The organism is Gluconacetobacter entanii, from assembly GCF_003206495.1.
In the GTDB taxonomy this organism is placed as follows: Bacteria; Pseudomonadota; Alphaproteobacteria; order Acetobacterales; family Acetobacteraceae; genus Novacetimonas; species Novacetimonas entanii.
This window is the reverse complement of sequence record NZ_NKUF01000014.1, coordinates 1-57211: the sequence shown is the minus strand read 5'-3', so window position 1 is coordinate 57211 and position 57211 is coordinate 1. Positions and strand designations below refer to the sequence as shown.

Sequence of the window (57211 nt, the reverse complement as noted above, 5' to 3'; positions counted from 1 at the left end):
GCCCGCCGCGCGACAAGGCCAGAGCGGATGCGGCGCGACGACATTACCGATGTTACATGTGCAGTGATGGCCGTGACGTTAAGGGGAGGGGAAGCCCGCGCCCGTAATCGCACCCCTGACCCGGGCGTCCGGGGCATGGTTCCGCAGAGGCACGAGGTTGCCGAGCCTGGCCCTCGCCTCATTCCGACAGGCGTTTCCATTCCGAAATCGCGATCGTCGCGTCGCCCGTGGCGGATGCAGGCACCTGATAGCTGAGTTTGTTGCCGTCCAGGGTGTAATCGCGCACCTGCCGCCTGCCCTCCCAGTTCGGGAATACCGATCGTTCGACATCGAACACGATGTGATTGGACGCGGGATCCAGCGCGACCGTGCCGTAATGCACGCTATTGCGGAGCATCGCATCGCGGAATTCTGCTGGCGTGCCGGTTACCTTGGAGCCAGACGCAAATGGCGTTGCTGCTGGACGGTAGATCTCGATCATGTAATTTCCGCTGGCGTCGACCATCATCCGTCCCTGCGGATGATCACCAAAACCATGGACACGATGCCCATCCGGGTAAAGCGTATCCGCCGCTGTCAGGCTCCATGTTCCCGTCAGGGGGGAAGCAGCCAGGGTCACACCGCCGGATAACATGACCAGTGCGGCTGACAACATTACGCATTTCATCATGATCTGGAATTCCTTCACGAACTGTACTGCAGAATGGCCCCGGTTTTCCTGCCTTGACCGTAATGATTTTTACGGCTTACCGATGGTTTTGAATAACGACTTATTCTGAAGTGTCAGTTCAGAAAAATGGAAGTGTCCATGCCATCGCATTTCGACCTCGACTGCCTGCGCAGTTTTGTCGCTGCCCAGGATTTCGGCGGTTTTAACCGTGCGGCCGAAATCCTGAACCGCTCACAGTCCGCAGTCAGTCAGCAACTGCGTAAGCTTGAATCCCAGGCTGGGCAGCCACTGGTACGACGCAATGGCCGTCAACTCGTGCTGACGCCTGCCGGTGAGACGTTGCTTGCCCATGCCCGTCGCCTGCTGGCGCTGAATGACGAGGCCATGGCCGCATTGCGTGGACATGCGCTGGCGGGGCAGGTGCGACTGGGCGTAATCGGGGATTTGGCCGAGACGTGGCTCCCCGAGACCCTGGCGCTGTTCCGGCGCGCGTATCCGCAAGTGCTGCTGGAGGCAAGTGTCGATCGGGCCAGCGCGCTGCTTGATGCGCTGGATCGTGGTGTACTGGATCTTGTTCTGACATTCGGCGGGGATGGCCGGGCGGATGCCATGCCCTGGTGCACGATGCGGCAGCGTTGGATGGGGGCCAGCGGTGCATCTTTCAAGGATATGAAGATGGTTGACCTTGTGGTCCTGCCAGCACCATGTCGTTTCCGGCAGGGGGCAATTGACCAGCTTGAAGCGGTCGGCATCCCGTGGCGGATCGTATTTACCGGCCGTAGTGTTGCCGCCTTGTGGGCGGCCGTGCGTGCCGGACTGGGGGTGACCTTCCGCATGGTGGGGGAACTGCCCGCAGGCGTATCGGTCATGAATGATCCCCCCGGAGTACCGCGGGCGCCAGACATCAGGGTCAGCCTTCATGACGGCGGGCGTCCGGCATCTGACCCGCTGGAGCAGTTCAGGAGGATACTTGGAAAGCGCCCCACCACAATTCCCGTGACGGGTTAGGCGGGCGCGTCAGCACCCGCTCCCTTGCATCAGTCGCCCGTGTCATCCGGCCGGAAGCCGACGGTGGCCGGGATGCTCAGCGCCTCGCGATGGCGGCGGATGTGCAGCATGACGGTGGAGGCCGGGCGTTTCGCGGCGATGGAGCGGATCAGCATGCGGGAGCTGTCGATGGGTTCGCCGTTTACGGCGGTGATGTAGTCACCGATATGCAGCCCAGCCTTCATCGCAGGTCCCCCACGGTCGATGCCCACGATCTCCACCCCCGGCACATGGGTGTCGCCGCCATCCGTCAGGGTGACGCCCAGCCAGCCGCGGTCGATATGCCCGTTGCGGCGCAGTTCATCGACAATCGGGGCGACGATTTCCGACGGGATGCCGAAACCGATCCCCACCGATCCCCCGGTGGGCGAGACGATGGCCGTATTGAGGGCGACCACCTGCCCGCTGAGGTTGAAGGACGGCCCACCCGAATTGCCCGGATTGATCGGCGCGTCGAGTTGCAGGAAGTCATCGAACGGGCTTGTGCCGATATCGCGCCCCCGGGCGGAGACGATGCCCGCCGTCACCGATGACCCCAGCCCGAACGGGTTGCCCGCCGCCATGATCCAGTCGCCGATATTCACCAGCCTGCTGTCACCCCACCGCACGAAGGGCAGGGGGTGCGATGGCTGCACCTTGATGACGGCGATATCCGTCAGGTCGTCGCTGCCGATCAGGTGCGCGGGCAGTTCGGTCCCATCGACGAGGGAGACGGTAATATGGTCCGCATCCCCCACGACATGCGTGTTGGTGACGATGATCCCGTCCGGGTCGATCACGAATCCCGATCCCGCGCCCAGCATCTCCTCCCCATGTGAACGCATGCGTTCGCGGAATTTATGCTCGAACGGGGTGCCACGGACACTTGGCAGCACGCGCTGCCCGTTGCGTTGCCCATGCACGTCCTGGGTGACGGCGATGTTCACGACCGCCGCCACCACCATCCGCACCAGCGGGGCGAAGGTCAGGGGACCGGACGACACCACGGGCGGCGCGGGCGGCGCGAAAAGCGATGGGGGCGTGGCCGGGGCGGGGGACACCGTGGCCACGGGGGCTGCGTCCTGCGCCCATGCGCCACGACGCGACGGCAGTACACAGGCCAGCGCCAGCGGCGCGATGACAGACAGGCGGGAAAGACGGCGGGCCATGTGTATCCGTAACGGGTCGAAAGGAGCAGGATTGCTCATACGGCCGTGATGATAGGCGAAAAAAAAGGCAATGCCATGATGTGTCACGACGCGGTGGCAAATCATTGTCCACTGCGGCGTTCATGTCACGTTCCCTGTTACGTTTTCCGGCGGGCCGGCCGTTGCGAGGGCTGCGCGTGCGCCGGATCCTCCGGCCAGTCATGGCGGGGATAGCGCCCGCGCATGTCACGGCGCATGTCCGCCCATGACCCGGCCCAGAACCCGGCCAGGTCGGCGGTGATCGCCTGCGGGCGGCCGGCGGGCGACAGCAGGGCGATCCGCAGCCCGATGCGCCCGTCCGCCAGCTTCGGCGTCTCGCACTGCCCATAGAAGGTCTGCGCCCGCGCGGAGGCCAGCGGCACAGGCTGGAGGTAGTCGATGCCCACCCGTCCCCCCGGCAGGTCGAGCGCGGGGGGCAGCGTCCGGTCCAGCCAGCGAAGCGCGTCATGCGGGATCATCGCGCGCAGCACCGCCAGCAGGTCGAGGGCGCGGATCTCGCTCATGCGTGACATGCCGCCGACCCATGCGCCCAGCCACCCTTCGACATCGGCCGCCAGCGCCGCGTCCGACAGGTCCGGCAGGTCGGTGCGCCCCAGCACGTCGCGCGCCCACGCGACGCGGGCCTGCAACTGCCGGCATGCATCGGTCCATTCAAACGCGGCGGCCAGGTTCTGCCCCACCTGTTGCAGCAGCAGGCCCGCCACCTCCGTCGCATCCGCCGTCACCGTGCGGTCACGCAGCACCAGCGCGCCCAGCCGCAGCCTGCGCCGGGCCATGACCGCGCCGGTGGCCGGGTCGATGGTGGTCTCCACCTGTTCATGCGCGCGCGCCAGCACGCTGTCGGGCAGGTTGTCGGGGTCCAGCGGCGCGGCAAGGCGGATTTCGCAGGCCGTGCGCACATGCATCCCCGCCACCGCCAGCAGGGAGGCGGAGGCCAGTGTGTCGGTCTTGCCCATCCGTGCGCTGCCCCCGCCCGACAGGCGGAACGTGCCGACATCGCCGCGCCGTTGCGCGATGCGGTCGGGAAAGGCCGCCGCCAGCAATGCGGCGCAGTCGCCCCGTGCCACCACGTCACGCCCGATCCCCATGCGGCGGCGGTACTGCCGCGCGGCCTGGCGGATGCGCGACAGCGCGCCACGGTCGGCGGCGGGATGGTCGCCCCCCGCGATCAGGTCGAGGCGCAGGCGGATATCGGCGGGCGGGATGGCGTTGCCGCCCGGCCCCCGTCCCGACGGGCGCGGGCGCAGCGGGTCGCGTTCCTCCAGCAGGGCGGCAAGGTCGGCGGCCAGCGTGGCCTCCTCCGGGGCGCGGGCCGCCAGCATCATCGCCGCAAGGCGCGGGTGCGACCCCAGTTGCGCCATCTGCACGCCCGCCTGCGTGATCCGCCCGTCCTCCGACAGGGCGCCAAGGGCGATAAGCAGGCTGCGCGCGGCCTCGAACGCCCCATTGGGGGGCGTATCGGCAAACGGCAGGTCGGCGGGCACGGTGCCCATCGCCGCCTGCCACGCCGCCGTGTCCAGACGCAGGCCCGTCAGTTCGGCCTCCATGATCTCGGGCCGGTCGTGCGGCGGCATGGCGCGGGAGGTCGTCTCGCTCCACAGGCGGATCGCAATGCCCGGTGCCTCACGCCCCGCGCGGCCCGCGCGCTGGGTCGCGGCCGCGCGGGAGATGCGCGCGGTCTCCAGCTTCGTAAGCCCCGTCCCGGCATCAAGGCGCGGCGTGCGGCGGAACCCGCCATCAATGACGATGCGCACGCCCGGCACCGTCAGGGATGTCTCCGCGATGGAGGTGGACAGGATCACCCGTCGCCCGCCCTTCGTATCGGCGCGCAGGACGTAATCCTGCTCCGCCGGGGGCAGTTCGCCATAAAGCGGCAGGACCTCCGCCCCCACATCCGACAGTGCGGCCTGCGTGCGGCGGATTTCGCCCACACCGGGCAGGAAGGCGAGGATATCGCCCTCCTCCTCCGCCAGTGCGGTGCGGATGGCGCGCGCCATGGCGTCGGGCAGGTCGCGCTGGTGGGGGATGTCGCGCCGTGCGTGGCGGATATCGACCGGGAACATCCGCCCGGCACTTTCGATGATGGGGGCCTCCATGCGCTGCGACAGGGTGGCGGCGTCGGTCGTGGCCGACATCGCCACCAGCCGCAGGTCGGGACGCAGTTCGCGTTGCAGGTCGAGGCAGAAGGCCAGCGCCGCATCCGCATCGACGGAGCGTTCATGGATTTCGTCAAAGATGACGCACGCCACGCCCTCAAGCGTCGGGTCCGACAGCAGGCGGCGCACCAGCAGGCCCTCGGTCACGACCTCGATTCGCGTGGCGGGGGAGGACGCACCATCCAATCGCGTGCGATAGCCGATCAGCCCGCCGGGTTCCTCGCCGATCAGGTCGGCCATCCGCCGTGCGGCGGCGCGCGCGGCAAGGCGGCGCGGTTCCAGCATCACGATGCGCCCGTCGCCGCGCCACGGGGCGGCCAGCAGCGCCAGCGGCACCAGCGTCGTCTTGCCCGCGCCGGGCGGGGCGACCAGCACCGCGTTGGCTCCGTCATGGAGTGCGGCGCGCAGGCGGGGCAGGGCCTCGGCCACGGGCAGGCCCTCCTCGGGGGAGGAAAGGCCGGGCGCGAACAGGCCGGCGGGGAAAAGCGGGTGCTGGGGGGATGGATCGGACGCCATGGCATGCTTTATGGCGTGCGTGGCCCCCGCGCGGCAATGGCTGACCCGTCGCCGGCGGGACGTCGCGCCAAAAGCCCATGAAGACAGGATTGTCATCTTCATTATAATCCGCGCGTTCCATGATGGCCGGCCATGTTGCGTGGCGTGCCGTGTGACCCGGCCCCGATCCCTGCTGACGGAGTATCCCTGCTTGGCAATCCTGCGCTTACCGACCGTCGTGTTCCTGTCCGTCCTGTGCGCCCTGACCTGTCTTGGCCCCGCCCTGTCGCGCGCGGGACATGCGGCGCAGAGCACGCCGGTCACCACCGCGCACGGCACCGCGACGCTGCTGAGCGACAGTGACAGTTTCATGCCGGGGCAGGACATGCATTTCGGCCTGCGCCTGCAGCTTGCCCCGGGCTGGCACACCTACTGGCTCAATCCCGGTGACGCGGGGGAGGCGGTGACGCTGGCGCTGCATGCCTCCGGTGGCGCGGTGGGGGAGGGTGGTCCCATCGAATGGCCCGTCCCGCAACGGCTGCGGGACGGGCCGCTGATGTCATATGCCTATACCGATGATGTCGTGCTGCCGGTGCGCCTGCAGCCGCAGGAGGCGAAGGAGGGCGCGGACATGGTGGTGGAGGCCACGGCCGACTGGCTGGTCTGCGCCACGGTGTGCGTGCCCGAACATGCGCAGTTCAGCATGACCCTGCCGCGCGCGCCGCTTTATCCCTCCCCACAGGCGCCGCTGTTCGCGCGTGCTGCGGCACAGCGGCCCGTGGCCTCGCCCTTTGCGGCGGCGATCGCGCCGGATGGCACGCTTTCGCTGTCGGGGGAGGGGCTGTCCCCCGCGATGGTCCGCGATGCGTGGTTCATGCCCGAACAGCCGGGACAGATCGACCATGACGCCCCGCAGGTGCTGCATGTGCGCAACGGCCTGCTGCAGCTTGGCCTGAAGACGGCGGACGGGTTCCACAGGGACGCGCCCCTGTCGGGCATCGTGGTGATCCGTGACGTGTCGGGACGTGAACAGGCGCTGGCGGTGACGGCGCGCCCCGGTGGGCCGCCCGCGATCGCGGCGGCGCGGGGTGGCGGCATCGCGGTGCTGGCGCGCCTGCTGGCGCTGGCGTTTGCGGGGGGGATGATCCTGAACCTGATGCCCTGCGTCTTTCCGGTGCTGGCGATGAAGGTCCTGTCGCTTGAACGCATGGCGCGCGGCGAACGGCGCGCGGCCCTGCTGGGGGCCGGGCTGTATGCGGGGGGGATCGTCGTGGCCTTCGTCGTGCTGGGCGCGCTGATCGTGGGGCTGCGCATGGCGGGCGATACGGTGGGATGGGGGTTCCAGTTCCAGTCGGTCACGTTCGTCATGCTGATGTGCTGGCTGCTGTTCGCCATTGCGCTCAACCTGCTGGGGGTCTTCTCCTTCGGGACGGGAATCGCCGCACTTGGCGGTGCGGGGCGGCTGTCGGGGCATCTGGGTGATGTCCTGACCGGCGTGCTGGCGGTCGTGGTGGCGACACCGTGTACCGCGCCGTTCATGGGGGCGGCCATTGCGGGCGCACTGTCGGCCTCGCCCGTGGCGGGGATTGCGATCTTTGTCGCCATGGGGCTGGGACTGGCCGCGCCCTACCTGCTGCTGGCGTCGGTGCCGGGACTGGTGCGCCTGCTGCCCCGGCCGGGGGCGTGGATGGAAATCGTGCGCCAGGTGCTGGCGTTTCCCATGCTGGCGACATGTGTCTGGCTGGCGTGGGTCGCGACATTGCAGGGCGGGCAGGTCGCGGTGCCGCTGCTGGCGGGGGGGCTGGTGCTGGTTGCCCTTGCCGCGTGGCTGGTGCGCAAGGGGCAGGACATGGTGATGGCCGGTCGTGGCTGGCGCGACGGGCTGGTCCTTGCCTGCCGGGGCGGGGCGCTGCTGGCCGTGGCCCTTGCGGTGGGGGCCGTCACGATGGTGCCGCCCGCGCTGGCCCCGCAGGGCGCGTCCGCCACCGCGCCGCCGGGGGACGGGAGCGAGGCATTTTCACAGGCACGGCTGGAGACGCTGCGCGCACAGGGAAAGCCTGTCTTCATCGACATGACGGCGGCGTGGTGCATCTCCTGCCTTGTGAATGAACGTGTCGCCCTGTCGCCGCAGCGGGTGCGCGACGCCTTCGCCCGGCAGGGAGTGGTCTACATGAAAGGGGACTGGACCGGTCGCGACGCTGCTATCACCGCCTTCCTGCGCGATCACGGGCGCGACGGGGTGCCGCTTTATGTCTATTACCCCGCGCATGGGGACGGGATCGTCCTGCCGCAGGTGCTGACCCCCGGACTGGTCCTGCATACGATCGGCGCACAATAAAAAACGGGCGGGGAAAAAAGCCCCGCCCGCCTTTCCTTCAAAACCGGAAATGTCTGGTCATCAGTTGGCGCTGCTGCCCGCGGGCAGGGTCAGGTATCCCGGCTTGGGGGACAACTGGCGCGCCGGTTTCGTGGCGGTGGTGGCCGTGTCGGAGGAGTACCCTTCGGGGAAGACCGCATCCGGCCCTTCATTCGCGTGGACGGGGGCTGCGGTGGCGGCGGGCGTTGCGGTCACGGCCGGGGTGGCGGCCTCCGATGTCGTGTTGGGCATCGGCATGGTCACGGTCTGCGCCGGGGCGGGCGTGGACGCGCCATCAAGCGACTGTTCCGCCACGGCGCCCGCGACCGGCGCGGTCGTCAGCCAGTTGCCCAGGTTGGTGCGGATCTGTGATTCCAGTTCCCGGTTCATGTCCTGCATCATCTGGTTGACCAGGTCATACAGGTTCGCCGCCGTGTCGGTATTGCCGTCCGCGCGCGTTTTCGGATCGTACGAGCGCGTGACCTGCGCCACGGCATAGCCCTTGCGCAGCCCGTCCGCGGATACGACGTCGAGGTGGACATTCATCTGCCCGTCAAGGATGCCGCCCGGTTCATGCAGGATGGAGGCACGGTCGATGGTGAACACGCCATGCCCGCCGGTGCCCGATGCGATCAGGCGGTCATGCGCCATCTGCTTGAGCGCCTGGTCCGGCGGCGTGGGCGCGCGGCTTGACAGATCGCCGGGCACGATCCCGGGCTGTCCCCGGTCCACGACGGAAATGCTGGCGACATTCAGCGGCAGCGGCGCAAGGCTGCTGTAATTGGGCTGTGCAAAGGTCATGGTGGGCTGCTGCTGGTCGCTGTGGCAGGCGCCCAGCATGACAAGTGGCAGGCCAAGCGCAAAGAGGCGCAGCATGCGTGCGGGCCGGGTGGCGCGGGACATGCGGGGGATGGGCGAGTGCGGATGCATGAACGGATTTCCCGGAAAAGCTCTGGCGTCCGGCTCTGGTACGGACGCGCGACTGTCATGTTGAAACGTCATCTACCATGCCACATCCCGCGCCCTGTGCGCGACAGCGCGATGATGGCGCGGGCGGCCCCTATCTATCCCGCGGCGCGCCCGACCTCGTCACGCTGGAAATGGAAGGCATGGTTGCAAAAGGAGCAGTTCATGGTGATCGTCCCGTCCTCGGCCATGTGGTCAAGGTCGTCGGTCGGGAACGTCTCCAGGATACCGGCAAGGCGCGCACGGCTGCACCGGCAGCCGAACGCCAGCGCGCGGGGCTGGCCGATGCAGGGATCCTCGCTGTGGAACAGGCGAAACAGCAGCGTCTCCGACGACAGGCTGTCGTCAAGGATCTCCGCCTCCGTCAGGGTGGCGGCCAGCGTCGTCGCCGTCTCCCACGCATCGTCGCCATCCTCGGGCGCGCTGTCGGAGACATGTCCACCTTCGGTCGCGATGCGTTCGAGGATCAGCGCGCCCGCGCGCCATCCCTCCTCCCCCTTGTGGCAGTACAGCCGCACCCAGCAGGCATGCTGCTCGCTGGTGGTGAAATAATGCGCGGCCATGTCCGACAGGCTCTCGCCTTTGATTTCCACGATGCCCTGATGGATGTCGGTATCCGGCCCCTGGTCCACGCTGAAGGCGAGGTAGCCCGACCCCAGAAGCTGCGCCGCCGTGGGTTCGGGATGTTCGCGCAGGAGGGCTGCGACCTTTTCATCATCGGAGCGGACATGGAAGCGCAGCGCGCCCGCATCGGTGCAGTCCGCCACCAGCAGCGTCACCGGCCCGTCGCCCTTCGCCTGCAGCGAGAACGATCCCTTGAACTTCAGCGCCGACGCCAGTCCCGCGACCAGCGCCAGTGCCTCCCCCGCCAGGCGCAGCACCACGTCGGGATTGTCATGGCGCGTCAGCAGCGTGTCCGTCAGCACGCCCGGCCGCACGAGGCGGCCGCGCACCGGACGGCTGGCGAGGTAGAAGGGCACGACGCCCTGATCCACCACAAGGTTGGGGGTGTCGGGACGGTTGGTGTCAAGGAAGGCGGGGGTATCAATCATATGGCGTCAGGTTCCGGCAGGCGGGATGTGGCGGAAGGAGGGGACGGGCAGGGCGACGCGGAACGGCCACCCTGCCGCGCCTTTTACAGGTTGGCGGTAATATCCGCCTCCAGCGCCTCAAGCCGCTGGGTCAGCGCCTGCGTCGTCGCCGTGTCGAGCAGCCTGCGCTCCGTCACCTGATCGAGCAGCGCCTGGCGGCAACTGTCATGTTCCGCGTCGATGTCCTCCCCACGGCCCGCGCCCGCAAGGCAGTCGAGATAGGCGTCGCGCAGCGCATTGAGCGGCGCGCCCTGCCCCGGCAGGGCGGCAAAGATGTCATTGACGCTTTTTTCCACCCATCCGGGGACACTGGCGGTATCCTCGGTCGTGCTGGGCAGGGCGGGCTGTTCTGCGGGGCCGGTCATCTCAGGCGGTTTCCTTTCCAAAGCTCTGCCAGTCGTCGCCGCACAGGGCCCAGACCAGCAGGCCCTTTTGTGCGTGCAGGCGGTTTTCCGCCTCGTCAAAGACCACGGAATTGGGGCCTTCGAACACGTCGGCGGTCACTTCCTCGCCTATATGGGCAGGCAGGCAGTGCAGGAAAAGGGCGTCGGGGGCCGCGCGCGCCATCAGCGCCGCATCCACGCGATACGGCTCGAACGCATGCGCGCGCTGTTCGGATGCGTTGTCGGACATGCTGACCCACGTGTCGGTAATGACCGCATCCGCCCCGGCGACGGCCTGCGCCGCGTCGGTGCCCACCGTGATGTCGCCGCCATGCGCGCGTGCCCATTCCACCGCGCGCGCATCGGGGACGTGCGTCGGCGGTGTCGCAAGGCGCAGGCGAAAGCCGAACAGGGCCGCAGCCTCGATGAAGGAGGTAGCGACATTGTTGCCATCACCCACCCACGCCAGCGTCCGTCCCCTGATGGGGCCGCGATGTTCCTCGAACGTCATGATGTCGGCCAGGATCTGCACCGGATGCGAATCCGGCGTCAGGCCGTTGATGACGGGCACGCTGCTCCATTTCGCAAGTTCGCGCAGGTTCTGCGTCTTGCCCGTGCGCAGGACAATCGCATCGACAAAGCGCGACAGCACGCGCGCGGTGTCGGCGATGCTTTCGCCCCGGCCCAGTTGCATGTCACCGGGGGAGAGCAGGATCACGTCGCCGCCCAACTGGCGCATCCCGACCTCGAACGAGACGCGGGTGCGCGTGGACGGCTTCGACAGCATCAGCCCCAGCATCCGCCCGCGCAGCGGCAGGCGCGGGTGCAGCGGCCGGGCGCGGCCGTGCTGCATGCGCTTGATGCCTGCGGCGACGTCGAGGATCGCGCGCAGGGTCGCCGCGTCGAGGTCCTTCAGGTCGAGGAAATGGCGCGGCTGCGCGCGGCTCGGGGTGTTGGTGGACAGCGCGTTCATGCCACATTCTCCGGTGCTGCGGCCATGTGGGCGCGTGCGCGCTGTGCCGCGCGCGACAGCATTTCGCCCGCCGTGCGGCATTCCGCCTCGGTAATCGTAAGCGGGGGGACAAGGCGCAGGACATTGCCGCCCGCCGTGACGCTGAGCAGGCCTTCATGCATCGCCGCGTCCTGCACCACGCCCACGGGGGCCGCGCATTGCAGGCCGATCATCAGGCCGATGCCGCGATGACTGGCGAAGATGTCGGGATATTCCGCGACAAGCCTGTCGAATTCCAGGCCCAGCAGCGCGCCGCGCGCCTGCACCTGTTCAAGGAAGCCGGGGGCGAGGATGACGTCGAGCACCGCATTCGCCGCCGCACAGGCCAGCGGGTTGCCGCCGAACGTGGTGCCGTGGCTGCCCGGTGTCAGGTGGCGGGCGACCTTTTCCACCGCCAGGATCGCGCCCATGGGGAAGCCCCCGGCGATTCCCTTGGCCGTGGACATGACGTCCGGCGCAATGCCCGACCATTCATGCGCGAACAGCTTGCCCGTCCGCCCCATGCCGCACTGCACCTCGTCCATGCCAAGGAACAGGCCGTATTCATCGCATGCGGTGCGCAGTTCGCGCAGGAAGCGCGGATCGGCAAGGTTGATGCCGCTTTCGCCCTGCACGGGTTCGATCATGATGCCTGCGGTTTCCGCCGTGATGGCGGCGCGCACGGCGTTCATGTTGTTCATCGGCACATGGTCGAAACCTTCGACCACCGGGCCGAACCCGTCGAGGTATTTCGCATTGCCCGTCGCCGCCAGCGTGGCGAGCGTGCGGCCATGGAACGCGCCGTTGAAGCAGATGATGCGCACGCGTTCGGGATGGCCGCCCTTGGCCTGCGCGCGGCGGATCATCTTGATCATGCCTTCGTTCGCTTCCGCGCCGGAATTGCAGAAGAAGGCGCTGTCGGCAAAGCTGGCCGCGACGAGTCGCTCCGCCAGTTTCTCGGCCTGCGGGATGCGGTACAGGTTGGAGACATGCATCACCCGCGCCGCCTGCTGCGCGATGGCGGCGACAAGGTGCGGGTTGTTATGCCCCAGCGAGGAGGTTGCGATTCCCGCCCCGAAGTCGAGAAATCGTCGCCCGTCCACCGTGTACAGCCAGGCGCCTTCGCCCCGCTCGAAGGCGAGGTCGGCGCGATTGTATGTCGGCATCAGGGCGGGAATCATGGAATTGCCTTGTGGTTTCGGTTGCTTGATTGAAAATCGTTCGCGAAAGGGAACACGAAAAGCCAACGCCGTCGGGGGTGGGCCTGTGTCGTGGTCCATGGTGTCTTTCCGCGGGCACGGACCTGCCGGTGCAGGTATGCCGGGCCGCGCGGAATAGAAAAGAATATTGCCCAAATGGCGCGAATGCAACCATGCACGCCCGCATCCATGGCCGTCGCGCTGTGGGACACGGCGCCGTGTGGCCCGCGCGATGGACGCGGCATGTCGCCATGGGGGGCGTGGATATGGCACAGTGCGGGACATGACAGACCCTGATACGCCCCCGGATGGCACGTCCCCCCGGCGCAAGTCCCCGCGCCACGCCCGGCGCGATGCGCGCGGCCCGCGTCGCCCGCCCCCGGCCGGTCCCGCGCCGGACCGCGCGGCGCTGCGTGCGGCGGCACTGGCCCATGTCGCGCGCTTCGCCACCACCATCGCGGGGATGGAGCGCATGCTCGGCCGCGTGATGCAGCGCTGGGGCCGCCGGGTGGAGGCCGAGGGGATGGAACCATCGGCGGTCGCGGCACACATCGCGGCGGCGGCCCCGGATATCGCCGCCGTCATTGCTGACATGCGCGCGCTTGGCGCCGTGGATGACGCGCGTTTCAGCGAATCGCGTGCCCGATCCCTGACGCGGGCGGGGCGTTCGCGCCGTGCGGTGGGCGCACACCTGCAGGCGCGTGGCGTCGATGGCGCGGTGGTCGCACAGGTGATGGAAGAAACGCTGGGCGCGCGTGGCGAGGACGCGCACGAAACCGAACTGGCCGCCGCCCTCGTGTTCGTGCGCAAGCGCAGGGCCGGTCCCTTCGCCCGTCCCGACGCCACGGCGGAGGAGGCGGCCACGCGCGACCGCCGCGCGATGGAAGCAATGGCGCGTTCGGGATTTTCGCGCGATATTGCCATGCGCGCACTGGAAATGGACACGCAGGAGGCGGAGGAACGCATATGGCGCATGAAATCCGCGTGATGCGCGGCGCGGGAAGGGGCCGGGCCGTGCGGCGGATGGCCCGCGTGCTGGCGGTGGCCGCACTGCCGGCCGTGGCCGGATGCGCGGGAAGCGGTAGCGGAAGCTGGCATGGCGCGTTGCAGTGCGCGCCCTATGCGCGGCAGGTGACGGGGGTGAACCTGCGTGGTTCGGCCGCAAGCTGGTGGGCGCAGGCATCGGGGCAGTACCCGCGCACCCATGCGCCAAAGGCGGGTGCGGTGCTGGTGCTGCGCGCGACGGGCCGCCTGCCGGACGGGCATGTCGCGGTCGTGCGCTCCGTGCGCAGCCCGCGTGAGGTGGTGGTCGAACAGGCGAACTGGGTGCCCGGGCGCATCGGGCGGGCGGATCCGGTCATCGATGTTTCGACTCGCAATGACTGGTCGCGGGTGCAGGTCTGGTGGGCCCCCATTCACGGCATGGGGAAAAGTGTCTATCCTGCGTATGGTTTCATCCTGCCGCTCAGGTAATGCGCGGGGTGGAGCAGGTCATGGCGGAGCGCTGCGCAAAAGCGGCGAGGCAATGCTTGCATGGACGGGCCTGTGCCCTCATGTGAGGGGGAAGACGCGTCTGGCGCATGTCATGGCGGCATGGGCCACAGGGAAAACAGCTTTTGCGTCGGCGACGCGGGAATCGAGGATGTTATGGGTAGCTTGAGCTGGGGACATTGGCTGATCGTTCTTGCGGTCGTGCTCGTGCTGTTCGGGGGCGGGGGCAAGATCAGCTCGCTGATGGGCGACATGGCGCGCGGCATCAAGACGTTCAAGAAGAACATGGCCGATGACGAACCGTCCACCCCGCCGCAGCAGGGCGCGGGCGGTCATATTCAGGGGCCGGGCACGCAGCAGCACGACGCAAGCTTCAGCGAAAGCGGGCAGCCGTCGGGCCAGAACGTCAAATAAGGGCATGACGGCCGTCCGTCACGGCGGGGTATCGCGGCGGGCGGGCCGTCACGGGGTTGCGTGAAGGTTCGATGGACAAGGTTATTTCTTCCGACCCGCGCGCGGTCGCGGTCAATGACATCATCGCGGCCGGGCGTCGCATGGACCGCTTCGGCTGGGTCCCGGCGACGGCGGGCAACATAAGCTGCCGCCTGCCTGACGGGCTGATCGCGATCACGCGCTCGGGCGGGCACAAGGGCATGCTGACCCCGCATGGCGTGATCGAGGTCACGGCAGAAGGCGCGCCCGTGCATGAAGGCGACCGGCCCAGTGCGGAAACCCTGCTGCACTGCCAGGTCTATGCCGCATCGCCGCGCACCGGCGCGGTGCTGCATGGCCATTCCGTCGCGTCCACCGTGCTGTCGATGCTGGCGGGTGATGCGATCACGCTGGCGGGGTACGAAGTGCTCAAGGTGTTCGAGGGGCAGACGACCCACGAGACCAGCCTGCGCCTGCCGGTGTTCGACAATGACCAGGACATCGCCCGCCTTGCCCGCGTCATTGCGCCACACATGCCCGACATGCCGCTTGGCTACGTGATCCGCGGGCACGGCGTCTATGTCTGGGGTGACGACATTGGCATGGCGCTCGCCCGGCTGGAGGGGCTGGAGTTCCTGCTGGCGTGTGAACTGGAAAAACGGAAGATCCGCACATGAGCAGCCTTGCGCTCTATCGCGATGACGCGCCCGGAGTCCCGGTCGAACGGACGTCGGACCCCGCGCGCATCGCGCAGGTGCTCGGCACGGTCGGCGTGCGGTTCGAACGCTGGGACAGTCCCGTAACCCCTGCGCGCGACGCTGCGGCGGAGGATGTGCTGGCGGCCTATCGCCCCTACCTTGACCAGTTGATGGGGGAAACCGGGGCCTGGTCCGCCGATGTCATCAGCATGCATGGCGCGGGCGAGGGGTGGGAGGCCACCCGGCGCAAATTCCTGTGCGAACATATCCATGACGAGGACGAGATCCGCTTTTTCGTGCATGGGCAGGGGGATTTCGTCCTGCATGTCAACGGGCAGGTGTTCAACGTGCGCTGCACGGCGGGGGACCTGATTTCTGTGCCCGCCGGCGTGCCGCACTGGTTCGATGGCGGGGCGGTGCCGGATTTCGTGGCGTTGCGGGTCTTTACCAACCGCGATGGCTGGATTGCGCACTATACCGGCGATGACATCGCCACCCGCTTTGCCGCCCCCGATGATGAAGGGTGTAAAATTGCCGTCTGATCCCGTCTCGCCTCCCACACCGCCGCGTGTCGTCCTGCTGGATATCGAGGGGACGACCATCCCGGTCTCCTTCGTCCATGACGTGCTGTTCCCCTATGCGCGGAGCGTGCTGCCGGGCCTGCTGCGCGATCATGCCGATGACCCGCAGGTCCGCGCGCAGGTGGCGGAGATCGCGCGCCTCGCCCCCGGCGTGCCGCCGCTTGCGCAGCTTGAGGCCTGGATGGACCGTGACGAGAAGGTCGCGCCGCTCAAGGCCCTGCAGGGCATCGCATGGGCGCAGGGCTACCGCACGGGGCAACTCAGCGCGCGGCTTTACCCCGACGTACTCCCCGCGCTGCGCCGGTGGGCGGCGGCGGGGGTGGTGCTTGCGGTCTATTCCTCAGGCTCGGCGGCTGCGCAGGAACTGATTTACGGCCACACGGACGAAGGCGACGTCACCGGCCTGTTCTGTGGCTTCTACGACCTTGCCATGGGCGGCAAGCGCGTGGCGTCGAGTTACGCCAACATCCTGGCGAAGGCAGGGTGGACGGCGGGCGAGGTCCTGTTCCTGTCCGATGTCGTGGCCGAACTTGACGCGGCGGCGCAGGCGGGACTGCGCACCTGCCAGATCGTGCGGCCGGAGGACGGGACGGTGGCCGGTACCACGCACCCGGTGGCCGCGACACTGGACGGGGCCGCGCGCATGTTCGGCCTGCCGGTGGCGGCATGAAGGCGCATCTCTATACCGACTGGCGCGACATTCCCGACGCCGCGCGCGGCACGGTCGCAGCACTGGGCAATTTCGACGGCGTGCACCTCGGCCATGCCCACTTGCTGCGCACGCTGCAGGCGGCGCGGCCCGAAGGCGAACTGGCGGTTGTCACGTTCGAGCCACATCCGCGCGAACTGTTCCGCCCGCAGGACCCGCCCTTTCGCCTGACGCTGCCGGACGAGCGGTTTTCCGCCCTTGTCGCGCTGGGCGTGCGGCGAGTGTTCCAGATTCCCTTCACCCCCGAATTCAGCGCCATGAGTGCTGAGGAATTCGTCACCGGGGTCCTGCATGCGGGCCTTGGGGTGCAGCATGTCGCCTGTGGCGCGGATTTTGCGTTCGGCCACCGCAGGCGCGGCGATGTCGCCTTCCTTGCGCAGGAGGCGCATGACCTTGGCATCGGGCTTACGGTCGTGCCGGCCCTGTGCGATGCGGCGGGGCCGTATTCCTCCACCCGCATCCGCCGCCTGCTGCAGGAGGGGTATCCCGAACGCGCGGCGGAGGAACTGGGCCGCGCATGGTCGATCCGCGGCGTGGTCGAACATGGGGACAAGCGCGGGCGCCTGCTGGGCTTTCCCACCGCCAACATCGCGCTGGGCCGGCATCTGGAACCCGCGCGCGGGGTCTATGCCGTCAGCGTTCGCATGGGCGATGGCCGCGTCTGTCCCGGTGTCGCCAATATCGGGCGTCGTCCCACCATCAATGACGGGCAGGTCAGCCGGCTTGAGGTCCACCTGCTGGATTTCGAGGGCGACCTGTATGGCCAGACCCTGTCGGTCGCGCTGCATACCCTCCTGCGGGAGGAGCGGCGGTTTGACGGGCTTGATGCCCTGCGTGCGCAGATCGCGCGCGACACGCAGGCGGCGCGCGACTACCTGCTGGCGACGGGCGGGGCATGACGGGTGGGGCGTGGCGGTGTCGCGAAAGCTTGACCGCAGGCCCGCACCCTCCCCATAACGTTGCGTTGCGGTTGTACGGGGCGTGTCCCGTCCCTCCATGTTTCTTTGGATCAAGCAGTCAGAAAACAGGGTCATGACCGAGTCAAAACCACAGGATCTCTACCGGGAGACGGTGTTTCTTCCCACCACCTCCTTTCCCATGCGCGGCAGCCTGCCGAAGCGGGAGCCCGAGATGCTGGAGCGCTGGGCGGCGGAGAAGCTTGACGACAGCCTGTTCGCGCAGGCGCAGGGGCGTCAGGTCTTCATGCTGCATGATGGCCCTCCTTACGCCAACGGCCACCTCCATATCGGCCATGCCCTGAACAAGATCCTCAAGGACGTCATCAACCGCGCGCACCGCATGTCGGGCTACGGCATCCATTACGTGCCGGGCTGGGACTGCCACGGCCTGCCGATCGAATGGAAGATCGAGGAGGAATACCGCAAGCGCGGGCAGGACAAGGACAGCGTGCCCGTCCTGCAGTTCCGCGCCGAATGTCGCGCCTATGCACAGAAATGGCTGGATATCCAGGCCGCCGAATTCCGCCGCCTTGGCGTGCAGGCGGAATGGGCGCGCCGTTACGCCACGATGGATTTCTCCTCCGAGGCGGCGATCGCGGGGGAGATCGGCAAGTTCCTGCTCAACGGCCTGCTGTATCGCGGCCTGCGCCCGGTGATGTGGAGCCCGGTGGAAAAGACCGCCCTGGCCGAGGCGGAGATCGAATATCGCGACCATGAATCCACCGCGATCCACGTGGCCTTCCCCATCATCCACGACCCCACCCCGGCCCATGCGCTGGAGGACGTGGCGGCGGTCATCTGGACCACGACGCCATGGACGATCCCGGCCAACCGCGCCATCGCCTATGGCCCGGACATCACCTATGCCGTGGTGCGGGTCGATGACGTGGCCGACGGCGCCCTGCTGGAGCCGGAATCGAAGGTGCTGGTGGCCGAGGACCTGATCGAGCCGTTCTGCACCGCCGCGGGCATCAGCGCGCATCACGTCCTCTATACCCTGCCGGGCAGCGCGCTGGCGGGGGCCGTCTGCGCCCATCCGCTGCGCGGGCAGGGCTATGACTTCGACGTCCCGATGCTGCCGGGCGGGCATGTCACGACCGAGGCGGGCACGGGCCTGGTCCATACCGCCCCGGCACATGGCGAGGACGACTTCAACCTTGGGCGCCAGCATGGGCTGGAGATCACCGAACTGGTGATGGATGACGGGCGCTATGCCGACTGGGTGCCGCTGTTCGCGGGCAACCATGTCTTCAAGGCGGCGGAGCCTGTCTGCACCGCGCTGGAGGAGGTCATGCGCCGCACGGCAGGCGCCGGGCAGACCCCGGCCGGGCTGGTCGCGCGGGCGACGCTGGTCCATTCCTATCCGCATTCATGGCGGTCGCGCGCGCCGATCATCTATCGCGCGACGCCGCAATGGTTCATCCGCATGGATGGCGAAGGCGCGCTGCGGCAACGTGCGCTCAGGGCGCTCGATGACGTGACGTTCGTCCCGGCGCAGTCGCGCAACCGCCTGACCTCCATGGTGGAGGGACGCCCCGACTGGTGCATCAGCCGCCAGCGCGCATGGGGCGTGCCGATTGCCGTGTTCGTGGAGAAGCGCACGGGCGAGGTCCTGCGCGATGCCGCGGTGATGAAGCGCGTGGTCGATGCGTTTGCGGCCGAGGGCGCGGATGCGTGGTATGCCTCGCCCGCGTCGCGCTTCCTTGGCGAAGGGCGCAACCCCGATGATTACGAACAGGTGTTCGATATCGTCGATGTGTGGTTCGAAAGCGGCTCCACCCATGCCTTCGTGCTGGGCCATGGCGACATGCCGTTCCCCGCCGATGTCTACCTCGAAGGGTCGGACCAGCATCGTGGCTGGTTCCAGTCCTCGCTGCTCGAAAGCGTGGGGACGAAGGGTGTCGCGCCGTTCCGCGCGCTGGTGACCAACGGCTTTGTCCTTGATGAGCAGGGCCGCAAGATGTCCAAGTCGCTGGGCAATGTCATCGCGCCGCAGGATGTCAATGACTCGCTCGGTGCGGATATCCTGCGCCTGTGGGTCATGAACTCCGACACCAACGAGGACCTGCGCATCGGCAAGGACATCCTCAAGCAGCAGGGCGAGCTTTACCGCCGCCTGCGCAACACGCTGCGCTGGCTGCTCGGCGCGCTCGACGGCTTTTCGGAAGAGGAGCGCGTCGCCTATGACGACCTGCCGGAGCTTGAGCGCTGGGTGCTGCATCGGATGTGCGAACTGGGCGGCCTGGTGGCGCGCGCGGTGGAGACGCATGAATGGGTGGGCGTCTATCCCGCGCTGCACGGTTTCTGCGCCGCCGACCTTTCGGCATTCTATTTCGACGTGCGCAAGGACACGATCTACTGCGATGCCGCCAGCAGCCTGAAGCGGCGGGCGGCGCGCACGGTGCTTGACCACCTGCACCGCTGCCTGTGCGCATGGCTGGCTCCGGTGCTGGTCTTCACGGCGGAGGAAGCGTGGCTGGCGCGGCCGGGCAATACGCAGAGCATCCATCTCCAGCCGTTCCCCGACCTGCCGGCGCAGTGGCACCAGCCTGCGCTGGAGGATCGCTGGGCCACGCTGCGCGGGGTGCGGCGCATCATCACGACCGAGATCGAGGCCGCGCGCCGCGACGGCGTGGTGGGATCGTCCCTGCAGGCAGCGGTGACGCTGCCCCTGTCGGAGGACGAGGCCGCAACCTTTGGCGAGGTGGACTGGTGCGAACTGGCCATCGTCTCCCAGGTTGACGTGGACATCGAGGCGGGCAGCGCTTCGATCTACCTCGACACCACCACCGATGCGCAGGGCGCGCCGCATGGCGGTCCCGTCATCCGCGCGGCGCCGGGACACAAATGCGCACGCTGCTGGAAGGTGCTGGAGGAAGTCGGCACCGTGTCCGCCCACCCGCAACTGTGCCTGCGGTGCGCGGACGTGGTGCAGGGCCGGGCGTGAGTTCGTCCATCATGTCAGGATCTGGCATGCTGGACCCTGCGCCGCGACGCCGGCGCAGGGTCAGCAGGGTGGGGTGGACGGTGCTGTTCTTCTGCCTTGTCCTCGCCCTTGACCAGGGGAGCAAGCACTGGATGCTCCATGGCTACGACCTGCCGGACAGGCAGAGCGTCGCCCTGATGCCGGGGCTGAATTTCACCATGGTCTGGAACCATGCCATCACGTTCGGGATGCTGGGCGGCGCGGGCAGCGCCGGGCGCATCATCTTCTCGGTCGTGGCGCTGTTCATCGTCGTGCTGCTGGGCCTGTGGGCGGCGCGCACGCCGCGCCCGTGGGTGGCGGGTGCGCTGGGTGCGATCATGGGTGGCGCCGTGGGTAATGTCATCGACAGGCTGCAGTTCGGGGCCGTGGTGGATTTCGTGCACCTGCATGCCTATGGGTGGTCCTGGCCGGTGTTCAACCTTGCCGATGCGGCGATAGACTGCGGCGTGGCCGTGCTGATCATTGATAATCTTCTCGATCGCGACAGGGGATAGGACAGAATGTCAAAGCGGTGCTTGTCTAACTGTTGCAGGGGCGGTAAGAGGCGAATCATGGCATCCACGGCTTTCAGAACCCTTACTCTTGCGCTGGTCACCACGGGTGGTCTTTCCCTGACCGGGTGTTCGGGGGGGGACGTTTCACGCGCGTTCGGCCTCGAACGCAGCATGCCCGACGAATATACCGTAACGACCCGCACGCCGCTGTCGATGCCGCCTTCGGACGAACTGGGCGCGCCAAGCAGCGTGGCGATCCAGCGCGCGCAGGATTCCAACCCGCGCATGCAGGCGCTTGAAACCCTGTCGCCCAATGTCGCGCTGCAGGGCACGTATGGCGATGACAGCCCCGGCCAGACCGCGCTGGTGGGGGAGGCGAAGGAAGCCTCCAACGCGCCGGATAACGGCGAACTGGGCAAGGCGGGCACCAGCTTTGTCGATCGCCTGATGTTCTGGCATGGCGGTGGCGCCGGCAGCGTGGTCAATGCGAAGGCCGAGAATGCCCGCCTGCGGGAGGATTCGGCGCTGGGCCGCAACCTGACGCAGGGCGCGACCCCGACCGTGGCCGCCCCGCCCAAGAAATAACCCGTCGCGATGGGCGGGCCGGGACCATCCCGCCCGGCCATTCCTGACCTGATGAATGCCACCCCGTCCTTCCGTTCCACCTGCAAGGGGTGGCGGCGGGGGCACGGGATGTCCATGATATCGCCATGACCGAACATTCCCCCTCCCCGGATCGTCCTGTGATCCGTCGCCTGTCCGAACGGGTCGTCAACCGCATCGCGGCGGGCGAAGTGATCGAACGTCCGGCGGCGGCGCTGAAGGAACTTGTGGAAAACGCGCTCGATTCCGGGGCGCGGCGGATTTCGGTCCATCTGGAGCAGGGCGGGATCGAACGGATCGAGGTGACGGACGACGGGTGTGGCATGACGCCGGAGGACCTGCGCCTTGCGGTGGAGCGTCACTGCACCTCCAAGCTGTCGGACGAGACACTGGTGCGGATCTCCACCCTTGGCTTCCGGGGGGAGGCACTGCCGTCGATCGGGGCGGCAGCGCGGCTGAGTGTCACGTCACGCCCGCATGGCGCGCCCACCGCATGGTCGATCCGCGTGGAAGGGGGACGGGTGGAGGAGCCACGTCCCTGTGCCGGGGTCGCGGGCACCCGCGTGGTGGTGGAGGACCTGTTTTTCGCCACCCCCGCGCGGCGCAAGTTCCTCAAGAGCGCGCGCGTGGAATCTGGGCATGCGGAAAACACGGTCCGCCGCCTTGCCCTGTCGGCCCCGCATGTGGCCTTCCGCCTGCAGTTCGACCAGCGCGTGGTCCTCGACCTCCCGGCGCAGGACATGGCGGCGCGGGCGGCGGCCATCCTTGAGGCGGGGCAGGCCGATGGCCTGATCCCGGTGGAGGGCGAACGCGGCGACCTGCGCCTGTCGGGCTATATCTGTGCGCCATCGGTGCATCGCGCGACGGCCAACGGGCAGTTGCTGCTGGTCAACGGGCGTCCGGTGGTGGACCCGGTGCTGCGTACGGCGGTGCGCGTGGCCTATCGCAACGTCATGGAACATGGCCGCCATGCCGTCGTGGCCCTGTCATTGCAGATCCCGCCCGAACAGGTGGACGTGAACGTCCATCCCGCCAAGACCGAACTGCGTTACGCGGATGCGTCGGCCGTACGGGCGCTGGTCATCGGTTCGCTGGGCCGGGCATTGGGAATCGGCGCGGGCGTTGCAGGCGTGCGGCCCGGCCTGTTGCAGTCACGTGGCAGCAGCGGGGCGCGCATCTGGTATCCGCCGGAACCCGCGGCGGCCTCGTCCGGTCAGGACATCCCGGCCCATGCGCCCCCATCCCCGGACGACCTGCCCGATGCGCCGCCGGTCATGGCCGAAGGCGTGGCGGAACGCCGCCTGCCGCTGATGGATGCCGCACCGGGCGCGCGCCGCACCGTCGCATGGTCCGAAGCGGATATCCCCGCAGCGTCCCGCCCCGAGTCCCATGGCGAAGCGGCAGCCGATTTTCCCCTTGGGGCGGCCGTGGCGCAGGTGCTGGATACCTATATCCTTGCCCAGACGGCGCGCGGGGAACTTGTGCTGGTGGACCAGCATGCGGCCCATGAACGCCTGACGCATGAACGGCTGCGTGCGCAGTATCTTGGCGGGGAAATCCGTGCCCAGCGCCTGCTCCTGCCCGAGGTTGTGACCATGCGGCGGGGGCAGGCCGACCTGCTGGTGTCCTTTGCCGATACGCTGTCTGCGCTGGGACTCGAGATCGACGCCTTCGGGGGTGATGCCGTGATGGTGCGCACCGTGCCCGCGCTGCTGGGCGGTGGGGATGCGGCGGCGATGCTGCGCGACCTGGCGGAGGAACTGGCCGAAGACGAACTGCTGGCCCCCGCGCAGGCGCAGGCGATCGACGGGCGGCTGGATGCGATCATCGCGCGCATGGCCTGCCATGGCAGCGTGCGCGCGGGCCGGCGCCTTACACACGAGGAAATGAACGCCCTGCTGCGTGACATGGAGAAAACCCCCCGCGCCGGGACCTGTTCACATGGTCGCCCGACATGGCTGAAGCTGGAAAAAGGCGATCTGGAGCGGATGTTCGGACGCCGCTGAACCCATGGCGCACCCCGCCATTCCGGTGCGCGCGGGCGGTGTGTAAGGGGTGCCGGGGCGGGCTGCTCGGCAGAACGTGAGCGGCGGGCGGCTGGATTTCATTTCCGTAATGTCCCTAAGTTCGGTCCATCCTTTCATGGCGATGAGACTGACGTGCACCCGATCCTGCTTTCCCTCGTCACATATCTGCCCCTAGGGGGCGTTCTGGCCATCATGCTGACGCGAGGTACGACCGAAGCGGTCGAAACCTCCGCGCGCTGGGTGGCGCTGTGGACCAGTGCGATCGTGTTCGTCCTGTCCCTGGTGATGTGGGCGCAGTTCGATCCCACCCATGCCGGGGTGCAGTTCGAGCAGCGCGCATCATGGGCCTCCGCCTTTGGCGTGTCGTACCATGCGGTCGTCGATGGCATCAGCCTGATGTTCGTGCTGCTGTCCACCTTCCTCACCCCGCTTGCCATCATTGGCGGGTGGAAGCTGGTGAATACGCGGGTGCGTGACTACATGGTCGCGATGCTGCTGCTGGAAACCACGCTGATCGGCCTGTTTTCCGCACTGGACCTCGTGCTGTTCTATGTCTTTTACGAGGCGACGCTCCTGCCCGGCAGCCTGATGATCGGGGTGTGGGGTGGACCGAAGCGGGTCTGGGCCTCGCTACAGTTCTTCCTGTTCACCTTTGGCGGGTCGCTGTTCATGCTGGTCGCGCTGCTGGTGATGTGGAATGTGGCGGGCACCACCGATATCCCGACATTGCAGCACACCACCTTCTCCCATTCGATGCAGGGCTGGCTGCTGGCCGGGTTCATCCTGGCGTTCGGGGTGAAGCTGCCGCTGTTCCCGCTGCATGCGTGGCTGCCCGATGCCTATACCGAGGCCCCGACGCCTGCCTCCGTCATGCTGTCGGGCGTGCTGTCGAAGGCCGGGGCCTATGGACTGCTGCGCTTTGGCGTGCTGATGTTCCCCGACGCGGCGCGGGTGTTCGCGCCCTATGTCCTGACGCTGGGTGTCGTGGCCGTCATCTATGCCGCCATCATCGCGCTGGCGCAGACGGACATGAAGCGGGTGATTGCCTATTCCTCCTTCTCCCACATGGGGGTGATCGCGATCGGCCTGTTCACCCTGACGCCGGAGGGGATTGATGGCGCGATCTTCCAGATGCTGTCGCATGGCATCGTGATCGCGGCGCTGTTCTTCTGTGTCTCCGCCGTGTCGTGGCGGGCGGAAACGCGCGAAATCTCGGCCTTTGCCGGGGTGGCGCACAAGATGCCGGTGCTCGCCACGCTGACGATGCTGTTCGTGATGGCCAATATCGGCCTGCCGGGCACCGGGGCGTTCGTGGGTGAACTGCTGGTGATGGTCGGCGCGATCCACGTCTCCTTCTGGCTGGCGTTCCTTGGCGGGTCGAGCATGATCCTCGGCGCGGTCTACATGCTGGTGCTGTATCGCCGCGTGATGTTCGGGCAGGCGGCGGGCGGCATGGTCGCCCTGCTGCGGGACCTGACGGGGCCGGAACTTGCGGTGCTGGTGCCGCTTGCGGTGGTGACGCTGTGGATGGGCATCCATCCGGGCACGTTCCTGCGGGTGTTCAACCCCACGGTCACAAGCCTCGTGCAGCCTGCGCCGGTCGTGGCCTCCGACAGCGTGGCGCCCGTGGTGCGGACCGCCGCCGGGTAGGGCTGCTCCAAGGAAAAAAGGACGCCGCCACCGTATCGCCGGGTGGGGCGTCCTTTTTTTACGGATAAAAGTTTTTGGGTGCCGCCTTTTGATCGAAAAATGCGGCGTCTTTTGAAGCTTTTTGGAAAAAGCTTCACCAAAAACTTTTGGAATCTAAAGGCAGTCCGTCGTCTTAGATATCGAGGTTTTCCACCTGTCGCGCATGTTCCTGGATGAACTGGAAACGCAGTTCGGGCTTGCGCCCCATCAGGTGTTCAACCCGTTCGCGTGTCAGGTTGCTGTCCTCCATCGGGGTCACGACCTTCAGCAGCGTGCGGTGCTTCGGGTCCATGGTCGTCTGTTTCAGGTCGGATGGCGGCATTTCGCCAAGCCCCTTGAAGCGTGAGACCTCGACTTTCGCATTGGGCTTGAACTCGCGCTTCAGCCTGCGTTCGCGGTCGGCATCATCCATCGCATAGACCGTCTTGCCCCCCTGCGTGAGGCGATAAAGCGGAGGCTGCGCAAGATAGAGATGCCCGCCCCGGATCAGCGCGGGCAGTTCGCGATAGAAGAACGTCATCAGCAGTGACGCGATATGCGCACCATCCACGTCGGCGTCCGTCATGATGATGATGCGGCCATAGCGCAGGCGGCTGGCGTCAAAGCGTTCGCCAATGCCGCAGCCCAGTGCCTCCACCAGGTCGCGCAGTTCCTGGTTGGCGCGCAGTTTCTCCGCCGAGGCGCTGGCGACGTTGAGGATCTTGCCACGCAGCGGCAGGACGGCCTGTGTCTCGCGGTTGCGCGCCTGCTTGGCGGAACCGCCTGCCGAATCCCCCTCCACGAGGAAGATTTCCGTCTCGGCGGCGTTTTCGCGGGTGCAGTCCGTCAGCTTCCCTGGCAGGCGAAGGCGGCGCGTCGCACTCTTGCGCGGGGTGTCCTTCATCTCCTTGCGGCGCAGGCGCTCTTCCGCGCGCTCGATCACCACAGCCAGCAGGTTGTCCGCCTGCGGCGGGTTGCCCGCCAGCCAGTGGTCGAAACGGTCCCGCAGCGCCGTCTCCACAAGGCGGCTGGCCTCGCTGCTGGTCAGCTTCTCCTTGGTCTGGCCCTGGAACTGCGGATCACGGATGAAGACCGACAGCTTGGCGGAGATCAGGCCCATGATGTCATCGGCATTGATCGTGGCCGCACGCTTGTTGGAGCGCTGCTCCCCCCAGTTGCGCAGCCCCTTGGTCAGGGCCGTGCGAAAGCCGGTTTCATGCGTGCCGCCATTGGGGGTGGGAATGGTGTTGCAGTAGGACGACAGCCCCGTCGTGCCGCGTTCGACAAACGCGATGGCCCATTCCATGCGCCCGGTGCTTTCGCCATCCGCCGTGGTCGGCAGGTCCGCATCCCCGGCCCAGATATCCGTCAGCAGCGCGGTATTGCCCAGTTCGTCCCGCAGGCTGTCGGCCAGGCCGCCGGGGAAATGCAGCACGGCCTCCGCCGGGACGTCCGTGCCCTTGATCAGCGACGGATCGCATGACCAGCGGATGGTCACGCCACGGAACAGGAACGCCTTGGACCGGCACAGCCGGTACAGGCGCAGTGGCGAGAAGTAGAGCTTGCCGAAAATCTGCGGGTCGGGGACAAAGCGGATCTGCGTGCCGCGCCGGTTCTGCGTCGGGCCGACCTCTTCGACCGGGCCAAGCGGGACGCCGCGTTCATAGACCTGCTGCCACAGCGTGCGGTCGCGCGCGATCTCCACCTCCATGCGGGCGGACAGGGCGTTGACCACCGACGATCCCACGCCATGCAGACCGCCGGAGGTGGCATAGGCCTTGCCGGAGAACTTGCCCCCCGCATGCAGCGTCGTCAGGATGACCTCCAGCGCGGAACGCTGCGGGAATTTGGGGTGGGGATCGACCGGGATGCCGCGCCCGTTATCGCGGATCGTGAGCCAGTTCCCGGCCTCCAGCGACACATCGATGACCGAGGCATGGCCCGCCACGGCCTCGTCCATCGCATTATCGAGGATTTCGGACGCCAGGTGGTGATAGGCGGTTTCATCCGTGCCGCCGATATACATGCCGGGGCGGCGGCGCACAGGCTCCAGCCCCTCCAGCACCTCGATCGCGCTGGCGTCGTAATCTTCGCTCCCGGCCCGTGGGGTGTCAGCGGGGGCGCGGGATTTGCGCGCCTGCGTCCGGCGTTGGGCTGCGGGCTTGGAGAAAAGATCGTCGTTCATGAACTGTTCTTTGTGCCTTCGGACCGTGGGATGTCAAGACCGGGATGCCTGCGCGCGGCAATAATGCCCGATGCGCCGGGGGATGCACGCAAAAAAGGCCGGACGCATGGACCGGCCTTCCTTTTCAGTTCGCACCATGGCGATCTTGCGCCATTGCCGCCGGGCGTGCCCGTATCAGCGACCCGTTATCAGCTACGCACCGTGCGGCGTGTGGAGCGCGTGGTGGAACGCGCGGCCGCGGGCGCGGGATGGTTCGGCGCCGTGCAGGTCAGGTAGGAGGCGGGCTGCAGGATGTCCTTTGCCTGCGCATAGTTCGACAGGTCCGCGGCACTGTCGAGGACCTGCACTTCGTCGAACATCGACAGGCGCTGCTGGCAGAAGGCGGTGCCGGATTTCAGCCCGCGCTCGGACTGCACGTTCGCAAGCTGCGTGATGTAGTCGTCATGCTGGCGCTGCGCGCTGCGGCCATAGGTGGTGTGGAAATAGGACGTCAGGACCTTTTCCTCGTTCGCCAGCTTGGGGCGGAACTTGGTGACGAAGCTATTGTACTTGTCCTGCGCGCCGCACGAAAGCGCGGTGACCATCAGTTCACTCTTGAGGCCCTGCACGTCGAATGCCTCGTGCGCGGGGGAGTGGGAGCAGGGACCTGCGGCCAGCGCATGGCCGGAATTGACAAGACCGGCAAGAGCCAGGCCAGCGGCCGCGGCGCGCCAAAAGGACAAAGACATCAGGACGGTTCTCCAGATCTTGCGGCGTGGGTGTCGCCGGATCCGTGGAGCCCCACATGAACCGGCAGAATTGAAATGCTGAAAGGCTCTATACCCTAATCGGATATCGGCCAAAAGGGAGGGGACATGCCCCCGGACAAAAAAAGTGCATGCCCTGTCGTCATGGTCACCGACTCGTGTGCACCAAGGATAGGTCTTTCGCCTGCGGCCATGTTGCTCTAGAGCGGGGCGGTGGCAGTCCGCCTTGCATGTGTCCCGCGCCGGGTGCGTTCGGGCCGGGCGGGCATGCCGGATGGATACGATTATTAGAGAGCGGAGCTGATCGAGTGCGACTGCGACTGTCTGCAATGATGATGACGACGGGCGTTCTGCTCGCCGGATGTATGAACAAGCCGGCTGTGAATCTCGGCGGCCCCCCCAACCCCTACAACTACATGAAGGTGTCGGGCCTGTGCCATGTGGACCCGCTGACGACCACGGGCAAGGATACGCAGGCCACCACGATGCAGGTGCGCAGCGATGACGGCTACTGCGCGGTAGAGGTGCGCAAGCCCGATGGCCGTGCCTATGCTTCCTTCGGGGTGTCGCCCGCGCCGGAACATGGCAAGGCCTTCATCTACAACTATAACGATCACACTTATGTGACCTATACGCCCAACACGGCGTACGCCGGCAATGATACGTTCCGTGTGCAACTGATCCGTGGGGAAAAGGAACCGCGCGATACGCTGAACATCACGGCGCATGTCGAGGCACCGGGCGTCGGCACGGCGGCGAAATAACGCGGCTCACTGATTTGTGACCACAGGCATCCGCGGCAGCACGCGGCGGATGCGCCCGTCCCCCCCGGTGCAGGGGGGGCAGCATGGCTCAGATGGAAAAGGTGATCGGTTCGGGCAGGGGGCGGCGCATGCCGCTATGTTCCGCCCGCTTCACCAGGTCATCGAGCGTCAGCTTGCGGCATCGTTTTTCAACCATGTCGTCAAGCTCCTTCCAGCACGGCTCGATCACCTTCTCGAAAAGCTGGCCCGTGGGGCCGCCATCGGTGGATTCGTCCGCCGTCACCACCTCCAGCACATCCGACAGCAGGATGTCACGCCGCGGACGGCCAAGGCGATAGCCCCCGCGCGGGCCACGGATGCTTTCCAGCAGGCCTGAACGTGACAGTGTCTGCAACAGCGGTTCGATCCCGCGCCGGGCAAGGTTCGCGCGGTCGGCGATGTCCGCTGCGCTGACGGTTCCGTTGCGTCCCGCATGAAATGCCACGTCAAGCATGATCAGTATTGCGATCATCGTCCTGTCACACCGAAGAAGCATATCGTACGGTCCCGTTTGTGAAACAAAGTAGCTGGCGGTGAATTTATCAGCAATTGCCCGGATAATCCACGCTTCTGTTCATCGTGACAGTGGATTATGTCAGGGGGCACGATCCACAATGATCCCACCAACAGGAGTCCGACGTATGAATGATTCGACCGACCAGGATATGACATTCGGCTTCGCCCAGCCACGCGGCAGGGTGTACGGGTCGATTACAGAGACGGTCGGCGGAACGCCACTGGTGGAACTGCCCCACCTGATGCGCGAGGACGAACTGAAAAGCCGCCTGCTGATGAAGCTGGAGTTTTTCAATCCCCTTGGTTCGGTCAAGGACAGGATCGGCGCCGCGATGGTGATGGATGCCGAACGGCGCGGGGAAATCACGCCGGGCAAGACGACGCTGGTGGAACCGACATCGGGCAATACCGGGATCTCGCTGGCCTTTGTCGCGGCGGCGCGGGGATACCGCCTGATCGTCACCATGCCCGAAGGGGCGTCAGTCGAGCGGCGCAAGATGCTGCGCCTTCTGGATGCGCAACTGGAACTGACGCCCGCGCGCCTTGGCATGGCGGGGGCGATCGCCCGGGCGGAGGCGATCCTGAAGAACACGCCCGGCGCATGGATGCCGCGCCAGTTCGACAATCCCGCCAACCCCGCCATCCATGCCGCCACCACGGCGGAGGAAATCTGGGTCGATACGCGTGGCGAGGTCGATATTGTCGTCGCCGGTGTCGGCACCGGGGGCACCGCAAGCGGCATTGCCCATGGCCTGAAGCCGCGCAAGAAGGGATTGCAGGTCTTTGGCGTCGAACCGGTCGAAAGCGCCGTCCTGAACGGTGACGAACCCGGCCCGCACGGCATCCAGGGGATCGGCCCCGGTTTCTGCCCCCATACGCTCGACCTGCACAGCCTCGACGGCATCATGACGGTGTCGGAGCGGGAGTCGATCGCCGCGGCACGGCGATGCGCGCGCCTTGATGGCGTGCCGGTGGGGATCTCGTCGTGTGCGGCGCTGCATGCGGCCATGCAACTGGCCCAGATGCCTGAAAACGCGGGCAAGACGATTGTCACCATCGCCCCGTCCTTTGCGGAGCGTTACCTCTCCACGTCGCTGTTCAACGGCCTTGTCTGAAGGGGTGTCTGAAAACGGGTGAAAGTTTTTTGGGGGCCGCCTTTCGGACTGGAAAGGCAGCGTTCCCTGAACCGGACATGAAAAAGGCGGCTCCCGGAAATGGGGCCGCCTTTTTCATGTCCGCAATTCCCACCAGAGGGGGATGTGGGCGGGGATCAGTGCAGGATGATTTCCACGCGGCGGTTCTGCGCCTCACGCGTGTTGGGGCCGGTGGGAACCAGCGGATTGGCGTCGCCAAAGCCATGGATGTCGATCGACGGGCCGGGCACGCCATCACGCACCAGTTCCGCCTTGATGGTCTGGGCGCGGCGCAGGGAAAGTTCCTGGTTGTAATGTTCGCCCTGCGGCCCCGGATGGCTGGCGGAATTGTCGGTATAGCCGTTGACCTCGATCCGGGTGGTCTGCGTGTTGGTCGATGCCTGCGCCGCGACGGCGACAATGGCGCGCGCCCGATCGGTCAGCGTGCTCTTGTCCCAGTCGAAGAAGATGAGATAGGTGCGGTTTTCCACCGGCGCGGGGGCTGCGGGCGTGGTGACGGGCGGCGGTGGCGGCGGCGCGGGATTGAATTCATACCGCAGGCCCAGCATCAGCGAATGGTTGAAGTCCGTGCGCGTGTCGCGGTTGCCGTTGCGGAACCCGTAATCCGAATTCAGCGCCGCCGTGGCAGGGCCGGAGATGACGGAATGGTGGGATTGCGGCCCCAGCATTGTCCAGAACCGGTATTCCGCCGTGGCCGACAGCCCGACCGCCCAGGGAATCGGGAAGGCAAGGCCAAAGATCCCCTGATAGGCGAAGTTGCCGTACGTCCCGCCGACATGCTGGCTGTAGGCCTGCCCCTGATAATTGCCGGTGATGAGCGCGTTCATGTTCTGCCAGCCATAGCCGATGCCCGCGCCGAAATACGGGAACAGCCAGCTTTTGCCGATGTCGAGGTCGAACAGCGCATTGGCCATCAGGCCGGATTCTTCCTGCCGTCCATTGGTGTGGGCGTTGTATTTCCCACCTGTCGAGCCAAGGGATTCGAGGTTGTTATGCCGGAAATGACCTTCAAGCTCGACACGGAAGCCATTGCCCAGACCATAGCCGATACTGCCGACCCCGATGTCACCGGGGCTGTACTTGTCACGTGCGTCGGAATGGCGCACGACCTGTCCCTGCGGCAGGCTGGCACCGCCTTCACCTGCCATGTACAGGCCCTGAACGGGCTGTGCGAATGCTGGAACCGATACAAGCACGGAGCCCAGGGTAACCGAGCCAGCCAATAAAGACCCTGCAAGCAGTCCGTACCGCAGATTCATACTCTTCTTCTCCCTTCGACGGGCCATTTCCAACATGTTGCCCGGTCGGGTGAACGTGCCATGTTCCTCTGGGCGGTCAGTCTGTGCATTCTTTTGCGGAAAGATGCGCACCCTGACAATCCATAAGCGGTGACCATACTGCCGCTTTCGGCGGCATGACCTACTGTCATTTTCAACTGTGTGCGAGATGTCACACATCACAGCGTATTCGATGACGCTTTGTTACCTTTGCAAGATCACGCGCTTCATATCAGCCTTGCCTCAAATGGTGGCGCCAGATCAGGCGTCTCGAATTCCACAACCCACAGATCGGGATCGCGTTTCCTCTGCCGTTCAACATACGCATCCACGGCGGCCTGATCCACGGCCGCCTCTCCTGTAGCACGGAACCATGCCCGCCGTCCATCGGGGGCACGCGTCTGTGCCAGTACAGACATCGCGTCGTGACGGTCACGCAACACCACCACCACGCCGCCCGCGTCCGCGTCGCCACGATGCAGCACAACGGCAGGATTCCCCGTCAGACTGGCCTGGCGCAGCATCGCGCTGACCCAGATCGCGGTGCGCAGCCTGGGTTCTTCATCCATCATGACTGTTCCAGTTTTGCATAAATACAAAGGGAGGCATGCAGGAATAACACAATATATTGCGACCCCTATTCCGCATGGGCGGGGGGGATCGCGTGGTCTTCGGGAATGGTCGCCAGCGCCGCGCGGTATTCCTCGGGGTTGTCCAGCAGCGAATGCGCGGCATCAAGGTCGTTGTCCGTGCCGATCGCCGCCGGGCAGGATTTGCGGATCGCCAGTGTGCGCGACACCTCCATGGGATAGCGCGCCTGCCGCGACGCCCACACCCATGTGGCGCTTTCCGCGTTCCCTTCGGCAAGGTCCTGAAGCTGGCGCTCAAGGCTGGCTTCGCCAAGGCTGGAGCAGATCTGCGGCATGACGCCAAGCCCCTGCAGCGGCCATCCCAGCGGGGCGAGCACCCGACTCCACGTCACGAACAGTTCCGCGCCATTGGGCATCTGCCCGATCGTCTGCACCAGCCCCTTGCCCAGGGTCGCGCTGCCGACGACGACCGCGCGCTTCTGGTCCGCGAGGGCGGCGGCCAGGATTTCCGCGGCACTGGCGGTACGGCCATCGACAAGGATGACGATCGGCAGGCCATTGGTCATGTCGCCACCCTGCACCGCCCAGACATGGTTGGCCTGCGGGTCGCGCCCCTGCGTGATCGCCGCGACCCCGTGGTCGAGCATCAGCGCCGAGGTCGTCACCGCCTGCTGCAGCACGCCGCCGCGATTGCCGCGCAGGTCGAGGATCAGGCCGCTCAGATGCGCGATGCTCATCGCTTCATCAAGGTACTGGCTCATCTCCTCGGCGGTGTTGGCCGAAAATGCGGTGATGTGCAGGACGACGTGATGGCCGCTGGTATAGGCGAAGACCGTTTCCGGCGGGACCGATTCCCGGCGGACCGAGACCGTCATGCGCCGTCGCCCGGGTGCCGCGACCAGCAGCCGTACGAGGCTGCCGGGCGGTCCCTGCAGCCATGCGCTGACCTCCTCCACCGTGCGGTCCTGGGTGGAGCGGCCATTGATGGCGTAGATCACCTGTCCCGCCGACAGCGCGGTCGGCCATGACGGGCCATTGGCGTTCACCGCCGTGATGATGATCGCATGGTGGTCCAGCCCCAGCGTCAGGCCCGCACTCGCCGTACCGCCGGTGCGGATGCCACGGTCGGACACCGCCGCGTCGGGCGCGACATAGCGGGAATAGGGGTCGAGGTGGTTGAACAGTTCGTCAAAGAACCCCTGCAGCATGCCATCCTGCCCGGTGGCGCGCATGTCGGAGGAGCGGTCCCACGCGGTCTGCATCATCCGGGTGATGACATCGGTCCAGCCCGCAAGGTCGTCGGCGGCGGGCGTGGCCAGCGCAAGGACCGTATGCTGCGCCACCGACAGGTGCAGCATGTCGTGCTGCTCCTCTACCGTCAGCGACGGGTCGATCGCGCTCAGCCCGTTCAGGCCCCACAGGCTGAAATCGCGCACCGTATGGCTGTCGAGCGTGCGGGGCAGGAGGAAGGACAGGCTGGCATGCAGGACGGAGGAGGTCAGCGTGGGGTCGAAATGCTCCGACGCGGGGGCGTCGGTCGCCTGTACCGGCTGCGGCCGGGGGGGCGCGGCCGGCGTGGTCGAGACCAGCGCGTCATCGGCATGCGCCGCCGTCGTCAGGCGCGCGACGACCAGGATCATGATGAACGTATCGCGCGGCACCTGCAGGATCATGCGCAGCCCGCGCGGCATGTCCTCCCGCGGGGGGCGCAGGATGGTGACGGACACCATGGCGCGCAGGGGGGGCAGCAGGGAGCGGCGTTTCATCCGCGCCGCCTGCGGGCATGTGTGCGCGGCGGGAGCCTGTTCGCCCCGGCCACCTCCTCGGGCAGGCCGAACACCAGCGCCCCCGTCAGGGTCGAGGCCTCGGTCAGCCGTACTGCGGTTTCCTGTCCCAGCCGGAAGGAAAGCCCACTATTGCGGCCCGACAGGGTCTGCGTCACCTCGTCATGGTGCCACTGGTCCACCGGCAGCGCGCCGTGCGGCAGCAGCCCGGTCGTGCCGGTGGAGTCCAGCGTCACGAACACGCCAAAACGTGAAACGCCGGTGACACGGCCCGTCATGACCGTGCCGACCCGCCCCGACAGCCATGACGCGGCATAGCGTTCGATGGCGTCGCGTTCGGCGGCGGCGGCGCGGCGTTCGGTGGCGGTGACGGCGCGGCCGATTTCCTCCAGTTGTCCCAGCGCCGCGCGCCCATGGTCCGGGCCGCCGCGTTCCAGCCCGGTCGCATCAATCAGCGCGCGATGCGTCACAAGGTCGGCATAGCGGCGGATCGGGCTGGTGAAATGGGCGTAGGACGTCAGCGTCAGGCCGAAATGCCCGATGGGGTCCGGACTGTATTCCGCCTGGTTCTGCGCGCGCAGGATCAGTTCATTGACCAGTGGCGCACATGGCAGGCCGCGCGTCGTGCGCAGCACGCCCTCAAGGTCCGAGGCCCCGATCATGCCGGCCGCCGGCAGGCGTATGTCGAGCGTGGCGAGGGCGGCGCGCAGGGACTCGAGCTTTTCGGGCGAAGGCGGGGCATGAATCCGATAAAGGCACGGATAATGTCGGTTTTCCAGTTCCCGTGCGGCGGCGACATTGGCCGCGATCATGAATTCCTCCACCACGCGATGGCTGTCGAGGCGGATGCGCGGCCCGATCTCCTCCACATGGCCCGAGGAATCCAGCATGACCCTGCGTTCCGCGAGGTCGAGGTCGAGCGTGCCGCGCCGTGCGCGCGCGGCGGCCAGCACCCGCCATGCCGCAAACAGGCAACTGACCATCCCGTCGGGCAGGGCTGCGGTGATGCTGTCGCCGTGCCCTTCGGAGTCGGCCTGCGCCTGTTCATAGGTCAGGCGCGCGGCGCTGCGCATCAGGCCACGGCCGAAGCGGTGCGACGTGACCGCCCCCCCGGCATCGACCCGCATGTCCACGAACAGGCAGCCCCGATCCTCCCCGGGGCGTAGCGAACACCACCCGTTCGACAGCGATTCGGGCAGCATGGGAATGACGCGGTCGGGGAAATAGACGGAATTGCCGCGCCGCAGGGCCTCGCGGTCCAGCGCGCTGCCGTGGCGGACATACCACGCCACGTCGGCAATCGCGACGATCAGGCGAAACCCCGTGCCGTCAGGTTCGGCATAGATCGCATCATCAAAATCGCGTGCATCCGCCCCGTCGATGGTGACCAGCGGCACATTGCGCAGGTCCTCGCGCCCTGTCGCGGGCACGGCGCGCGCGGCGTCGGCCTGCTGTATGGCCTCGGTGGGGAAGACATGGGGGATGTCGTGGGCGCAGGCGCACATCAGGCTGATGGTGCGTGCGCTGTCGGCGGGGCCGATCCGTTCGATGATGCGCGCCGGGTGCAGGCCGGGGCCGGATTGCGGCAGCGGGGTCGCGATGACGATCTCGTTGTCCGGCGTATCCATCGCCTCGCCCGCGGGGATGCTCCACTGCGCGCGGGCACGGCGGTCGGCGGGGATCAGGCGCCCGGCCTCGCGGTAGCGCGCGGGCGTGCGGGCAAGGTCGGGATCATCGGGGGGTGTTACGCGGTAAAGCCCCACGACCTGCGGCGGCGCATCGTCAAGGCGGCGCAGGGTGCGGCCTTCGTACTTGCCCGGCCCGATCTTCTTCAGGCGCGCGACCACGCGCTGCCCCGGCGCCAGCGCGGGACGGCCACGGGGTTCGGCATGCATGAAGATGACGGGGCTTGCCCCTTCCTGCGCCCATGCCACGGGACGGGCGATGGGATCGCCATCGGGGTCCGTGCCCGTGACCTGCACCACCGCCGATTCCGGCAGGCGGTCGGACACGCGGAAGCGCTTCGCCCCCGCCGGAACGACCGTGCCCTCAAGTGCCAGGTCACGCAGCATGTCGCGGATCGCGCCCTTGTGCTCCGGCCCGAGGCCGAAGGCGCGCGCGATCTCGCGCTTGCCCACGCGGCCGCTCGCACTGGCGATGAACTGCCGCACGCTGTCACGGTCGGGCATCGGTCGCGGCCCGTCGGGGGTGCTGTCGGTTCGCATGTCCGGCACCGCGTCGTTCCAGCGCGGCTGTCGCATCGTCAGTCGGCCCTGTCCGTGTCCGACGTAGCCTTGTCCGACGCGGCCTTGGTGGCTGTGGTCTTGCGGGTGCGCGGGGTCGCGGCCTTTTTCGGGGCTGCCTTCTTCGTGGTGGTGGCCTTTTTCGCGGTGGTCTTCGCCGCCGCCTTGCGGGCGGGTTTCGCCGGGGCGTCGCCTTCGGCCGCGCTGTCGGTGGCCTTGGTCGCCTTCGTCCTGCGCGTCGTGGTCTTTGCCTTCGCCTTGGTGGTCTTGCCCTTGGCCTTCAGCGGCTTGCCCTTTTCCGCCAGCAGGGCGAGCGCCTCGTCCATGGTGACGTCGTTCATGTCCTGCCCGCGCGGCAGGGTGGCGACGATCTGCCCATGCTGGACATACGGGCCAAAGCGGCCCTTGCGCACCATGACCGGCTCCCCGTCCTTGGGGTGCGGGCCGATGGTGCGGATGGAGGCCAGCTTTTTCGCCAGCGCATCGACCGCGCGGTTCAGCCCCACCGTCAGGACATCGTCATCCTTGTCGAGCGATCCGTACACCGCCCCCATCTTCACATAGGGGCCAAAGCGGCCAAGCCACGCCTCGATCGGCTCGCCCGTCTCGGGGTGGATGCCCACGATGCGCGGCAGCGACAGGAGACCCACCGCCTGTTCCAGCGTGATCTTGTCGCCCTCGATCCCGCGCGGGATGGTCGCGCGCTTGGGCTTGGCCTTCTTGTCCTCGGGGTCGGGTTCGCCAAGCTGCACATACAGCCCCCACGGCCCGCGCCGCACCGTGACTTCCGGGCCGCCATCGGGCGCATTGCCCAGCACGCGCATCCCTTCCTTCAGGGAATCCGAATCCTCCGCCTCCTTGGGGTCAGCCACAAGGCGGCGGGTATACTGGCACGTGGGATAGTTGGAACAGCCGATGAACGCGCCATACCGTCCCAGCTTCAGCCCCAGCCGCCCGGTGCCGCATGCGGTGCACACGCGCGGGTCGCCGCCGTCGTCCTTCGGGGGGAAGAAATACGGTGCAAGGTCCGCGTCCAGTGCACTGATGACGTCGGAGATCTTGAGGTCCTTGGTCTGGTCCACCGCGTGGGAGAAGTCGGTCCAGAACGCCGACATCACGTCGCGCCAGTTCGCCCGGCCGCCGGAAATGTCGTCAAGCTGCTCCTCCAGCCCCGCCGTGAACTGCGTATCGACATAGCGTTCGAAGAACGAGGTCAGGAACGCGGTCACCAGCCGTCCGCGATCCTCCGGGATGAAGCGGCGGCTTTCGAGGCGGACATAGTTGCGGTCGCGCAGCACCGTCAGGATGGAGGCATAGGTGGAGGGACGGCCAATGCCGATTTCCTCCATCTTCTTCACCAGCGACGCCTCGGAATAGCGTGGCGGTGGCTGGGTAAAATGCTGGTCCGCCGTGACGTCGCCGCGTTTCAGGCCATCGCCCTCGCTCATGGCGGGCAGCATGCGGTCCTGATCCGAATCGTCCTCGGACTTCGTCGCGCTGTCGTCGCGCCCTTCGCTGTAGAGGCGCAGGAACCCGTCGAACGCGATCATCGACCCCGTGGCGCGCAGGGTGCAGCGTCCCTTTGCGTCGCGGATATCGACCGCGACCTGGTCCAGTTCGGCCGACTGCATCTGGCTGGCGACGGAGCGTTTCCAGATCAGGTCATACAGCCGCTTCTGGTCCGCGTTGAGGTAACGCGCCATGTCGGCGGGACTGCGGCGGACATCGGTGGGGCGGATGGCCTCATGCGCTTCCTGCGCGTTCTTGGCCTTGGTGGAATAGACGCGCGCCTTGGCGGGCACGTAGTCATCTCCGAATGTCGTGCCGATATGCGCGCGGATCGCGCCGATGGCCTCGCCCGCCATCTGCACGCCGTCGGTTCGCATGTAGGTGATCAGGCCGACCGTCTCGCCGCCGATGTCGATGCCTTCATAAAGCTGCTGCGCCGTGCGCATCGCGACCTGCGCACCCATGCCGAGCTTGCGCGACGCCTCCTGCTGCATGGTGGACGTGGTGAAGGGCGGCGGCGGGTTGCGCTTGACCTTGCGCCGTTCCACCGCGCCGACGCTGAAGCTGCCGCCCTCGACCGTGGCCTTGGCCGCCATGGCGCGGGCTTCGTCATTGAGGTCGAACTGGTCAAGCTTTGCGCCGTCAAGGTGCGTCAGGCGCGCGGTGAACGTCGCGCCCTTCGGCGTGGCGAAGGTGGCGGCGATGGACCAGTATTCGCGCGGGCGGAAGACCTCGATCTCGGCCTCGCGCTCACAGATCAGGCGCAGGGCGACGGACTGCACGCGGCCCGCGCTGCGCGACCCGGGCAGCTTGCGCCACAGCACCGGCGACAGCGTGAAGCCGACAAGGTAGTCCAGCGCACGGCGCGCCAGATACGCCTCGATCAACGGGAAATCGAGGTCGCGCGGATGCGCCATGGCGGTCTGGATGGCGCTTTTGGTGATCTCGTTGAAGGTCACGCGCTGCACGTCCACGCCCTTGAGGAGGTTCTTCTCCTCCAGCATGGAGCGGACATGCCACGAGATCGCCTCCCCTTCGCGATCCGGGTCAGTGGCCAGGTACAGGTGCCGCGCCCCGCGCAGGGCGCGCGCGATCGCGGCCATCTGCTTGGCGCCGCGTTCGTCGGCTTCCCATACCATGGCGAACCCCTCGTCGGGGCGGACGCTGCCGTCCTTTGGCGGAAGGTCGCGCACATGCCCGAAGGAGGCGAGGACGGTATAGTTGTCACCCAGATACTTATTGATCGTTTTCGCCTTGGCTGGCGATTCGACCACCACGACGTCAGTCATTGTGTCTCCGGATCACGCGTTTCAATCCATCGGTTGTCCGTGGTCATGCCGGGGGGCGGAAGACAGGACGACCATGTCCCCCGCAAGGACGTCGATCAGGCCCGACATTTCCATTTCCGACAGCACCGCAAGGACGGTTGCCGTCGAGAACTGGCAGCGCCGTACGAGATCGTCAACACTCGATGGTGCAAAAGACAGCAGTTCGCGCACTGCCGCATGTGCCCCCTGCGCATCCATCCGGGGGGACGAAGGCGTGTTTTCCGCCATTTCCGCCACGATCGGGTCCGCATCGGGCACTGGCGCGAAAAGAGGCGGCGGCACGGGCCCCGACGGCAGTTCACGCAGGATGTCGCGCTCATTCTCCGTCAGTACGGCGCCCTGGCGCAACAGGTCGTTGCTGCCATGGCAGCGCGGGTCGAGCGGGGACCCGGGAACCGCGAACACGATCCTGTCATAGTCGAGCGCCATGCGCGCCGTGATCAGGCTGCCTGAACGCAACGCAGCCTCGATCACCACGCAGCCCAGGCTGATTCCCGCGATCAGGCGGTTGCGACGCGGGAAATGCCGCGCCTGGGGCAGGGTGCCGGGCGGGGCCTCGGTCACCAGCGCGCCCTGTTCGGCGATTTCACGATGCAGGCGGGCATGTTCGGGGGGATAGGGACAGTCCAGGCCCCCCGCGATGGCCGCCACCGTCCGCCGCGCCGGCAGCGCGCCGCGATGGGCGGCGGCGTCGATCCCGCGGGCAAGGCCGGACATGACGGTCACGTCCGCCGCAGCCAGCATGGTCGCAAGGCTCTGGGCGATACGCATCCCCCCGGCGGAGGCATTGCGCGCGCCCACCACGCCGACGATCCGCCCGCGCAGCAGGCCCGCATCCCCGATGACCGACAGGACCGGCGGCGCGTCGGCCACCACCGCAAGGGCAGGGGGGTAATCCGGGTCACCATGGACAAGGATACGCCCGCCGATGGCCGCCGTGCGCTCCATCTCGCGGGCGATGTCGTCGATGGGCGGCACGCGATCGGCCTCGCGCCCGCGTGCGAGCATGTCGAGCGCCGCGCGCGCCGATCCATGCGCGCGGATCAGGCGGTGATAGGAAACCGGACCGATGCCCCGTGTGCGTGCAAGCCGCAGGCAGGCGGCCACATGGGCATGGTCCGGCGCGGTCATGTCCTGTCCTGGCCGATCCTGGGTTCGGTCCCGTGAAGGATGCGCGTGATATTGGCATGATGCCGGATCAGGATCAGCAGCGCGATCAGCACCCCCGACAGATAGACGGGGGAGGAGGGCGGCACATGCCCCGGCCAGATCATGACCAGCGGCAGGGTCGCGAACGCCACCAGCGCCCCGGCGGAGGAAATGCGCGTCGCCCGGGCAAAGATCAGCCAGATGGCGCAGCAGCACAGCCCGATGGCGGGCGACAGCGCGATGACGGAACCAAGCCCCGTGGCGACACCCTTGCCGCCCCTGAACTTCAGCCAGACCGGGAAGCAGTGGCCCGCCACCGCGCACACCGCCGCCAGTGCCTCGGCCGCGTCGGTATGGAACGGGCACAGCACGAAGGCGCAGAAGACGGCGAACGCCCCCTTGGTCCCGTCGAGCACCAGCGTGCCCGCCGCCAGTTTTTTATTGCCCGTGCGCAGGACGTTGGTCGCGCCGATATTGCCCGACCCGATCTTGCGGATATCCCCCCCGCCCGACAGCGCGGTCAGCACAAGCCCGAAGGGAATGCTGCCGATCAGGTAGGACAGGAACCCCACCGCCGCCATGAGCGGCAGGTCATAGGACGGGATGCCGTAGATCATGCCCGATCCAGGCTGAACACCTGCCGCCCGGCCTTCCATGTCGCCAGCACCCGTCCCTCCAGCGCGCGGCCGTCAAAGGGGGTGTTCTGCGCCTTGCCCGGCAGTTCGCCGGCCTCCACCTTCCACGCGCGTTCGGGATCGAACAGGCACAGGTCGGCGGCTGCACCCACCGCCAGCGTCCCCGCCTTGCTGCGCAGCAGGGCGGCGGGGCGGTGCGTCAGCAGGCCGATCGCATCAGCCAGCGTGAGGCTGCCGGCATGCACCTGCGCCAGCGTCACCGACAAAAGCGTGGCAAGGCCCGTGCCACCTGCCGCGGCCACGGCAAAGGGCTGCCGCTTGTAATCTGCGTCGCAGGGCGTGTGGTCGGAGGCGATGGCGTCGATCGTGCCATCGGCCAGTGCCGCGCACACCGCACGCCGGTCGGCCTCCGCCCTCAGCGGCGGCGACAGCTTGGCATAGGTGCGGAAATCCCCGATCACCGTCTCGTTCAGGTCGAAATAGGGGGGGGCCGTGTCGCAGGTGACATTCAGGCCGTCCGCCTTCGCCTGCCGGATCAGGTCCAGCCCCTCTGCGGTGGAGACATGGCCGAAATGCAGCCGCCCGCCCGTCATGCGTGCAAGGCGCAGGTCGCGCGCGATCAGGATCGCCTCCGCCGCGGGGGCGATGCCCGGCAGGCCAAGGCGCGTGGCCAGTTCACCATCGGTCGCACACCCGCCACGCGCCAGCGACGGGTCCTCCGGATGCTGCACGACCATCGCGCCGAACGCGCGGGAATAGGTCAGCAACTGCCGCATCAGGCGCGTATCGCCAATCGCGCGGATGCCGTCGGTAAACGCCACCGCGCCCGCTTCGTTCAGCAGGCCGATTTCCGCCATTTCCGCCCCCGCGCACCCGCGTGTCAGCGCGCCATAGGGCAGGATGCCGACCATGCCGGTTTCCTCGCCCCGCGTGCGGAGCAGGCGCACCAGCGCGGGATCGTCGATCGTCGGCAGGCAGTTGGGCAGTACCGCGATGGTCGTGATCCCGCCCGCGACGGCGGCACGCGCGGCCGAGGCCACGGTTTCGCGATATTCGAATCCCGGCTCCCCGATGGTGACGCGCATGTCCACAAGGCCGGGACACAGCACCATGCGCCCGTCGCCGCGCACGATGGCGGCCCCTTCGGGCGTGCCTTCGGCCTGCGGCAGGTCCACGCCCGCGATCACGCCATCGCGCACCAGCAGGCGGCCGGGCCGGTCCAGCCCGCTGGCGGGATCGACCAGGCGTACATTTTCAAAGACGGTCGTGCTCATCGCGTGTCCTCCCCGCGGGAAAGGAGGTCGAGCACGGCCATGCGCACCGCCACCCCCATCTCCACCTGCTCGCGGATCACGCTCTGGTCGGAATCGGCGACGCGGCTGTCGATTTCCACCCCCCGGTTCATCGGGCCGGGATGCATCACCAGCGCACCCGGCCGCGCAAGGGCGAGGCGTTTGTTATCCAGCCCGAAATACCGGAAATACTCACGCGGGCTGGGCACCTGCCCGCCCTTCATGCGTTCGCGCTGCACCCGCAGCATCATGACCACGTCGGCGTCACGCAGGCCCTCTTCCATCGTGTGATGGATGGTGACACCCAGTGCCGCGATCGCGCCGGGCACCAGTGTCGGGGGGCCGACTACGCGCACCGTGCATCCCATGGCCGTCAGCAGGTGGATGTTCGACCGTGCGACGCGGCTGTGGCTGATATCGCCGCAGATCGCGACCGTCAGGCCATGGAACCCGCCGAAATGGCGGCGGATCGTCAGCGCGTCGAGCAGCGCCTGCGTGGGGTGTTCATGCGTGCCGTCGCCCGCGTTAACGACGCTGGCCTCCACCTTCTGCGCCAGCAGGGCGGGGGCGCCGGACTGCGAATGGCGCACCACCAGCAGGTCGGTATGCATGGCGTTCAGCGTCGCCGCCGTATCCAGCAGCGTCTCGCCCTTGTTGACCGACGAATTGGCGACCGACATGTTCACCACGTCCGCGCCCAGACGCTTGCCCGCCAGTTCGAAGGACGTGCGGGTGCGGGTGCTGTCCTCAAAGAACAGGTTGATGACCGTGCGGCCCCGCAGCAGGTCGCGCGGCGTCTTTCGCGACCGGTTCAGCAGCGTATATCTGTCGGCGAGGTCAAGGATCGGGGTGATCCGGGTCGGGTGCATGCCCTGCACCCCCAGCAGGTGCCGGGGGGACGCGCGAAAGAACTGCCCCCCCGTCGCACGCGGTGGGGCGGGGGAGTGTGTCGCGCGTTCATTCATCGGCAACAGCCTTTATCCGGGCAAGGACCTCGTCACGGCCCAGCGCGAGCAGCGTGTCATCAATGCCGGGCGACATGCTCGACCCCGTGACCGCCGCGCGCAGTGGCTGCGCCACCTTGCCGAGCTTGAGTTCGTTTTCTTCGGCAAACTTCCGCAGGGCCGCGTCGATGGCGGGGCCGTCGAACGGGTCGAGCGCCGCCAGCGCCGCGCCGAGGCGCGCCAGCATCGCGCGGTTTTCGGGCGTCAGCAGTTTCTGCGCCTTCGCATCGAACGGCAGCGGGATGGAACGGCCAAGGAACGCCGCGTTTTCCGCAAGCTCCACCAGTGTCTTGGCCCGTTCCTTCAGGCCAGGCATCAGGCGCAGCACGCGCGCGCGCGTCGCATCCCCGGTGTCCACGCCCTCCATGTGCGACAGGCGTTCCATCACATCGTTGGTCAGGCGCGTATCATCGGCCTGGCGCATCCACACGCCATTGATGTGCAGCAGCTTGGCATAGTCCATGCGCGAGGGCGAACGTCCCACCCCGTCGAGGTCGAACAGCTTGATCTGCTCCTCACGCGACAGGATTTCCGCATCGCCATGCCCCCAGCCAAGGCGCAGGAGGTAGTTGTTCAGGGCTTCGGGCAGGTAGCCCATCTCCCGGAACTCCACCACCGACTGCGCGCCGTGGCGCTTCGACAGCTTGGCGCCGTCGGGGCCGTGGATCAGCGGCAGGTGCGCGAATTTCGGCAGGTCCCAGCCCATCGCGCGATAGATCATCGCCTGTCGGAAGGTATTGGTCAGGTGGTCGTCGCCGCGGATGACATGGGTGATGTCCATGTCATGGTCATCGACCACCACCGCAAGCTGGTAGACCGGGGTGCCATCGGCGCGCAGGATGATCATGTCATCCATTTCGGCATTGGCGACGCGGACCTCGCCCTGCACAAGGTCGTGAAGGACCGTCTCCCCCTCACGCGGGGCCTTGATGCGCACGGTATAGGGCGCGTCCTTCGGGGCCTCGGACGGGTCACGGTCGCGCCACATGCCGTTGTAGCGGGGGGGGCGTCCCTCCGCCATCGCGGTCTCGCGCATTTCCTTGAGTTCTTCGGCCGTGCAGTAGCAGCGATAGGCCAGCCCGCGTTCGAGCAGTTCGTGCGCGACCTCGGCATGGCGCGCCTGGCGCGTGGACTGGAACACCGGTTCCTCGTCCGACTGGATTCCCATCCATGCCAGACCGTCGAACAGCACATCCACCGCCTGCTGGGTGGAGCGTTCGCGATCCGTATCCTCCACGCGAAGGAGGAATTTGCCGCCGTGGTGGCGGGCATAGAGGAAGTTGAACAGGGCGGCACGGGCATTGCCGATATGCAGCAGGCCGGTGGGGCTGGGGGCGAAGCGTGTACGGACAGTCATGAAACGGCTCCTTAGCATGTGTTGGACCCTGCCAACAGGGGGCAGGTGCGTCCGTGCCCGCCAATATCGCGCCCGCAGGCCTGCCGATGTTACGCGTGCCGACCATGATATACAGGCACGAATCGCCGCCCTTTCGCGCAACCTGACGGAGCCGCCCCATTCCCCACGCCCGATGGCATTTCCCGTGGCAGCATGTCGTGCGGATATTCCCTGCGCTCGTGGCGACTCTGTCGGGGCGGCTGTGGGCGCAGCGGGGGCGGCTGGTGCTGTGGCTGCCGGTGGCGATGGGGATGGGGAACGCGGCCTATTTCACCCTGTCGCGCGAACCCGCCATGGGGTGGGTCGTGGCCCTTGGCATGGCCGCGCTGGCGGGGCCGGTGCTGGTACGCTGGCGTGGCGACCTGCTGCGTGTGCGCATCGGTGCGGGCCTGTCGTGTGCCGCGGCGTGCGGGTTTCTTGCCGCATGGGCGGCGGCGCACCATGCCCCGCCTTTTCCCGACCTGCCGCATCGCGCGACGCACCTGCGCGGGCAGGTCAGGGCGGTGGAGGACGTGGCCGCACCCGGTGGTGGCACGCGCCGTCGCGTGGACCTTGGGCATGTGCAACTGCTGGACGGCATTGATGCGGGCATGCCGCCGATGCGGCGTGTGATCCGGCTGCGCCTGCGTGATGACGATACGCAGGCGCTGGCGCCGGGCATGTGGGTGACGGTGCGCGCGCTGCTCGCTCCGCCGGGGCCGCCTGACCTGCCGGGCGGCTACGATGCGCAGCGACGGGCCTGGTTCGCCGGGATCGGGGGATCCGCCCGTGCGCTGGACGTGCCCGTCATCACCACAGGCGGGGCAGGGGGATGGGCCACATGGCTGGGGCGGGTGCGCGCGCATATTGCCGGTCGCGTCATGGACGTCCTGCCGGGGCAGCGCGGGGCGATGGCCGTGACGTTGCTGACGGGGCGTTCGGGCGGCATTTCGGCACGCACGCGCGCGGATTTCGCGGATTCGGGGCTGGCGCACCTGCTGGCGGTGGCGGGACTGCACCTTGGCATCGTCATGGGGCTTGGCATCGCGGCGGTGCGGAGCATGCTGGCGCTGTCGGAACATGCGGCGCTGCGCTGGCCCTGCCGGCAGATCGCCGCAGTGGCGGGGCTGGTGCTGGGATGCGGGTATGTGCTGCTGACGGGCGCGCACCTTCCGGCGCAGCGCAGCCTTGTGATGGCGTCGGTGGCAACATTGGCGATCCTGACGGGGCGCAGGGTCGTCTCGCTGCGCTCACTGGCGCTGGCGGCGGGAGTGCTGCTGCTGCTGGAGCCTGAGGAGATGCTCGAGCTGCCGATGCAGATGTCGGTGGCCGCCGTCATGGCGCTGGTGGCGGGGTTCGAGGCCTGCGCCACCCCGCTGCGCCTGCTGCGCGAGGGGGAACATGCGTGGCAGCGTACCGCCGGGCGCATCGGGCACCTGTCGCTGGCCAGCATCCTTGCCGGGGTGGCGTGCCTGCCGGTGGGGATGGCGCATTTTGCGGATGTCGGCGCGTGGTTCGTGCTGGCCAACCTGATCGCCGTGCCGCTGGCGGCCTTCTGGATCATGCCATGCGGGATGGTGGCGCTCCTGCTGATGCCCTTCGGGTTGGAGGCGCTGGCGCTGGTGCCGATGGGGTGGGGCAATGCGGTGGTCATCTGGCTGGCGCACCATGTCGCGGCATGGCCTGGCGCGCATGTGGGCGTGCCGCAGATGCCCGCATGGGGGCTGGCGCTGTTCTTCCTCGGCCTGTGCTGGCTGTGCCTGTGGACGCGCCCGGCATGGCGGCTGTGGGGTGTCGCACCGATTGCCCTTGCCATGATGACGCCATGGATGGTGCGCGTGCCCGATGTGCTGGTCCCGGCGCAGGGGCGGATGCTGGCGGTTGTGGATGGTCCCGACCTGCTGGCCGGGCCACGTGGGCATGTGGACCGGTTTGTCCTTGGCGACTGGGTGCGTGTGCTGGACCGCCGGGCCGGGAGTCTGGCCGACGGCATGGCCACGCCGGACGGGCGCCTGACATGCCAGGCAGGGGTGTGCTTGCTGGTCCGTGGGGCGCATCGCATCATGATGGAGTTGCGCGGCGGGGCGGATCCCTCCTGCGCCGGGGTGGATGTGCTTGTCACGCTGTCCGGGGGGCATGCGGCGTGCCGCGATGTGGTGCGGATCGATGCACTGACGCTGTGGCGTTCCGGGGCGCAGGCCCTGTACCTCGACCCGTCCCGGGGGGGGGAGGTGCGCACCGACCGGCAGGTGCGTGGCGCACGGCCATGGGTGATGGGGCCGGGGCAGCATGGGATGCCCAACCTGCCGATGGCGCGGGCGGAGTGAACGGTGAGGGGTGTTCGGGGGGGCGGACTTTTTTCAGAAGGGCTGCGTCTTTCGAAGCTTTTTGGAAAAAGCTTCACCAAAAACTTTTGAATTCTGAAAAAATAACGGGAGATGGAAGGTTCTTAATTAACAAAAGTTTTTTGGTTCTTTTTTGCAAAAAAGAACATCCACTTCCTTATGCCTTCGTCGCAGGGGCCTCGTTGCGGATATCCTCCTTCAGGCGGTACTGGCACGGCTCAAACGCGGGACAGCGCCAGCATTCCGGCTTACGCGCCTTGCACACATAACGCCCGTGCAGGATCAGCCAGTGATGGGCGGGGCGCAGCATGTCGGCGGGGATGCGTCTGACCAGTTGTTCCTCCACCGCGCGGGGTGTGGTGCCTGGGGCAAGGCCGGTGCGGTTGCCGATGCGGAAGATATGCGTATCCACCGCCATGGTGCTGTCGCCAAAGGCAATGTTCATCACCACGTTTGCGGTCTTGCGCCCCACGCCGGGCAGGGATTCCAGCGCCGCGCGATCATGCGGCACCTTCCCGCCAAAGCGGTCGAGCAGTTGCTGCGACAGGGCGACGACATTGCGCGCCTTGGTCCGCCACAGCCCGATGGAGCGGATATGCGCGCCGACCTTTTCCTCGCCAAGGGCCACCATCGCCGCCGGGTCGGGCGCGTCCGCGAACAGGCCCACCGTGGCGCGGTTGACCGACGCATCGGTTGCCTGCGCCGACAGCACGACGGAGACCAGAAGCGTGAAGTCATCGACGAAGTTCAGTTCGCTGCGTGCGTCCGGATTGGCGGCGGCAAGCTGTTCGATGAAGGCGCGGACTTCGGCGCGCGTCATGGCGCGGCGGGCGGGGCGGGGGCTGGGCCGGGAAGTGGGGCGGGCGGTGGCGGTCATGCACGATCCTGCATCACGGTGGGGCAATGGGACCTTTGTCCACCCTTTGCAATCTTCTGTAAATCCGTGCCCCACGCCACTTTGGTGCTTGTTTCACGGCCACAAGGTCGGATAGTCGTGCGCATTCCCTTGCATCGTACCACCACATGCATGCGCGCGACGGGCCGGTCGCGCGTGCGGTATCGGGATATATATGACCAGTTCCACACTTTCTTCTTCCCCGTCGCGCGATCCCGCGCGGGCGCGGCGGACCTTTGTCGCCGTCCTTGGATTCGCCATCGCGCGCTGGCGGATGCATCCGCGCCTGCTGGCATGGACGCTGGGCGGGGTGCTGGTCGCGACGCTGACGGATGTGCTGACGCCGCTGCTGGCGGGACGGCTTGTTGACGACGTGGCGCATGCGGCGGCGGACGGCCGGCATGACGCGATGGTCATGGTCGCGGGGCTGACCGCGCTGGGGCTGGCGGGCGTGCTGGGGCGGCGTGCGTCCTATCGGGGGATCACGCACCTCAATGCCCGCGTCATGGAAAACATCATGACCGGGGCCTTTGCCCGCGTGCAGCGTTTTTCCAGCGAATGGCACGCCAACAATTTCGCCGGTTCCACCGTGCGCCAGATCACGCGCGGCACATGGGCGATGGATACGCTGGGTGATACCATCATGCTCCTGCTGCTGCCGGAGGCGCTGGTGCTGGTGGTGACCACGCTGGTGTTGGGCCTGCACTGGCTGGTGATGGGACTGCTGCTGGCGGCGGGATCGGTGGCGCTGGTGGCGCTGTCGGTGGTGCTGACGTTGCAGTATGTCGCACCGGCCTCGCGCCTTGCGAATTCGTGGGATACGCGCATGGGGGCGGCGCTGGCGGATGCGGTGACGTGCAACGCCGTGGTGAAGGCCAGCGGCGCGGAACAGCGCGAGGACGCGCACCTGGCATGGATTGTCGGGCGCTGGCGGCGGCGCACCGTGCGGTCATGGCTGCGTGGCACCAATAGCGCCAACCTCCAGGCGCTGGCGGCGCTGCTCATGCGGATCGGCATGATTGCCGCCGTGGTGGTGCTGTGGGCGCATGGGCGCGCCAATGCCGGGGATGTGGCCTATGTGCTGACGATGATGTTCGTGGTGCAGGGATACCTGCGCGATATCGGGCAGCAGATTTCCATCGTGCAGCGTTCGGTGAACGAGATGGACGAACTCGTCAGCCTGTTTGCCCGTCCCGCCGGTGTGGAGGACCCGCCCGGCGCGCCCGCGCTGCATGTCACACAGGGACATATCCGTTTTGAACATGTGGGGTTCGGCTATGGCCGGCAGGGACGCGCGCCGCTGTTTACGGACCTCAACCTCGATATCCCGGCGGGCAGCCGTGTCGGGCTGGTGGGGCCGTCGGGGTCGGGCAAGACGACGCTGACGAAACTGCTGCAACGGCTGTATGATGTGCGGGCGGGACGGATCACCATTGACGGCATTGACATCGCCACCGTGACGCAGGCCTCCGTCCGGTCGTCCATCGCCATCGTCCCGCAGGAGCCTTTGCTGTTCCACCGTTCCCTGCGTGACAATATCGCCTATGGCCGGCCCGATGCGACCATGGCCGAAATCGCGCAGGCGGCGCGCCTGGCCAATGCGGCGGACTTCATCGAACGCCTGCCGCAGGGATATGCGACGATGGTGGGCGAACGCGGGGTCAAGCTGTCGGGGGGCGAGCGCCAGCGGATCGCCATTGCGCGCGCGTTCCTGAGCAATGCGCGCATCCTCGTCATGGACGAGGCGACCTCCAGCCTCGATTCACAATCGGAGCAACTGGTGCAGCAGGCGATGGAACGGCTGATGGCGGGGCGGACGGTTCTGGTGATCGCCCACCGCCTGTCCACCGTGGTGGGGCTGGACCGCATCATCGTCTTCCGCCACGGACAGGTGTGCGAGGACGGGACGCATGAGGCCCTGATGGCCCGCCCCGACGGGCTGTATCACCACCTGTTCGCGTTGCAGGCGGGGGATGCGGCGTCGGCCTGAAGTCCTAAAGGTTTTTGGGTGTCGCCTTTTTTCAAAAAGGCGACGTTCTTCGAAGCTTTTTGAAAAAAGCTTCACCAAAAACTTTTAAATTTTGACAGTCAGTTTTTGACAGGCACCGACAGGAATTATTCCGGCAGCATCGGGCCAAGCGCACGGCCCGCGAAGATATGGACATGGAAATGCGGGACTTCCTGCCCGCCTTCCTCGCCTACGTTCGACAGCAGGCTGTATCCCGGCCCATCGACCTGCAGGATGCGCGCGACCTGTCCCACGGCGCGGGTGAAGCCGGTGATTTCCGCCTCCGACGCGTTCTGGCTGAAATCGGCAAAGGAAACATACGGCGCCTTGGGGATCACCAGCACATGGATCGGCGCCTTGGGCGCGATGTCGTGGAAGGCAAGGACGTAGTCGTTTTCATAGACCTTGTTGCACGGCAGTTCGCCACGCAGGATACGCGCGAAGACGTTTTGCGGATCGTACGGTACGCTTCCCTTTACGGCCATGTCTTTGGGTGTCCTCTGTCAGATGGTGTGGGGCCAATGGTGCCGCATGGCAGCGTATCGCACAATATCACGCATGGGCAGGGCATATCGGCCCCCTATCCATGCGTCGCGTGCCCATGCGTCGCGGCGTTCACGCCAGCGGGTCGCGGGGGCGGGCGGCCTTTTCGGCGATGCCGCTTGTCCCCTCGCGGCGCAGCAGTTCGGACCAGACCTCGCCCGGTTCCACGCCCGCATCCACCCACATGACAATCAGGTGGTACAGCACGTCGGCGCTTTCGCTGATCAGTTCGTCACGGTTGCCCGCCACGGCCTCGATCAGGCATTCGACCGCTTCCTCGCCGAATTTCTGCGCGATCTTGCGCCGTCCGCGCGCCAGCAGGCGGGCGGAATGGCTGATGGACGTATCGGTGCCGCGACGCGAACTCACCACCGCGAACAGGCGGTCGAGTACATCGGGTGTCGCCAGCGGCATTTCCTCGATCAGGTCGGCGGCCCGCGCCTTGGTCGCGGCCTTGGACACCGCCTTGGCCGGGGCCTTGGGGGCGGCGGCCTTCTTCGTCTTGGCGGGCTTGTCGGCGGCGGGCTTGGATTTGGTGGGCTTGGGCATCGTCTGTCCTTTCCGTGCGTGGCGACTGTGCGTGTGGGCGGAGGGGGCGTGGATCAGCAGGTCTGGCGCACCGGCAGGCCCGCCTGGGCCAGCGCCTGCTTGACCTGCGGGATGGTGAACTGCCCGAAGTGAAAGACGCTGGCGGCCAGAAGCCCGGTCGCGCCCGCCTTTGCCCCTTCGACGAAATGCTGCAGGTCGCCCACCCCGCCGGAGGCGACGATCGGCACGCGCACTGCGCCACATGCCGCGCGCAGCAGATCGAGGTCGAATCCCTTGCCCGTGCCGTCGCGGTCCATGCTGGTCATCAGGATCTCGCCCGCGCCACGTTCGGCCACCTCCCGGCACCAGTCGATGACATTGCGCCCGGTCGGCGTGCGCCCGCCATGGGTATAGACCTCCCACGACCCATGCCCGTCCGAACGCGCGTCGATGGCGACGACCACGCACTGGCTGCCGAATTTCTGCGCCGCCTCGCTGATGAGTTCGGGGCGGGAGACCGCGGCGGAGTTCATCGCGCACTTGTCCGCGCCCGCCAGCAGAAGGCGGCGCATGTCGTCGGTCGTGCGCACGCCCCCCCCCACCGTCAGCGGCAGGAAGATGCGTTCGGCCGTGCGGTTGACGACATCGAGGATGGTGTCGCGGTTTTCGCTGCTGGCGGTGATGTCGAGGAACGTCAGTTCATCCGCCCCCGCCGCGTCATAGACCGCCGCCTGTTCCACCGGGTCGCCCGCATCGCGCAGGGAGACGAAGTTCACGCCCTTGACCACGCGCCCGTTCTTGACGTCAAGGCAGGGGATGACGCGAAGTTTCAGCATCAGGCCAGCACCCGCAGCGCGTCGGCCGGGTTGATCCGCCCGTCATAGAGCGCCCGCCCGACGATCACGCCCTCGATCCCCGGCGCCTGCGCGGTGGCGGCGCGCAGGGCCTCAAGATGTTCGAGGCTGCCGACCCCGCCGCTGGCGATGACGGGAATGTCGAGCGTGTTCGCCAGTTCGGCGGTCTGCGCGATGTCGATGCCCGTCAGCATGCCGTCACGGCTGATTTCGGTGAAGATCACGCTGGCGACGCCCGCATCCTGCATCCGCAGGCCAAGGTCCACCGCCTTCATCTCCGACGTTTCGGCCCAGCCTTCGGTAGCGACCTGCCCGCTGCGCGCGTCGATGCCCGCGACGATGCGGCCGGGGAACAGGCGGCATGCCTCGCGCACCAGGTCGGGGTTCTTGACCGCGACACTGCCAAGGATGACGCGCGTGATCCCCGCCGACAGCCAGTGGCCGATGCTTTCGAGGTCACGCAGGCCCCCGCCAAGCTGCACCGGGACGGTGGCGTTGGCGATGATGGCCTCGATCGCCTCGGTATTGGCCGAACGCCCGGCGAACGCGCCGTTGAGGTCCACGACATGCAGCCATCTGTAACCGGCATGGATCCATGCGCGCGCCTGTGCGCCGGGATCGTCGGAATAGACGGTGGCATGGTCCATTTCGCCACGGCGCAGGCGCACGCACGATCCGTCCTTGAGGTCGATTGCGGGATAGAGTGTCAGGCTGTGTCCGGTCACGGCGGCATGTCCTGCGGCAGGGATGGGGGTAAAGGTATCCTGCGGATGGGCGGGCACGATCCGATCATCATCCTGCAGGCGCTTGGTGAAGAAAAGCCCGCTGACGGTCTGTCCGTTCGCGCGGGCGTAGCTGGGATGCGTGCCCCAGTGATAGAATCCATGCGCGCGGAACAGGGCGACGGCGTCCTCCTGCGTCGCGCGGACGTCGAGGTTGAGGATCTGGTAGCCCATCGCGCGGGCGCACTGCTCCACCTCGGTCAGCAGCATGCGGCCCAGCCCCAGCCCACGGGCATAGGGCGCGATATAGAAATGCATCAGCGCCGCACTCATCGCCTGCGCCTCGTTATTGCGTGGCGGGCGGACCATCTGCGCCGCGCCGACGATCACGCCGTCATGGCGCGCGACGAACAACTGGCGTTCGGGCACCAGCAGCAGGCCGCGGAAATAGCGTTCCAGCACGTCATGGGGCGGCGGCGACAGCCAGCCGAATCCACCGCCATCCAGGATCGCGGCATGCGTGGCCTCGCACAGGGACTGCAGGTCGTCTTCCGACAGGGACTGCAGCCGTTCCGTGGTCAGGCGCGGGGCGGGGGCGGTGTTCATGGTGGCCCCTTATGCCGCGTCCATGGCGGGGGTGGGGGACCAGCGCAGGAAATTCGCCAGGATGCGCAGGCCGACCTTCTGGCTTTTCTCCACATGGAACTGCGTGCCCGCGCGGTTGCCGCGCGCGACGATGGCAGGCACCGCCCCGCCATAATCCGTCGTCGCCACCAGCGTCGCCTGGTCATGGCCGCTCAGCGCATAGGAATGGACGAAATAGCCATGGGCATCGGGCGACAGCCCTTCCGTCAGGGGATGCGCGCCCGGCGTGAAGTCCAACTGGTTCCAGCCCATCTGCGGCAGGCGCAGGCCGGGCGCGGACATCAGGGTGATGTCACCCGCGATCCAGCCAAAGCCCGGCGTAACCCCATGTTCGCGCCCGCGCATCGCCATAAGCTGCATGCCCACGCAGATGCCAAGGAACGGCGTGCCCGCGTCGGTCGCGGCGATGATGGCGTCACGCAGGCCCGGCTGCGCCGCAAGCCCCGCCGCGCAGTCCGCGAACGCCCCCTGCCCGGGCAGGACGATCCGGTCCGCCGCCAGCACGGCCTGCGGGTCGGCGGTGATGGTGACATCGGCCGCGATGCCGCAATCGTGCGCCGCGCTCGTCAGCGCCCGCGCGGCGGAGGCAAGGTTGCCGCCGTTATAGTCGATGACGACGATGGACTGGGGCTGTGGGGCGGGCATCGGTGTTCTCATGCAATCGGGGTGGAGGGGGCGGCGGCGTGCATCAGGCGCAGGCGCGCGTCATCGGCATCCCGGGCCATGACGACCGGGCCGGGGGTCAGGCCACGCAGGCCGAGTTCCCATCCGCGCAGATCGGCGGCACACAGCGCCAGCAGCACATGCATCGCCGCCAGCACCACCAGCAGGGGCAGCCCATGGGGCATGACCGCCCACGCCACCAGCGCCACGCCACCGGCCATCAGCCCGGCGATGGGACAGCCCCGCGCCAGAAGTCCGGGCCATCCCAGCAGCAGGACCAGCCATGACATGCGCTGCGGCACAAGGGTCGCATGCGCCACGTCATGGCGCCCCGGCGGCGTCCAGATGGCGTAGAAGGTCACAGCACGCCCTTGGTGGAGGGGACGATCCCCTGTGCCCGCGGGTCATGTTCGCAGGCCATGCGCAGCGCACGGGCCAGCGCCTTGAACGAGGCCTCGGCAATATGGTGGCAGTTGCGGCCCGACCGCTGCGTAAGGTGCAATGTCACCATGGCGCTCATGGCGAAGGCGCGGAAGAACTCCTCGAACAGTTCGGTGTCCATCTCCCCGATCTTGTCGCGGGTGAACTCCACCGACCATGCAAGGTAGGGGCGGCCCGAAATGTCGATCACCGCCTCGCTCAGCGCCTCGTCCAGCGGGACGAGCGCGCTGCCGTACCGGCGGATGCCGCGCTTGTCGCCGATGGCCTGCGCAAATGCCCTGCCCAGCGCGATGCCGGTATCTTCCACCGTGTGGTGGTAGTCGATATGCAGGTCGCCCTTCGCCTCCACTGTCAGGTCGCACATGCTATGCCGGCCCAGCGCGGTAAGCATGTGGTCGAAAAATCCGATGCCCGTGGCGATCCGGGTCTGCCCGGTGCCATCAAGGTTGATGGACACGGTGATGTCGGTTTCGCTGGTGGCGCGGTGAATCGTGGCTAAGCGGGGTTCGGTCATGGTTTTCGCTTCTACAGCAAGGCGCAGGGTGGAATCCATACCGATCCTGTCACGCATTGGCGCACATGTGCGCTTCCCTTGGCTTTGGCCGGCATCTGCGGCATGGTGCGACGCGCATTGCGGATGCGCGGGACGGGGTGCGGCCATGATGACGGCCACATGCCGCGATACGGCAGGTGCGGCGATGGCGGCATCGCCCGCCGTTACGCAGGCCCTTCACGCCCGGCCCGTTATCGAAGGAACGTAACATATGACATCGCTTGATCTTCTGCTGTCACGCTTTTCCACCGATGCGCTGGTGCAGCCTGCGCCCGACGCGGCGCAGTTGGAACGGATACTGTCCGCCGCGATGTGCGCCCCCGACCATGGGCGGCTGCGCCCGTGGCGTTATGTCGTGATCCGTGACGAAGCCCGCGCCCGTGTCGCCGAACTGGTGGTGGCGAGCATGAAGCGCCTCGACCCCGAAGTATCGGAAGCCAAGATCGAGAAGCGGCGCGGACGGTTTTCGACCATGCCGCTGGTCATCGCGCTGGGCATGCACCTGCGTCCCGATCACAAGATTCCCGTGATCGAGCAGGAAATGGCCGTGGCCGCCGCGGCGATGAATGTGCTCAACGCCCTGCATTTCACCGGCTTTGGCGCGGTGTGGGTCAGTGGCGACGTGACCTATGACCCGCAGTTCGCGGCCGAACTGGGCTTTGACGCCCCGCACAGGTTGGCGGGCTTCCTGTTTGTCGGCACGCCCGCCCCCGATGCCCGTCCCGCGCGGCGCGCCCCGGTTGATGGCTATGTCGCGCAGTGGAATGGCCCGGCCACCCTCTTCGCCGCGGATGAGAAAGACGGCAGGTAATCGTCTGGATCACGGCCCATGGCGGGAACGCTCCGCATGTGCGGGACATGGGGTTGATGCAGGCGCACAGGTAAGGATCCGAGACGTGCAGAGTGATGTGACGATTATCGGTGGCGGCCCGGTCGGGCTGGCCACCGCCCTTTCACTGGAGGCGCGGGGCCTGTCGGTCACGGTCCTGGAACGTGCGCCTGCCGAAATGCTGGCGGAAGCGCCGTTCGATGGCCGTGAGATCGCGCTGACCCATCATTCCATGGGTGTGCTCAGGGCGCTGGGTGCATGGCCCCACATCCCGGAGGTGGCGATTTCCCCATTGCGGGAGGCCCGTGTGGAAACCGGGCGGCACAATCACCCGCTGACGTTCGATACGCGCGGACGCGGGGTGGAGGCTCTGGGCTACCTCGTCTCCAACCACCTGATCCGCCGCGCCCTGTATGCGCAGGCCGCGCAGCGTCCGGGCATCACCATAAAAGCGGGCACTGCGACGCAGTATGTGCGTAACGGTCGTGGGGACATGACGGTCGTCCATGACGGGGGGGAGGAAACATCCCGCCTGGTCGTCGCGGCGGATGGCCGGTTTTCACAGATCCGGCGCATGCAGCGCATTGGCGCGGTCATGCATGATTTCCGGCGCTCCATGCTGGTATGCCGCATGGCGCATGAATCCCCGCACCATCACGTGGCCACCCAGTGGTTCGATGAGGGGCAGACCGTGGCCCTGCTACCGGTCAATGGGGGGGCGTCCTCCATCGTCCTGACCCTCCCGCCTGATCGGATCGAGGAACTGCGCCATATGGAGCGTGATGCGTTCAACGAACAGATCATGCAGCGCGTGGGCAACCGCCTGGGGCGCATGCGGCTGGTCAGTACGCGCCACGTCTATCCCTTGCGCGGCGTCTATGCGCACCGTTTCGCCACGCCGGGATTCGCGCTGGTGGGGGATGCGGCCGTGGGCATGCACCCGATTACCGCCCACGGGTTCAACCTTGGCCTGAAGGGGCAGGAAACGCTGGCGCAGGAAATCGGTGCGGCGATGGAACGGGGGGAGGAGATCGGCAGCCTGTCGGTCCTGCGCCGGTTTGAACGTCGGCACCGCCTTGCCACGGCGCCCCTGTTCGCCGCGACGAACGGAATCGCCACCCTTTATACGCGTGACGAACTGCCGTTCCGTCAGTTGCGCCGTGTGGGCCTGCAGGTGGCCGATGCGCTTTCACCGTTCAAGAACGCAGTGACCAATATGCTGATGGATCGCCAGAAATCGGCGTAAAACTGCCGGAAATACGTTTTTATCCAAGGGCTTGTTGCATCATCGGAATACAAAAAACGATCTTTTTTTCATTTTTGGATTGACGGTTTTTGGTGAGGGGCCTATATCCCCGTTCACCGCTTCGGGGGCAGAAAGTTCTTGAGTTTAGCGGGCTGGTTTT

49 protein-coding genes are annotated in these 57211 nt (G+C 67.1%); 20 read left to right on the top strand and 29 right to left on the bottom strand.

Going from position 1 to position 57211, the window contains the following annotated elements:
* Positions 1 to 178: 178 nt before the first annotated feature.
* On the bottom strand, positions 179 to 655 hold the full coding sequence (locus CFR72_RS08135) for a lipocalin-like domain-containing protein (protein WP_233044042.1): 477 nt from the start codon (positions 653 to 655) through the stop codon (positions 179 to 181).
* 153 nt (positions 656 to 808) lie between these two features.
* On the opposite strand from CFR72_RS08135, the gene CFR72_RS08130 reads away from it, so the two are divergent.
* Positions 809 to 1678 carry a LysR substrate-binding domain-containing protein gene (locus tag CFR72_RS08130; protein WP_167400333.1) on the top strand — a complete coding sequence of 290 codons (870 nt, stop codon included), beginning with the start codon at positions 809 to 811 and terminating at the stop codon, positions 1676 to 1678.
* Between the two features lie 29 nt (positions 1679 to 1707).
* Here CFR72_RS08130 and CFR72_RS08125 read toward each other — a convergent pair whose 3' ends face one another.
* Positions 1708 to 2865 carry a S1C family serine protease gene (locus CFR72_RS08125; RefSeq protein WP_208629991.1) on the bottom strand — a complete coding sequence of 386 codons (1158 nt, stop codon included), beginning with the start codon at positions 2863 to 2865 and terminating at the stop codon, positions 1708 to 1710.
* A gap of 137 nt (positions 2866 to 3002) precedes the next feature.
* On the bottom strand, positions 3003 to 5576 hold the full coding sequence (hrpB, locus tag CFR72_RS08120) for an ATP-dependent helicase HrpB (RefSeq protein WP_233045237.1): 2574 nt from the start codon (positions 5574 to 5576) through the stop codon (positions 3003 to 3005).
* A 199-nt stretch (positions 5577 to 5775) separates the two neighbouring features.
* Here hrpB and CFR72_RS08115 point away from each other — a divergent pair, with 199 nt between their 5' ends.
* The gene (locus CFR72_RS08115) at positions 5776 to 7893 is read left to right on the top strand and encodes a protein-disulfide reductase DsbD family protein (protein ID WP_110913504.1); all 2118 of its coding nucleotides are present in this window, start codon (positions 5776 to 5778) and stop codon (positions 7891 to 7893) included.
* 60 nt (positions 7894 to 7953) lie between these two features.
* Here CFR72_RS08115 and CFR72_RS08110 read toward each other — a convergent pair whose 3' ends face one another.
* From CFR72_RS08110 to CFR72_RS08090, 5 genes are all read right to left on the bottom strand, one after another.
* The gene (locus tag CFR72_RS08110) at positions 7954 to 8841 is read right to left on the bottom strand and encodes a hypothetical protein (protein ID WP_110913474.1); all 888 of its coding nucleotides are present in this window, start codon (positions 8839 to 8841) and stop codon (positions 7954 to 7956) included.
* Between the two features lie 134 nt (positions 8842 to 8975).
* Positions 8976 to 9929, bottom strand: a complete 954-nt coding sequence (gene hslO, locus CFR72_RS08105) for an Hsp33 family molecular chaperone HslO (RefSeq protein WP_110913473.1) — start codon at positions 9927 to 9929, stop codon at positions 8976 to 8978.
* Between the two features lie 83 nt (positions 9930 to 10012).
* Positions 10013 to 10333 (bottom strand): hypothetical protein, encoded by a 321-nt coding sequence (locus CFR72_RS08100; protein ID WP_110913472.1) that lies wholly within the window; start codon positions 10331 to 10333, stop codon positions 10013 to 10015.
* Between the two features lies 1 nt (position 10334).
* A complete protein-coding gene (gene argF / locus CFR72_RS08095; RefSeq protein ID WP_110913471.1) occupies positions 10335 to 11324 on the bottom strand; it encodes an ornithine carbamoyltransferase in 990 nt (329 codons plus the stop codon).
* Complete coding sequence (locus tag CFR72_RS08090) at positions 11321 to 12523, bottom strand: aspartate aminotransferase family protein (RefSeq protein ID WP_110913470.1); 1203 nt, start codon at positions 12521 to 12523, stop codon at positions 11321 to 11323. The genes argF and CFR72_RS08090 overlap by 4 nt, the downstream gene beginning before the upstream one ends.
* Before the next feature lie 301 nt (positions 12524 to 12824).
* Between CFR72_RS08090 and CFR72_RS08085 the strand changes: the two genes are divergently transcribed.
* From CFR72_RS08085 to CFR72_RS08030, 12 genes are all read left to right on the top strand, one after another.
* Positions 12825 to 13529 (top strand): regulatory protein RecX, encoded by a 705-nt coding sequence (locus CFR72_RS08085; RefSeq protein ID WP_110913503.1) that lies wholly within the window; start codon positions 12825 to 12827, stop codon positions 13527 to 13529.
* A gap of 35 nt (positions 13530 to 13564) precedes the next feature.
* On the top strand, positions 13565 to 14014 hold the full coding sequence (locus CFR72_RS08080; RefSeq protein WP_110913502.1) for a CHAP domain-containing protein: 450 nt from the start codon (positions 13565 to 13567) through the stop codon (positions 14012 to 14014).
* 174 nt (positions 14015 to 14188) lie between these two features.
* Positions 14189 to 14446, top strand: a complete 258-nt coding sequence (locus CFR72_RS08075) for a twin-arginine translocase TatA/TatE family subunit (RefSeq protein ID WP_110913501.1) — start codon at positions 14189 to 14191, stop codon at positions 14444 to 14446.
* Positions 14447 to 14517: 71 nt separating this feature from the next.
* A complete protein-coding gene (locus CFR72_RS08070; RefSeq protein ID WP_110913469.1) occupies positions 14518 to 15141 on the top strand; it encodes a methylthioribulose 1-phosphate dehydratase in 624 nt (207 codons plus the stop codon).
* Positions 15138 to 15704: a 1,2-dihydroxy-3-keto-5-methylthiopentene dioxygenase gene (locus CFR72_RS08065; protein ID WP_110913468.1), complete on the top strand. Its 567-nt coding sequence runs from the start codon at positions 15138 to 15140 to the stop codon at positions 15702 to 15704. The genes CFR72_RS08070 and CFR72_RS08065 overlap by 4 nt, the downstream gene beginning before the upstream one ends.
* Complete coding sequence (gene mtnC, locus CFR72_RS08060; protein ID WP_244182217.1) at positions 15694 to 16413, top strand: acireductone synthase; 720 nt, start codon at positions 15694 to 15696, stop codon at positions 16411 to 16413. Before CFR72_RS08065 ends, mtnC begins: the two co-directional genes overlap by 11 nt.
* On the top strand, positions 16410 to 17351 hold the full coding sequence (locus CFR72_RS08055; protein ID WP_110913466.1) for a bifunctional riboflavin kinase/FAD synthetase: 942 nt from the start codon (positions 16410 to 16412) through the stop codon (positions 17349 to 17351). The genes mtnC and CFR72_RS08055 overlap by 4 nt, the downstream gene beginning before the upstream one ends.
* 133 nt (positions 17352 to 17484) lie before the next feature.
* The gene (gene ileS / locus CFR72_RS08050) at positions 17485 to 20358 is read left to right on the top strand and encodes an isoleucine--tRNA ligase (protein WP_110913465.1); all 2874 of its coding nucleotides are present in this window, start codon (positions 17485 to 17487) and stop codon (positions 20356 to 20358) included.
* 26 nt (positions 20359 to 20384) lie between these two features.
* Entirely contained in the window at positions 20385 to 20891 is a 507-nt protein-coding gene (gene lspA / locus CFR72_RS08045) for a signal peptidase II (RefSeq protein WP_110913464.1), read from the top strand.
* 57 nt (positions 20892 to 20948) lie between these two features.
* Complete coding sequence (locus CFR72_RS08040) at positions 20949 to 21476, top strand: DUF3035 domain-containing protein (RefSeq protein WP_171791320.1); 528 nt, start codon at positions 20949 to 20951, stop codon at positions 21474 to 21476.
* 125 nt (positions 21477 to 21601) lie between these two features.
* Entirely contained in the window at positions 21602 to 23500 is a 1899-nt protein-coding gene (gene mutL / locus CFR72_RS08035) for a DNA mismatch repair endonuclease MutL (RefSeq protein ID WP_110913499.1), read from the top strand.
* A 153-nt stretch (positions 23501 to 23653) separates the two neighbouring features.
* Positions 23654 to 25171 carry an NADH-quinone oxidoreductase subunit M gene (locus CFR72_RS08030; protein ID WP_110913463.1) on the top strand — a complete coding sequence of 506 codons (1518 nt, stop codon included), beginning with the start codon at positions 23654 to 23656 and terminating at the stop codon, positions 25169 to 25171.
* A 172-nt stretch (positions 25172 to 25343) separates the two neighbouring features.
* Here CFR72_RS08030 and parE read toward each other — a convergent pair whose 3' ends face one another.
* Both parE and CFR72_RS08020 read right to left on the bottom strand, forming a co-directional pair.
* Positions 25344 to 27374: a DNA topoisomerase IV subunit B gene (gene parE, locus CFR72_RS08025; protein ID WP_110913462.1), complete on the bottom strand. Its 2031-nt coding sequence runs from the start codon at positions 27372 to 27374 to the stop codon at positions 25344 to 25346.
* Positions 27375 to 27562: 188 nt separating this feature from the next.
* Positions 27563 to 28102, bottom strand: coding sequence for a hypothetical protein (locus CFR72_RS08020; RefSeq protein WP_110913461.1), 540 nt, complete (start codon positions 28100 to 28102; stop codon positions 27563 to 27565).
* Between the two features lie 383 nt (positions 28103 to 28485).
* Between CFR72_RS08020 and CFR72_RS08015 the strand changes: the two genes are divergently transcribed.
* Entirely contained in the window at positions 28486 to 28884 is a 399-nt protein-coding gene (locus tag CFR72_RS08015; RefSeq protein WP_227744239.1) for an Ig-like domain-containing protein, read from the top strand.
* An 88-nt stretch (positions 28885 to 28972) separates the two neighbouring features.
* Here the strand turns inward: CFR72_RS08015 and CFR72_RS08010 are convergent, their stop codons facing one another.
* Positions 28973 to 29419 carry an RrF2 family transcriptional regulator gene (locus CFR72_RS08010; RefSeq protein ID WP_110913460.1) on the bottom strand — a complete coding sequence of 149 codons (447 nt, stop codon included), beginning with the start codon at positions 29417 to 29419 and terminating at the stop codon, positions 28973 to 28975.
* Between the two features lie 145 nt (positions 29420 to 29564).
* Between CFR72_RS08010 and cysK the strand changes: the two genes are divergently transcribed.
* On the top strand, positions 29565 to 30554 hold the full coding sequence (cysK, locus tag CFR72_RS08005) for a cysteine synthase A (RefSeq protein WP_110913459.1): 990 nt from the start codon (positions 29565 to 29567) through the stop codon (positions 30552 to 30554).
* A gap of 155 nt (positions 30555 to 30709) precedes the next feature.
* Here cysK and CFR72_RS08000 read toward each other — a convergent pair whose 3' ends face one another.
* From CFR72_RS08000 to gltX, 10 genes are all read right to left on the bottom strand, one after another.
* Positions 30710 to 31852: an OmpA family protein gene (locus CFR72_RS08000; protein WP_167400332.1), complete on the bottom strand. Its 1143-nt coding sequence runs from the start codon at positions 31850 to 31852 to the stop codon at positions 30710 to 30712.
* A 245-nt stretch (positions 31853 to 32097) separates the two neighbouring features.
* Complete coding sequence (locus CFR72_RS07995) at positions 32098 to 32442, bottom strand: DUF1491 family protein (protein WP_171791326.1); 345 nt, start codon at positions 32440 to 32442, stop codon at positions 32098 to 32100.
* A 65-nt stretch (positions 32443 to 32507) separates the two neighbouring features.
* Positions 32508 to 34226 carry a S41 family peptidase gene (locus tag CFR72_RS07990; RefSeq protein WP_110913458.1) on the bottom strand — a complete coding sequence of 573 codons (1719 nt, stop codon included), beginning with the start codon at positions 34224 to 34226 and terminating at the stop codon, positions 32508 to 32510.
* The gene (locus tag CFR72_RS07985; RefSeq protein ID WP_110913457.1) at positions 34223 to 36505 is read right to left on the bottom strand and encodes a ribonuclease R family protein; all 2283 of its coding nucleotides are present in this window, start codon (positions 36503 to 36505) and stop codon (positions 34223 to 34225) included. Before CFR72_RS07985 ends, CFR72_RS07990 begins: the two co-directional genes overlap by 4 nt.
* Before the next feature lie 2 nt (positions 36506 to 36507).
* Positions 36508 to 39285: a type I DNA topoisomerase gene (topA, locus tag CFR72_RS07980; protein WP_110913456.1), complete on the bottom strand. Its 2778-nt coding sequence runs from the start codon at positions 39283 to 39285 to the stop codon at positions 36508 to 36510.
* Between the two features lie 21 nt (positions 39286 to 39306).
* A complete protein-coding gene (gene dprA / locus CFR72_RS07975; protein WP_110913455.1) occupies positions 39307 to 40455 on the bottom strand; it encodes a DNA-processing protein DprA in 1149 nt (382 codons plus the stop codon).
* Positions 40452 to 41090, bottom strand: a complete 639-nt coding sequence (plsY, locus tag CFR72_RS07970; RefSeq protein WP_110913454.1) for a glycerol-3-phosphate 1-O-acyltransferase PlsY — start codon at positions 41088 to 41090, stop codon at positions 40452 to 40454. The genes dprA and plsY overlap by 4 nt, the downstream gene beginning before the upstream one ends.
* Positions 41087 to 42382, bottom strand: a complete 1296-nt coding sequence (locus CFR72_RS07965; RefSeq protein WP_110913453.1) for a dihydroorotase — start codon at positions 42380 to 42382, stop codon at positions 41087 to 41089. The genes plsY and CFR72_RS07965 overlap by 4 nt, the downstream gene beginning before the upstream one ends.
* On the bottom strand, positions 42379 to 43365 hold the full coding sequence (locus CFR72_RS07960) for an aspartate carbamoyltransferase catalytic subunit (RefSeq protein ID WP_279629159.1): 987 nt from the start codon (positions 43363 to 43365) through the stop codon (positions 42379 to 42381). The genes CFR72_RS07965 and CFR72_RS07960 overlap by 4 nt, the downstream gene beginning before the upstream one ends.
* Positions 43358 to 44761, bottom strand: a complete 1404-nt coding sequence (gene gltX, locus CFR72_RS07955) for a glutamate--tRNA ligase (RefSeq protein ID WP_110913452.1) — start codon at positions 44759 to 44761, stop codon at positions 43358 to 43360. The genes CFR72_RS07960 and gltX overlap by 8 nt, the downstream gene beginning before the upstream one ends.
* 218 nt (positions 44762 to 44979) lie before the next feature.
* On the opposite strand from gltX, the gene CFR72_RS07950 reads away from it, so the two are divergent.
* A complete protein-coding gene (locus CFR72_RS07950) occupies positions 44980 to 47106 on the top strand; it encodes a ComEC/Rec2 family competence protein (protein WP_244182216.1) in 2127 nt (708 codons plus the stop codon).
* Between the two features lie 175 nt (positions 47107 to 47281).
* On the opposite strand, the gene nth is transcribed toward CFR72_RS07950, so the two are convergent.
* Positions 47282 to 48001: an endonuclease III gene (gene nth, locus CFR72_RS07945; RefSeq protein WP_110913451.1), complete on the bottom strand. Its 720-nt coding sequence runs from the start codon at positions 47999 to 48001 to the stop codon at positions 47282 to 47284.
* A 193-nt stretch (positions 48002 to 48194) separates the two neighbouring features.
* On the opposite strand from nth, the gene CFR72_RS07940 reads away from it, so the two are divergent.
* On the top strand, positions 48195 to 50009 hold the full coding sequence (locus tag CFR72_RS07940) for an ABC transporter ATP-binding protein (protein WP_110913450.1): 1815 nt from the start codon (positions 48195 to 48197) through the stop codon (positions 50007 to 50009).
* Between the two features lie 125 nt (positions 50010 to 50134).
* Here CFR72_RS07940 and CFR72_RS07935 read toward each other — a convergent pair whose 3' ends face one another.
* From CFR72_RS07935 to hisB, 7 genes are all read right to left on the bottom strand, one after another.
* Complete coding sequence (locus CFR72_RS07935; protein WP_110913449.1) at positions 50135 to 50512, bottom strand: histidine triad nucleotide-binding protein; 378 nt, start codon at positions 50510 to 50512, stop codon at positions 50135 to 50137.
* Between the two features lie 130 nt (positions 50513 to 50642).
* Complete coding sequence (locus tag CFR72_RS07930; protein ID WP_227744244.1) at positions 50643 to 50984, bottom strand: phosphoribosyl-ATP diphosphatase; 342 nt, start codon at positions 50982 to 50984, stop codon at positions 50643 to 50645.
* 188 nt (positions 50985 to 51172) lie between these two features.
* Positions 51173 to 51934 (bottom strand): imidazole glycerol phosphate synthase subunit HisF, encoded by a 762-nt coding sequence (gene hisF / locus CFR72_RS07925; protein WP_110913447.1) that lies wholly within the window; start codon positions 51932 to 51934, stop codon positions 51173 to 51175.
* Positions 51934 to 53280: a 1-(5-phosphoribosyl)-5-[(5-phosphoribosylamino)methylideneamino]imidazole-4-carboxamide isomerase gene (gene hisA, locus CFR72_RS07920; protein ID WP_110913446.1), complete on the bottom strand. Its 1347-nt coding sequence runs from the start codon at positions 53278 to 53280 to the stop codon at positions 51934 to 51936. The genes hisF and hisA overlap by 1 nt, the downstream gene beginning before the upstream one ends.
* Positions 53281 to 53289: 9 nt before the next feature.
* Positions 53290 to 53964 (bottom strand): imidazole glycerol phosphate synthase subunit HisH, encoded by a 675-nt coding sequence (gene hisH / locus CFR72_RS07915; RefSeq protein ID WP_110913445.1) that lies wholly within the window; start codon positions 53962 to 53964, stop codon positions 53290 to 53292.
* Positions 53965 to 53972: 8 nt separating this feature from the next.
* Entirely contained in the window at positions 53973 to 54344 is a 372-nt protein-coding gene (locus CFR72_RS07910; protein WP_244182215.1) for a hypothetical protein, read from the bottom strand.
* A complete protein-coding gene (gene hisB, locus CFR72_RS07905) occupies positions 54341 to 54937 on the bottom strand; it encodes an imidazoleglycerol-phosphate dehydratase HisB (RefSeq protein ID WP_110913492.1) in 597 nt (198 codons plus the stop codon). Before hisB ends, CFR72_RS07910 begins: the two co-directional genes overlap by 4 nt.
* A gap of 250 nt (positions 54938 to 55187) precedes the next feature.
* Between hisB and CFR72_RS07900 the strand changes: the two genes are divergently transcribed.
* Together CFR72_RS07900 and ubiM are read left to right on the top strand one after the other, a co-directional pair.
* Positions 55188 to 55787, top strand: a complete 600-nt coding sequence (locus CFR72_RS07900; RefSeq protein WP_110913444.1) for a nitroreductase family protein — start codon at positions 55188 to 55190, stop codon at positions 55785 to 55787.
* Positions 55788 to 55872: 85 nt separating this feature from the next.
* Positions 55873 to 57051, top strand: coding sequence for a 5-demethoxyubiquinol-8 5-hydroxylase UbiM (gene ubiM, locus CFR72_RS07895; RefSeq protein WP_110913443.1), 1179 nt, complete (start codon positions 55873 to 55875; stop codon positions 57049 to 57051).
* Positions 57052 to 57211 lie beyond the last annotated feature (160 nt).

Excerpts from the sequence above, each read along its gene's own strand:
- hisB (WP_110913492.1), bottom strand. The coding sequence starts at position 54,937 with ATGACCGAACCCCGCTTAGCCACGATTCACCGCGCCACCAGCGAAACC.
- plsY (WP_110913454.1), bottom strand. The coding sequence starts at position 41,090 with ATGATCTACGGCATCCCGTCCTATGACCTGCCGCTCATGGCGGCGGTG.
- ileS (WP_110913465.1), top strand. The coding sequence starts at position 17,485 with ATGACCGAGTCAAAACCACAGGATCTCTACCGGGAGACGGTGTTTCTT.
- CFR72_RS08075 (WP_110913501.1), top strand. The coding sequence starts at position 14,189 with ATGGGTAGCTTGAGCTGGGGACATTGGCTGATCGTTCTTGCGGTCGTG.
- CFR72_RS08055 (WP_110913466.1), top strand. The coding sequence starts at position 16,410 with ATGAAGGCGCATCTCTATACCGACTGGCGCGACATTCCCGACGCCGCG.
- CFR72_RS08100 (WP_110913472.1), bottom strand. The coding sequence starts at position 10,333 with ATGACCGGCCCCGCAGAACAGCCCGCCCTGCCCAGCACGACCGAGGAT.
- cysK (WP_110913459.1), top strand. The coding sequence starts at position 29,565 with ATGAATGATTCGACCGACCAGGATATGACATTCGGCTTCGCCCAGCCA.
- CFR72_RS08130 (WP_167400333.1), top strand. The coding sequence starts at position 809 with ATGCCATCGCATTTCGACCTCGACTGCCTGCGCAGTTTTGTCGCTGCC.
- hisA (WP_110913446.1), bottom strand. The coding sequence starts at position 53,280 with ATGAACACCGCCCCCGCCCCGCGCCTGACCACGGAACGGCTGCAGTCC.
- CFR72_RS07935 (WP_110913449.1), bottom strand. The coding sequence starts at position 50,512 with ATGGCCGTAAAGGGAAGCGTACCGTACGATCCGCAAAACGTCTTCGCG.
- CFR72_RS07900 (WP_110913444.1), top strand. The coding sequence starts at position 55,188 with ATGACATCGCTTGATCTTCTGCTGTCACGCTTTTCCACCGATGCGCTG.
- CFR72_RS08080 (WP_110913502.1), top strand. The coding sequence starts at position 13,565 with ATGGCCCGCGTGCTGGCGGTGGCCGCACTGCCGGCCGTGGCCGGATGC.
- CFR72_RS08070 (WP_110913469.1), top strand. The coding sequence starts at position 14,518 with ATGGACAAGGTTATTTCTTCCGACCCGCGCGCGGTCGCGGTCAATGAC.
- mutL (WP_110913499.1), top strand. The coding sequence starts at position 21,602 with ATGACCGAACATTCCCCCTCCCCGGATCGTCCTGTGATCCGTCGCCTG.
- CFR72_RS08090 (WP_110913470.1), bottom strand. The coding sequence starts at position 12,523 with ATGATTCCCGCCCTGATGCCGACATACAATCGCGCCGACCTCGCCTTC.
- CFR72_RS08040 (WP_171791320.1), top strand. The coding sequence starts at position 20,949 with ATGGCATCCACGGCTTTCAGAACCCTTACTCTTGCGCTGGTCACCACG.
- parE (WP_110913462.1), bottom strand. The coding sequence starts at position 27,374 with ATGAACGACGATCTTTTCTCCAAGCCCGCAGCCCAACGCCGGACGCAG.
- hisH (WP_110913445.1), bottom strand. The coding sequence starts at position 53,964 with ATGCCCGCCCCACAGCCCCAGTCCATCGTCGTCATCGACTATAACGGC.
- argF (WP_110913471.1), bottom strand. The coding sequence starts at position 11,324 with ATGAACGCGCTGTCCACCAACACCCCGAGCCGCGCGCAGCCGCGCCAT.
- CFR72_RS08065 (WP_110913468.1), top strand. The coding sequence starts at position 15,138 with ATGAGCAGCCTTGCGCTCTATCGCGATGACGCGCCCGGAGTCCCGGTC.
- nth (WP_110913451.1), bottom strand. The coding sequence starts at position 48,001 with ATGACCGCCACCGCCCGCCCCACTTCCCGGCCCAGCCCCCGCCCCGCC.
- CFR72_RS07940 (WP_110913450.1), top strand. The coding sequence starts at position 48,195 with ATGACCAGTTCCACACTTTCTTCTTCCCCGTCGCGCGATCCCGCGCGG.
- CFR72_RS08085 (WP_110913503.1), top strand. The coding sequence starts at position 12,825 with ATGACAGACCCTGATACGCCCCCGGATGGCACGTCCCCCCGGCGCAAG.
- gltX (WP_110913452.1), bottom strand. The coding sequence starts at position 44,761 with ATGACTGTCCGTACACGCTTCGCCCCCAGCCCCACCGGCCTGCTGCAT.
- CFR72_RS07990 (WP_110913458.1), bottom strand. The coding sequence starts at position 34,226 with ATGAAACGCCGCTCCCTGCTGCCCCCCCTGCGCGCCATGGTGTCCGTC.
- CFR72_RS08020 (WP_110913461.1), bottom strand. The coding sequence starts at position 28,102 with ATGTCTTTGTCCTTTTGGCGCGCCGCGGCCGCTGGCCTGGCTCTTGCC.
- CFR72_RS08010 (WP_110913460.1), bottom strand. The coding sequence starts at position 29,419 with ATGCTTCTTCGGTGTGACAGGACGATGATCGCAATACTGATCATGCTT.
- CFR72_RS07930 (WP_227744244.1), bottom strand. The coding sequence starts at position 50,984 with ATGCCGCTGGCGACACCCGATGTACTCGACCGCCTGTTCGCGGTGGTG.
- CFR72_RS07995 (WP_171791326.1), bottom strand. The coding sequence starts at position 32,442 with ATGATGGATGAAGAACCCAGGCTGCGCACCGCGATCTGGGTCAGCGCG.
- topA (WP_110913456.1), bottom strand. The coding sequence starts at position 39,285 with ATGACTGACGTCGTGGTGGTCGAATCGCCAGCCAAGGCGAAAACGATC.
- CFR72_RS08110 (WP_110913474.1), bottom strand. The coding sequence starts at position 8,841 with ATGCATCCGCACTCGCCCATCCCCCGCATGTCCCGCGCCACCCGGCCC.
- CFR72_RS07965 (WP_110913453.1), bottom strand. The coding sequence starts at position 42,382 with ATGAGCACGACCGTCTTTGAAAATGTACGCCTGGTCGATCCCGCCAGC.
- lspA (WP_110913464.1), top strand. The coding sequence starts at position 20,385 with ATGCTGGACCCTGCGCCGCGACGCCGGCGCAGGGTCAGCAGGGTGGGG.
- hslO (WP_110913473.1), bottom strand. The coding sequence starts at position 9,929 with ATGATTGATACCCCCGCCTTCCTTGACACCAACCGTCCCGACACCCCC.
- CFR72_RS07960 (WP_279629159.1), bottom strand. The coding sequence starts at position 43,365 with ATGAATGAACGCGCGACACACTCCCCCGCCCCACCGCGTGCGACGGGG.
- hisF (WP_110913447.1), bottom strand. The coding sequence starts at position 51,934 with ATGCTGAAACTTCGCGTCATCCCCTGCCTTGACGTCAAGAACGGGCGC.
- dprA (WP_110913455.1), bottom strand. The coding sequence starts at position 40,455 with ATGACCGCGCCGGACCATGCCCATGTGGCCGCCTGCCTGCGGCTTGCA.
- CFR72_RS08000 (WP_167400332.1), bottom strand. The coding sequence starts at position 31,852 with ATGAATCTGCGGTACGGACTGCTTGCAGGGTCTTTATTGGCTGGCTCG.
- CFR72_RS08125 (WP_208629991.1), bottom strand. The coding sequence starts at position 2,865 with ATGGCCCGCCGTCTTTCCCGCCTGTCTGTCATCGCGCCGCTGGCGCTG.
- hrpB (WP_233045237.1), bottom strand. The coding sequence starts at position 5,576 with ATGGCGTCCGATCCATCCCCCCAGCACCCGCTTTTCCCCGCCGGCCTG.
- CFR72_RS08135 (WP_233044042.1), bottom strand. The coding sequence starts at position 655 with ATGTTGTCAGCCGCACTGGTCATGTTATCCGGCGGTGTGACCCTGGCT.
- CFR72_RS07985 (WP_110913457.1), bottom strand. The coding sequence starts at position 36,505 with ATGCGACAGCCGCGCTGGAACGACGCGGTGCCGGACATGCGAACCGAC.
- CFR72_RS08015 (WP_227744239.1), top strand. The coding sequence starts at position 28,486 with ATGAACAAGCCGGCTGTGAATCTCGGCGGCCCCCCCAACCCCTACAAC.